37 protein-coding genes (1 of these 37 running past the window's edge) are annotated in these 57,671 nt (G+C 72.5%); 6 read left to right on the forward strand and 31 right to left on the reverse strand.

Annotated elements, in window-relative coordinates; all coding sequences use genetic code 11:
- The coding region (locus FGX59_RS21870; protein WP_138469257.1) for a transposase at window positions 1–319 on the reverse strand (319 nt) is incomplete at its 3' end.
- Between the two features lie 122 nt (window positions 320–441).
- On the opposite strand from FGX59_RS21870, the gene FGX59_RS21875 reads away from it, so the two are divergent.
- Together FGX59_RS21875 and FGX59_RS21880 are read left to right on the forward strand one after the other, a co-directional pair.
- Window positions 442–1,371 (forward strand): substrate-binding domain-containing protein, encoded by a 930-nt coding sequence (locus tag FGX59_RS21875; RefSeq protein WP_138469258.1) that lies wholly within the window; start codon window positions 442–444, stop codon window positions 1,369–1,371.
- Between the two features lie 19 nt (window positions 1,372–1,390).
- The gene (locus tag FGX59_RS21880; protein ID WP_138469259.1) at window positions 1,391–3,619 is read left to right on the forward strand and encodes a methyl-accepting chemotaxis protein; all 2,229 of its coding nucleotides are present in this window, start codon (window positions 1,391–1,393) and stop codon (window positions 3,617–3,619) included.
- 56 nt (window positions 3,620–3,675) lie between these two features.
- On the opposite strand, the gene FGX59_RS21885 is transcribed toward FGX59_RS21880, so the two are convergent.
- Complete coding sequence (locus tag FGX59_RS21885; protein ID WP_138469260.1) at window positions 3,676–4,920, reverse strand: Hsp70 family protein; 1,245 nt, start codon at window positions 4,918–4,920, stop codon at window positions 3,676–3,678.
- Window positions 4,921–5,125: 205 nt separating this feature from the next.
- On the opposite strand from FGX59_RS21885, the gene FGX59_RS21890 reads away from it, so the two are divergent.
- A complete protein-coding gene (locus FGX59_RS21890; RefSeq protein ID WP_138469261.1) occupies window positions 5,126–5,545 on the forward strand; it encodes a DoxX family protein in 420 nt (139 codons plus the stop codon).
- Window positions 5,546–6,369: 824 nt separating this feature from the next.
- Here the strand turns inward: FGX59_RS21890 and FGX59_RS21895 are convergent.
- From FGX59_RS21895 to FGX59_RS21990, 21 genes are all read right to left on the reverse strand, one after another.
- On the reverse strand, window positions 6,370–15,981 hold the full coding sequence (locus FGX59_RS21895) for a hypothetical protein (protein ID WP_138469262.1): 9,612 nt from the start codon (window positions 15,979–15,981) through the stop codon (window positions 6,370–6,372).
- Window positions 15,982–15,993: 12 nt separating this feature from the next.
- Window positions 15,994–16,950 (reverse strand): hypothetical protein, encoded by a 957-nt coding sequence (locus FGX59_RS21900; protein ID WP_138469263.1) that lies wholly within the window; start codon window positions 16,948–16,950, stop codon window positions 15,994–15,996.
- Entirely contained in the window at window positions 16,947–18,770 is a 1,824-nt protein-coding gene (locus FGX59_RS21905; protein WP_138469264.1) for an ATP-binding protein, read from the reverse strand. The genes FGX59_RS21900 and FGX59_RS21905 overlap by 4 nt, the downstream gene beginning before the upstream one ends.
- Window positions 18,767–20,470 carry a hypothetical protein gene (locus tag FGX59_RS21910; protein WP_138469265.1) on the reverse strand — a complete coding sequence of 568 codons (1,704 nt, stop codon included), beginning with the start codon at window positions 20,468–20,470 and terminating at the stop codon, window positions 18,767–18,769. The genes FGX59_RS21905 and FGX59_RS21910 overlap by 4 nt, the downstream gene beginning before the upstream one ends.
- Window positions 20,470–24,579 carry a hypothetical protein gene (locus FGX59_RS21915; RefSeq protein ID WP_138469266.1) on the reverse strand — a complete coding sequence of 1,370 codons (4,110 nt, stop codon included), beginning with the start codon at window positions 24,577–24,579 and terminating at the stop codon, window positions 20,470–20,472. The genes FGX59_RS21910 and FGX59_RS21915 overlap by 1 nt, the downstream gene beginning before the upstream one ends.
- On the reverse strand, window positions 24,576–26,885 hold the full coding sequence (locus FGX59_RS21920) for a hypothetical protein (protein ID WP_138469267.1): 2,310 nt from the start codon (window positions 26,883–26,885) through the stop codon (window positions 24,576–24,578). The genes FGX59_RS21915 and FGX59_RS21920 overlap by 4 nt, the downstream gene beginning before the upstream one ends.
- Window positions 26,886–26,889: 4 nt before the next feature.
- The gene (locus tag FGX59_RS21925; RefSeq protein ID WP_138469268.1) at window positions 26,890–27,813 is read right to left on the reverse strand and encodes a hypothetical protein; all 924 of its coding nucleotides are present in this window, start codon (window positions 27,811–27,813) and stop codon (window positions 26,890–26,892) included.
- Entirely contained in the window at window positions 27,813–30,161 is a 2,349-nt protein-coding gene (locus FGX59_RS21930) for a phage tail protein (RefSeq protein WP_138469269.1), read from the reverse strand. Before FGX59_RS21930 ends, FGX59_RS21925 begins: the two co-directional genes overlap by 1 nt.
- Window positions 30,161–32,356 carry a baseplate J/gp47 family protein gene (locus tag FGX59_RS21935; protein ID WP_138469270.1) on the reverse strand — a complete coding sequence of 732 codons (2,196 nt, stop codon included), beginning with the start codon at window positions 32,354–32,356 and terminating at the stop codon, window positions 30,161–30,163. The genes FGX59_RS21930 and FGX59_RS21935 overlap by 1 nt, the downstream gene beginning before the upstream one ends.
- A 3-nt stretch (window positions 32,357–32,359) precedes the next feature.
- The gene (locus tag FGX59_RS21940) at window positions 32,360–32,761 is read right to left on the reverse strand and encodes a GPW/gp25 family protein (RefSeq protein ID WP_138469271.1); all 402 of its coding nucleotides are present in this window, start codon (window positions 32,759–32,761) and stop codon (window positions 32,360–32,362) included.
- Window positions 32,758–34,302, reverse strand: coding sequence for a hypothetical protein (locus tag FGX59_RS21945; protein WP_138469272.1), 1,545 nt, complete (start codon window positions 34,300–34,302; stop codon window positions 32,758–32,760). The genes FGX59_RS21940 and FGX59_RS21945 overlap by 4 nt, the downstream gene beginning before the upstream one ends.
- Window positions 34,299–34,976, reverse strand: a complete 678-nt coding sequence (locus tag FGX59_RS21950; protein ID WP_138469273.1) for a phage baseplate assembly protein V — start codon at window positions 34,974–34,976, stop codon at window positions 34,299–34,301. The genes FGX59_RS21945 and FGX59_RS21950 overlap by 4 nt, the downstream gene beginning before the upstream one ends.
- A 1-nt stretch (window position 34,977) precedes the next feature.
- Entirely contained in the window at window positions 34,978–36,072 is a 1,095-nt protein-coding gene (locus tag FGX59_RS21955; RefSeq protein WP_138469274.1) for a phage late control D family protein, read from the reverse strand.
- Between the two features lie 10 nt (window positions 36,073–36,082).
- A complete protein-coding gene (locus FGX59_RS37700) occupies window positions 36,083–36,244 on the reverse strand; it encodes a hypothetical protein (RefSeq protein ID WP_171060770.1) in 162 nt (53 codons plus the stop codon).
- Window positions 36,244–37,515: a hypothetical protein gene (locus tag FGX59_RS37705; protein WP_171060771.1), complete on the reverse strand. Its 1,272-nt coding sequence runs from the start codon at window positions 37,513–37,515 to the stop codon at window positions 36,244–36,246. The genes FGX59_RS37700 and FGX59_RS37705 overlap by 1 nt, the downstream gene beginning before the upstream one ends.
- Window positions 37,512–38,054 (reverse strand): phage tail protein, encoded by a 543-nt coding sequence (locus tag FGX59_RS21965; RefSeq protein WP_138469275.1) that lies wholly within the window; start codon window positions 38,052–38,054, stop codon window positions 37,512–37,514. The genes FGX59_RS37705 and FGX59_RS21965 overlap by 4 nt, the downstream gene beginning before the upstream one ends.
- Window positions 38,051–39,817 (reverse strand): hypothetical protein, encoded by a 1,767-nt coding sequence (locus FGX59_RS21970; RefSeq protein WP_138469276.1) that lies wholly within the window; start codon window positions 39,815–39,817, stop codon window positions 38,051–38,053. The genes FGX59_RS21965 and FGX59_RS21970 overlap by 4 nt, the downstream gene beginning before the upstream one ends.
- A gap of 89 nt (window positions 39,818–39,906) precedes the next feature.
- A complete protein-coding gene (locus tag FGX59_RS21975) occupies window positions 39,907–40,362 on the reverse strand; it encodes a phage tail protein (RefSeq protein ID WP_138469277.1) in 456 nt (151 codons plus the stop codon).
- 10 nt (window positions 40,363–40,372) lie between these two features.
- Window positions 40,373–42,802, reverse strand: coding sequence for a phage tail sheath subtilisin-like domain-containing protein (locus FGX59_RS38175; protein ID WP_206078410.1), 2,430 nt, complete (start codon window positions 42,800–42,802; stop codon window positions 40,373–40,375).
- 60 nt (window positions 42,803–42,862) lie between these two features.
- Complete coding sequence (locus FGX59_RS21985; protein WP_138469278.1) at window positions 42,863–43,621, reverse strand: hypothetical protein; 759 nt, start codon at window positions 43,619–43,621, stop codon at window positions 42,863–42,865.
- Window positions 43,614–44,255 (reverse strand): DUF4255 domain-containing protein, encoded by a 642-nt coding sequence (locus FGX59_RS21990; RefSeq protein WP_171060772.1) that lies wholly within the window; start codon window positions 44,253–44,255, stop codon window positions 43,614–43,616. Before FGX59_RS21990 ends, FGX59_RS21985 begins: the two co-directional genes overlap by 8 nt.
- A 267-nt stretch (window positions 44,256–44,522) precedes the next feature.
- Here FGX59_RS21990 and FGX59_RS21995 point away from each other — a divergent pair, with 267 nt between their 5' ends.
- Window positions 44,523–45,395: a BTAD domain-containing putative transcriptional regulator gene (locus tag FGX59_RS21995; protein ID WP_138469280.1), complete on the forward strand. Its 873-nt coding sequence runs from the start codon at window positions 44,523–44,525 to the stop codon at window positions 45,393–45,395.
- 875 nt (window positions 45,396–46,270) lie between these two features.
- Here the strand turns inward: FGX59_RS21995 and FGX59_RS22000 are convergent.
- The 7 genes from FGX59_RS22000 to FGX59_RS22030 all read right to left on the reverse strand — a co-directional run bounded on the left by FGX59_RS22000 (window position 46,271) and on the right by FGX59_RS22030 (window position 55,380).
- Complete coding sequence (locus tag FGX59_RS22000) at window positions 46,271–47,692, reverse strand: TrkH family potassium uptake protein (RefSeq protein WP_138469281.1); 1,422 nt, start codon at window positions 47,690–47,692, stop codon at window positions 46,271–46,273.
- Between the two features lie 504 nt (window positions 47,693–48,196).
- The gene (locus tag FGX59_RS22005; protein ID WP_138469282.1) at window positions 48,197–48,808 is read right to left on the reverse strand and encodes a LysE family translocator; all 612 of its coding nucleotides are present in this window, start codon (window positions 48,806–48,808) and stop codon (window positions 48,197–48,199) included.
- Window positions 48,809–50,267: 1,459 nt separating this feature from the next.
- Window positions 50,268–51,029 (reverse strand): gamma-glutamylcyclotransferase, encoded by a 762-nt coding sequence (locus FGX59_RS22010; protein ID WP_138469283.1) that lies wholly within the window; start codon window positions 51,027–51,029, stop codon window positions 50,268–50,270.
- Window positions 51,030–51,298: 269 nt separating this feature from the next.
- Complete coding sequence (locus FGX59_RS22015) at window positions 51,299–52,345, reverse strand: ABC transporter ATP-binding protein (RefSeq protein ID WP_138469284.1); 1,047 nt, start codon at window positions 52,343–52,345, stop codon at window positions 51,299–51,301.
- 17 nt (window positions 52,346–52,362) lie between these two features.
- Entirely contained in the window at window positions 52,363–53,208 is an 846-nt protein-coding gene (locus FGX59_RS22020) for a carbohydrate ABC transporter permease (RefSeq protein WP_138469285.1), read from the reverse strand.
- Complete coding sequence (locus FGX59_RS22025) at window positions 53,205–54,071, reverse strand: carbohydrate ABC transporter permease (RefSeq protein ID WP_171060773.1); 867 nt, start codon at window positions 54,069–54,071, stop codon at window positions 53,205–53,207. Before FGX59_RS22025 ends, FGX59_RS22020 begins: the two co-directional genes overlap by 4 nt.
- Before the next feature lie 55 nt (window positions 54,072–54,126).
- On the reverse strand, window positions 54,127–55,380 hold the full coding sequence (locus FGX59_RS22030) for a sugar ABC transporter substrate-binding protein (protein WP_171060774.1): 1,254 nt from the start codon (window positions 55,378–55,380) through the stop codon (window positions 54,127–54,129).
- Window positions 55,381–55,596: 216 nt separating this feature from the next.
- On the opposite strand from FGX59_RS22030, the gene FGX59_RS22035 reads away from it, so the two are divergent.
- Window positions 55,597–56,595, forward strand: coding sequence for a LacI family DNA-binding transcriptional regulator (locus tag FGX59_RS22035; protein ID WP_171060775.1), 999 nt, complete (start codon window positions 55,597–55,599; stop codon window positions 56,593–56,595).
- Complete coding sequence (locus tag FGX59_RS22040; RefSeq protein ID WP_138469289.1) at window positions 56,596–57,570, forward strand: nucleoside hydrolase; 975 nt, start codon at window positions 56,596–56,598, stop codon at window positions 57,568–57,570.
- Here FGX59_RS22040 and FGX59_RS22045 read toward each other — a convergent pair.
- Window positions 57,567–57,671, reverse strand: the final stretch of a protein-coding gene (locus FGX59_RS22045; RefSeq protein ID WP_171060776.1) for a lysozyme inhibitor LprI family protein. It continues 240 nt past the right edge of the window; the window shows 105 of its 345 coding nt (coding positions 241–345); its start codon lies off the right edge, out of view; it ends in the stop codon at window positions 57,567–57,569. The genes FGX59_RS22040 and FGX59_RS22045 overlap by 4 nt on opposite strands.

The following is a 57,671-nucleotide window of genomic DNA, read 5'->3' on the forward strand; positions in this document are numbered from 1 at the left end:
CCAGGCTGGACGCCGTGCGATGGGCCTTCAGATGGGTGGCGTCGATCATCACAGTCGTCTCCTCGCCGTGCTCAGCGGCCAGCCCCGCCATGAGCCGGGCGAAGACGCCTTTATCACTCCATCGTTTCCAGCGGTTGTAGAGTGTCTTGTGCGGGCCATACTCCCTTGGGGCGTCGCGCCACCGCAAACCGTTGCGATTGATGAAGATAATGCCACTCAGAACCCGCCGATCATCGACCCGGGGTTTGCCGTGCGACTTCGGAAAGTAAGGCTCAAGACGCGCCATCTGCGCATCGCTCAACCAGAAAAGATCAGACATGGTCACCGCTCGTTTTCGAGCGGTGAATCACGAGCGCCCAACCAAATCAATGGGTCCTGAGCCTAGGCCTGTCCCGGACCGCCCGGAATCCCGGGTGGCGTGTTCAGTGCCGGGAGTCCCCCATGTTCAAACCGCTATTGCTGCTATTCGCCCTCCTGGCACCCGGTGCCGTGACGGCCCAGACGGTCGCGGTGACGATCGCGAATGGCGACTGGACCTATTCCCGCTCGCTGTCTGACAATATCGCCGCCACGCTGGAAGCCAGGGGGATCGGCGACGCGGTGCTGCATGACGCCCTGGGCGACCGCGACGGGCAGATGGCGAAGATCGCCGAGTTCGTCGAGCAGGGGGCGGACGTGATCATCGTCAACCTGCTGAGCACGGATGACGGGCTGCGCGTATCGCGGATGGCCCAGAAGGCGCGGATCCCGCTGGTCTATGTCAATGTCGAGCCGATCAACATCCAGGTCCTGCCCGAGGGGCAGAGCTATGTCGGCTCCGACGAGACGGAATCGGGCACGCTGGAATTCGGCCATGTCTGCGACCGGCTGAACGGCAAGGGGCGCGTCTCCTTCCTGATCGGCGACCTGGTCAGCTCGGCAGCGCGCGTCCGGACGCTCGACTACTACGCGCTGCTGGATACGCCGCGCTGCCAGGGGATCGAGGTGCTGGACGAGGGCTTCGCCAACTGGTCGCGCGACGCGGCCCGCAGCCTTGCCGGAGACTGGATCGCCGCGGACCGCGTGCCCGATGCCTTCGTGGCCAACAATGACGACATGGCGCTCGGCGCGCTCGATGCGCTGGAAGCGGCGGGACTGGCGGAGAAGGGCATCCTCGTCACCGGGATCGACGCAACGGCAGTGGCGCTCGAATCGATGTCGGAAAACGGCATCGACGCCACGGTGCTGCAGAATGCCCGCGGCCAGGCAGAGGCCGCAGTGGACGCGGCGCTGGCGCTTGCCGGGGGCGGCGACGGCGTGGCGCCGGTCATCTACGTGCCCTTCGAGCTGGTGACGCCGGACAATCTCGCCGGCTATCTGGCCGGCAACTGACGACAGGGGAGAGCGCATCATGAAGCTGAACATCCGCGGCGCCTTCACCGGCCTCACATTCCGCATCATCGGCGCCATCGGCTTCCTTGCCGTCATCCTGGCGGTGGTGCTGGTCCTCGCCAATGTGCTTTTCAGAGATTTCACCCGCGAAATGGAGAAGCTGTCGCAGCGCGACCTGCCCAACCTGGTCTCGACCTCCAAGGTCATGTCGCGCAGCAATGCGCTGCCCCAGGGTTTCGCGCAGCTCCTGATGGCCTCCTCCCTCGAGGAGCTGGAGGTCGCGACGGCCGAGGGCACGGATGCGCTCAACGCCTTCTTCGACATCGCCCGCACCCGCCCGCCGCGCCAGGCGATCCGCCTTGCCACGCGGCTGTCGGACCTCAAGTTCGGCATGCTCAGCCTCGCCATGGCGCGCGAGGACGAGATCGCCGCGGCGAAGCGCTTTGCCGAAGGACTGGAAAGCCTGTCGGGCGTCTTCGTCACCCTCGGCGAGAGCCGGGCCGGACAGAATATCGACTTCACCAACCTGCTGAGCCTCGCCTTCCAGATCTCGCGCACGACCGACGAGGCGGCGCTGTCGCTGCTCGGTTCGGAACTGCGCTCGCAGCTCGACACGGCCGGGCTGGCGCTTGCAGCGGATGCGCCCGAGGCCTCCGAGCGGCTGCTCTCCCTCGCCGATGGCGAGACCGACCTGCTCGAGCTGCGCCGCACCGAGCTTGCCGCCCATGGCGAGGCCAACCGCCATGCCGCCGCCTCCCTGGCGGCGGTCGAACAGCTCGGTGACGGGTCCTCGCAGCTCGCGATGGAGGCTCTGGACTCGCTGGACCGCGACGCCCGCGCGCTCTCGTCCCGCTCGGTCCAGGCCAACCGCGCGCTGATGCTGCTGGGCGGGCTGGCCGTTCTGGGCGTGATCGGCGCCATCGTGGCGACCCAGCGCTCCATCGTCCGGCCGCTGCAATCCCTGATCCGGCGGACCCGCACGCTGGCGGAAGGCGACACTTCTGCCATGGACGGGATGCGCCGCCGTTCCGGCGAAATAGGCGACCTGGCCGAAGCGCTCACCGTGTTCCGCGACAATATCCTCAGCAACCGCCGGCTGGAGGAAGAGGCGAAGCAGGCCGCGGAAGCCCGCGAAGAGCAGCGCCGCGAGCAGGAACGCCAGGCGCTCGAGACCGAGCGCGCCGAGATGGCGCGCAAGGCCGAGCGCGAGCGCGAGGTGCTGGAGCGCGAACGTGCCGAGCAGGAGGAGCGCCAGGCGCGCGAAGCCCGCGAGCTGGCCGAGCAGGAGGCCCGCCAGAAGGAGCAGCAGCGGGTCGTGACCATCCTTGCAGAAAGCCTCAGCCGGCTCGCCGACGGCGACTTGACCGCCGCGATCGAGACCGAGTTTCCCGAAAGCTACGAAGAGCTGCGGCTGAACTTCAACCGCACGACCGATGCGCTGTCCCGGCTGGTCTCGGTGATCCGCGAGAGTTCGCAGAACATCCTGGCTTCTTCCACTGAGGTCTCGAGCGTGACCACGGATCTGGCGAAACGCACCGAGAAGACCGCTGCAACGCTGGAAGAGACGGCCGCCGCCGTGGCGCAGCTGACCGCCAGCGCGGCCTCCTCGGCCAGCAATTCGCGGACCACCGAGAAGGCGGCGCAACAGGTCCGCACCGAGGCGCAGACCTCGCAGGAGATCGTCCGCAGCACGATCGCAGCGATGGAGGCGATCTCGGAATCCTCCGAGAAGATCGGCCGGATCATCCACGTGATCGACGACATCGCCTTCCAGACGAACCTCCTGGCGCTCAATGCCGGGGTGGAAGCCGCCCGTGCGGGCGAATCCGGCCGCGGCTTTGCGGTGGTCGCCTCCGAAGTGCGCGCGCTGGCACAGCGCGCCTCGGATGCCGCGCGCGAGATCGGCACGCTGATCGGGCAGAGCGACGGGAATGTGCGCGACGGGGTCGACCGCGTCGCCCAGACCGGCAATTCGCTGGACGGTATCGTCAAGCTGATCGACGACATTGCCGAGAACATCTCCGCGCTGGCCACCACCGCGGACGAGCAGTCGCTGAGCGTCAAGGAAATCAACACCGCGACCAACCAGCTCGACTCGATGACCCAGCAGAATGCCGCGATATTCGAAGAGACCTCGGCCTCGACAATGGACCTCACCCGCGAAGCGGATCTGCTGGCCAAGGAAGTCGCAAAGTTCCGCCAGGCGGACGAGGCCGACGCGGCAGGCCAGACGACGCGCGCAGCGTGATCTCGCCGCCCGGCTCGTCCCGAAACTGTCCGGGACGGTCCGGACGGCTGCGGCAGCTAGCGGTCGCGCGCAGCCAGGGCCAGTCCGTCGACCACGGCCGTGAAGGCGTCGCCGCGAAAGACGGCGGCCCGTGGACAGAGCTCGCGCAGCGCAGCCTCGACCAGTCCCATCAGGCTTGAGCCGCCCACCAGGATGACCCGGCCGACCTCGCCGGGCGCGACCCCCGCAAGGGCCAGCGCTTCGGCCGCTGCCTCGCGCAGCTCCCGCCGGTGGTCTGCGAGTGCCGCCTCGAAGCTGGCAGCCGAGACCGGCGCGGAGAGACCGGTTTCGAGGAAGCCCATCTCGATGCTGCCGCTGCCGCCCGCGCCATTCGCGGCGATCTTGCCGCGCTCCACGGCAAAGGCGAGCTCGTGGCCGCGTTCGAGCTCGATGAGCTCGACCAGACGATCGAGCCGCTCCGGTTCCACGGCCAAACGCGCCAGGCCGGCCGCCATCCGCCGCGTCTCGGGCGTGTAGAGAAAGGGGATCCGGTCGCGGGTCGCCAGATCGACGAAGGGCGCGGCCGGCACCGGGACATGCCCTTCGCCCATCTCCCGGCGCAGCGAACTGCCCAGTCCCAGAAGCGGCATCGCATGGGCCAGCGACAGCGCCTGGTCGAAATCCGTGCCGCCCAGCCGGATGCCATGGCTGGCGAGGATGCCGAGGTCGGCCCCGTCTTCGCGGAACACGGTGAAATCCGAGGTGCCGCCGCCGATATCGACGACAAGTCCCGCCCCGGCCGTGCCGCCCTTGCCCCGGCAGGCCCGCGCGGCCGCTTCCGGCTCCGCCAGGAAGGAGACCTCCTCGAACCCGGCCGCGAGGTAGCAAGCCCGCAGATCCGCCTCGGCCCGGGCATCGAGCTCCGGCGCGCGCGAATGGAAATGCACCGGCCGGCCGGAAAGCGCCCGCTGGAATCGCATCCCCGTCGCGGCTTCGGCGCGGCCGCGCAATTCGGACAGGAACGCGGTGACGATCTGTTCAAGCGAGCGGCGGCGGTCGCCGATCCAGCGCATCTCCGACAGGAGCGGCAGGCCGAGCACGCGTTTCATCGCCGCCATGTAGCGGCCCTCCTCGCCTGCGACCAGCGCGTCGGCCGCCGCGGCGCCCAGGCGCATCGTCCCGCCATCTGCGGGGAAGAAGACCGCCGTGGGCAGGGTCGGCGCGCCGCGCTCGATCGGGATGTGGTAGACGCCGCCCTCCCAGGCAAGCGCCGCGGCGGTGTTCGACGTGCCGAAATCGATGGCGAGGGGCGGTGTCTGCATGGCGGTCCCGGGGGCTGCGGAGCGGCGAGCCCTAGCCCGGATCGCCATTCCGCGCAAGCCGGGGAGACCTGTCGCAGCCCGGAATTTAAGAACATATATGGGAAAGTCTTTCCCGTTCATCGTCATATCATGGATGGAGGCGCGGGTCTAAATCCTCCTCATGACAGACATGAGGGCCGCAGCGCCCTGCATCAGGAGAAAGACAATGTCCGCATTCACCGCCTCGCTCGGCTTCGCCAGCCCCGCCGCCATCGCCATCGCCGCCCTGATCCTCCGGATCACGCTGGGCGGGCTGGTCCTGGCCCATGCCTACCTGAAATTCTTCATCTTCACCCCTGCCGGTGCCGCCGGGTACTTCGCCTCGCTCGGCGTCCCGGGCTGGTTCGCCTATGTGACGATCGCCGTGGAAACCGTCGGCGGCATCGCGCTGATCCTCGGCATCCAGACCAGCCTGGTCGCCCTGGCGCTGATCCCCGTGCTGCTCGGCGCCGCCATCCTGGCCCATGGCCCGAACGGCTTCTGGTTCACCAATCCCAATGGCGGCTGGGAATTCCCCGCCTTCTGGGCCGTGACGCTTCTGGTCCAGGCCCTGCTCGGCGGCGGCGCGCTGGCCATGTGGAAATAGGCCCCCGATGCCGGAAAACCGGAAAGGCGGCGGATCCCCGGATCTGCCGCCTTTGCCGTGCCTGCCTAGGGCCTGTGCGCATGGTGGCGCGGCAGGTCTCCCGTGGCCCTGCGGCTCTTCTGCACAGCCGCGGCCCGCTTTGCCGCCAGGTGCCGAGTGAACGGACCGACAGAGGGCCCTCCGCGATCCAGGCATGCAAGAGGCGCTTTTGCGCAATCGCCTGTCGGGCGGGGGTCGCCTTTCCTCCGGCCCCCTCGACCTCGATGCCCATCTCGCGCTGCGCCCGGACCGATGGCGCTTGCGCCTCGTCCCTCGCGGCCTGGTGCACGGGCCGTCTGGAGCCGCGACAGGCAGTGGCGGCATCCAGGGCTCGATCGACTGCCGCGGTGACAAGCGCCAGGCGCGCGTCTCGCCCTGGCGACGTGAATGGGAACGGTACGGTTCCGGCCGGACAGCGCAAGCAGGCGTGCGGCCACCCGGCTGCCATCGGGCCCGGACCAATCGCGCGGGTCTGGCGCAGGCGGGCGGCGCGTCGGGCCGGAACGGCCCTGATAGCCCGGCGCGCCCGGATCCTCCTCCGCCATTCGCCTGCCGACAGCCGGACGGCCCCGGTCCCCGCGGCGGCGGGGCGTTCCGGACGGTCAAAGGCCATGGAGCGTCAGCGCTGGATGACACCCCAGTTCACGGTCTTGAAACGGCTTTTCCCGGGTCTGCTGGTCCCGGGCGGCGGCGGCAATGGCATCGCGGCGCCGTTGCGCGCCCACGCTACCCCATGGGGCTTGCGCGCAGGGCCGGAAGACGGGGCGGCCCGTCCGGGCCGCGGGTCAGCTTCCCGGACCGGTCTCCTCGTCGCGGATCAGCCGGTCGAGCAGCGCCTGCATCGAGTCCTCCCCCTCCTCGCGGATCAGCGAGAACGCTCCGGCCTGCACCCTGGCGGCGCCGCCCGGGCCCGCGCCGGTCTGGCCGATGCGGCCGAACTGGATGTCGAAGCCGTCGAGACGCGCGGCGAGGTCGGCGAGGGTGATGCCGTATTCCTTGGTCAGGTTCACGCGGATCTCGCCGGTCGTCACCACCAGGTCGCCGCCATGGTCGTCATGGATCTCGCGGAACATCTGGCGCAGGATCTTCTGTGCCTTCTCCCGGGCCTCGACCATGTTGGCGTCGCTGTTGGAGATGTAGATCAGCCCCTTCAGCTTGCCCGGCCCGAAGATCGAGCCCCCGGCCACGTCGCCCGCCGCCATCGACTTGAACATCTCGACGACATAGCGGCGGAACTGGTCGTCGGTGAAGGCGCCCTCGCCGTTCTTGGAATCGAGCGCGTATTCGCGCCCGCGCCGGAGCTGCGGCGGCAGGTCCTCCGCCCCCTCCCCGATCCGCGCCACATGGTCGGCTGAGCGCGGCACGAAGCGCGGGTCGCCGCGGCGCGGCTCCTGGTCGTCGCTGACGAATTCCGCCCGGCCGAGCTTCTTGCCGTCGGCATAGGTGTCGCCGGTGCGCAGCACGGTGCCGTCGGCCTCCGGCTCGACCGGATCGGAGACGCCGCGGCGCTCGAACGTGTCGAAGACCTTGCGGACGGCGGCGGCATCCGGCGTGTCGGCGGGCCCCAGCCGCCCGCCCAGAGACAGGATGTTCTCGACCTGCGCCTCCATCAGCGAGCCCTTCTCGGTGGTGGCGAGGTTGAGGATGCCGCGGTTGATCGCCGCCATCACGGTTTCGGGGGCGATGCTGTCGCCGAAGGCCTCGGCCACGCCCAGCTCGATCTGCAGCAGCAGCAGCTTGGCGCGCTCGACCTCGGCGCGCACCTCGACGGGCAGATCGGCAAGGCGCGGCAGGCCCGCGGGATTGGTCTGGTCGCGGATCTCGCCGCGCAGCACCAGCCCCATCAGCGCCTGGCGGCCGAGCGGCGACATCTCTCCCATGATCCGGCCGAGCGGCGCCTCCGAGCGCATCATCGACTCGACAGTGTCGGCGATCGCGCCGCGCACGAACTGGCGCAGCCCCTCCTCGATGACCTTGCCGCGGGCATTCGGGCTCGAGGCGGCGTCATAGTCGCTGCGGATCGACTTGAGGAAATCGCCGACGAAGAGCGAGAAGGAGGACGGCATCCGCTCGGCGCCGAGGACCGAGAAGATCGCGGCATGGGTCAGCACGTCCATCCGCTGGATGATGGCGCGGGCATCGGCCTCGGATTTCAGCACCAGCCCGCCGGCGAACTGCTTCGCCGGGCTGGACGCGCCTTCCTGCAGGCTCGCGAACAGCGCCTTCGCGGCCAGATCGCCCGGATCGCCGTCGGTGAAGGCCTTGGCCATCCGCGTCTCGAAATCCTCCTGCGGGCGCTGGCCGATCGTGGCCTGGTCGAGCAGGGCGACGACCTCCGCGGGCTTCAGCCCGCTGTCGCCGCCGCTTCGCAGGGCCAGCGTCATCAGGCTGTCGCGGAATCTCGGGTCCTTCAGCGCGGCCTGCATGTAGTCGTTGACCTGCCGCGCCGTGACGCGGCGCAGCGCGTCTCCCTCGCCGACCTGCATCGTGTCGTAGCCGCGCACCAGGTCGGCGAGCCGCCCCAGCATGTCGTTGCGCCGGTTGGGCGGATAGCCCTGGACGATGCCGAGCATGGCGCCGACATCCAGCTGGCGGCCGGGATGTTCGGCATTATGCGCCAGGATCGCATGCAGGTCGTCGAGCCCGGCGGGGTTCTGGCCATGCTCGCGGATGCCGTTGGCCACTTCCGCCGCCCGGGCCAGGAGGCCCACGTCGAGATCGAGCGCGGCCAGCCGGGACAGGCTGTCGCCGAGCGCCTGCGTGGTGGTGCCGAGCGACAGCGCCGGCGCGCCCTTGGCACGCAGGTTGGTCTCGCGCCCGGTCTGGCTGCGCAGCATCTGCGCCAGCAGCTGCGGGAAGGCGGGATCGCCGCGGACCTTGTCATAGACCGGGCTCGCCGGATCGGAGAGCTCGGCCATGCGCTGCAAGAGGTCGCTCTTGCCGGGAAAGCCCCGCGCCATGGTCGAGAGCTGGGTCAGCAGCGCCAGCTTGGCATAGGCCAGGTCGCCCTCGGCGGGCCGGATCTCCAGCGTGTTGTCGAGGATGCGCCGGACCACTGCGCGGTCGGCATCGGTGGCGGATTTCGGCAGGACGGTGTCGAGCAGGCGCTGCCGCAGCTTGTCGAAATCCTGCAGATCCGCCCCGGCCCCCGCCCCTTCGAGGAGCCGCACCATCAGCAGCGTCTCGACCGGCAGACCGGCATTTTCCGGATCGGCCCGCGCCTTCAGCGTGTCCTTCAGCGCGGCTTCCAGATCGGCCTGCGGCAGCGCCCCGTGCATGAACTCGACCAGCCGCGAGAGCGCGCCGCGCTGTCCTTCCGGCGTGGCATTGCCGAGATCGCGCAGGGCGCGGCTGACGCCCTCGGTCGCCTTGTGCAGCTCCGGCGGCTGGAAGTCCTTGTTGAAGAGCCGCGCGGGCTGGGCCAGCCAGGCAGGCGGCGCGATCTCTCCGGCCAGCATGCGGCGCAGATCGGCCTCGGGTACGGCATCGGCACGGCCGCGGCGGGTCTGGAGCGAGGCCAGCGCCTGCTCGGCCGCGGCAAGCTGGATCCGCGCCCGCTCCCGCGCCTTCGGCCAGCGCGACAGCGCCGCCTGCCGGTCCAGCCGGGCGATGATCCGCCGCTGGGCATCGATCTCGATATCCATCTTGTGGCGGTAGGTCTCGATCTTGCGGTCGAGCGGCAGGTCGTCCCAGCGCGCCAGCTGCGCCTCCTCGAGCGCCGCGGCCCGGTCGCGGAACTCCGGGTCCTTCACCTGCAGCGCGTGGATGCCCTCCTCGGCCAGGGCCCGCAGGTCGCCGCCCTGGCGCATCAGGATCACCGGCTCGCCATTGACCACCAGCGTCACCGCATTCTCGTTCCCGCTGCCGCGGACATAAGCCAGGAAGGCGCTTTCCGGCAGGGTCAGGACGGGGGTCTTCAGCACCTCGCGCTTGAGCCCCCAGGGGATCATCGACAGCATCGCCCGCTTCTGCGCCAGCGCCTCGCGGAAGCCGGGGCGGCCATGCGGCGTCCGCTGGGTCGCGTCGATCGCCGCGCGCAGCCCGGCAAGGTCGGCGCCCGGACGCGTGGCGCGGATCCCGGCCAGGATCTCCTCGATCCGCGCGGGCGAGAGCGGGCGGCGCGCCTGCTGCGCCACCCGGATCTCCATAAGCACGTCCTGGGGCAGCTGGCTCATCGCCCGGCGATGCCCCTCGGGCACGTTGTCGAGATGGGCGAAGCGGGCGGCATCGGTGTCGCGGCGCGCGGCCAGGCGCGCGGCGAGCGGGCGGAGCGCCTCCGGCGTGCCCTCGGCGCCCGCCCCGGCCAGGAGCCGCGCGGCATGGCCGACCGCCGCGGGACCGCCATCGGCCATCGCGGCGTCGAGATCGCGCAGGGCGGCGGGCGGCAGGGCGCGGATCGCGGCGCGCAGCCCCTCGGGCGCGACCAGGGCCAGGCCGTCGCGGATCCGGGCGGTCTCGATATCCATCTTGCGGACCAGCTCGGCCGCGCCGCTCATCTGCGCGAAGACCCGGTCGGCGCGCATCCGGTCGCCGGGCAGCAGGCCGCGCAGCCGGTCGCGCAGCGCATCGCCCCCCTCGCCCGCGGCCACCGCCCCGGCGATCTGCCTCCGGGCGGTCCCCGACAGGCCGGCAAGCTCGTCGGCCGGCATGTCCTTCAGCGCCGCGGCGACCGGGGCGTCGAGACCGGCCAGCAGCTCGCGCCGCGCCGCGCGGATCTCCGTCTTGCGGGCGCGCCGCGCCGGGGCGTGGGCGGCGTTGGCGTCGAGCAGCACCCGGTCGAAGGCATCGGGATCGAGCCCCGGCATCTTCTGCGCCAGATCCTGCACGAAGGCGCGGCGCTGGTCGCGCGTGCCCAGCTGGCCGCTATCCATCATGTCGATGAGCTGCCGCGCCGAGGCAGGGTCCATCCCCTCGAGCTGCCCGCGCAGCGTGCCGGGCATGTCGGGGATGCGGCTGCGCACGGCGGCCATGTCGCGGGCCAGGCTCTCGCTGGAGACATGGGTCTCCACCAGGCCCGCATTCTGTCCCAGCCAGCGCAGCATCTGCACCTCGCCCGGCGTGGGGTCGCGGCCCGATCCGGCGATCCGGCGCGCCTCCGCCTGGTAGCGCTGGCGGAACACGTTCTTGGCCGCGGCCTTGGAGGTGGTCGAGGCGATCTCCTTCAGCCCCGCCTTGCCGAAGCGCTCTGCCGCCTCCTTCCAGCCGCCCTTGAACTTGCCCTCGGCCAGCTCGAAGAGGATGCCGAAGCCTTCCGAGCTCATCGTGCCGCCCAGCCCCGCGACCAGGTCGGTCATCAGCTCGCGCCCGCCCGGCCCCAGCGACCGGCCCAGCCGGTTCAGCCGGCCGAGCTTCGCGGGGTCGCGGATATCCGGGTTCAGCCGTCCCGTGAGGCCGCTGGTCAGCCGCGCCGAGATGCCGGCATTCAGCGCCGCCGAGCCCGCCCCCTTCAGCCCCTGCAGCCCGACATTGCCGAAGCCCGCCGCCAGCCCGTCATCCCAGAGCTTGTCGTTCATCGCCGCATTGGCCGCACTGCTCGCGCCCGAGGTGATCGCCTCCTGGATGATCGGCGCGGCGGCCTTGCCGAAGCGGTTGTGCATCGCCGCGCCGATCCGGGCGACCCGTCCCAGCTGCTCGGCCTTCTGCCCGGCCTGCACCGCGCGCGCCGCACTCGCCCCCTTGCCGAGCGCGCCGCCGATCCCGGCCGTCGCCGCCTCGACCGCGGTGGAGGCGATGTCGACGGCCATCTCCTCCCAGCCGTAGCGGCCGCCGCGCATGCCCGCCTTGACGGTGATCGTCGCCGCCCCCGAGATCAGCGCGGTCAGGATCCCCGCCGCGACCAGGTTGACCCCCGGGATGAAGAGCAGCGCCACCGAAACGATCACCGCCAGCGCGGTGATGGCGCCGGTCAGGATGCTTTCCTGGCGGTTGATCTCGGTCTGGTAGAGCCCGGCCGTGGTCTTCACCCGGTCCGCCAGGGTCGACATCGGCGGTCCCTCGCCGCGCAGGGTGCCGTCGCCGCGCATGCCGAAGCGGCGGACATCGGGGTGCCAGTCGCCATTGGGCAGGCGCAGCGGCTGCGGCAGGGTGCGGCCGTCGGGCACCAGCCCCTTCTCCTGCGCCTCCGCCAGCCCGGCCCGCGCCGCCTCCTCCATCCGCGCGTCGAGCGCCGCCCGGTCGCCGTCGAGCATGGCGGCCTCGGGCGTGCCCTCCATCGTGTGCTCGGCGATGAAGCCGGTGCCCTCCTCGCGCTGCTGGCGGTAGCGCATCTGCGCCAGCGCCTCGTGGTCCATCGCGTCCTCGGGATCGCCCTCGAGCGACAGCTCGGCATCCATCCAGTCGTCGCCGGACAGCTCGCTGGCGGCGACGCGGCGGGCGTACTGGCCATGGGTCTCGCCCATCGGATTGCCGTTGGCGTCCCGGCGCTGCTGGTCCAGCTCCCAGCGGCTGCGGCCGCCCAGCACGTTCTGCACCAGCGCCTCGTTGGTGCCGCCGCCATCGGCGGCCAGCGCCATGCCGGTATCGATGGAGATGCGGCCGTCGCCGACGATCTGCCGGCCGGCCTCGTAGAACTCCTGCCCCTCGCGGGCGAATTGCCGCCCGAGCCGCTGGCCGAGGCGGGCCTGGATCGCCGCCGGTTCCATCCCCTCGGTCTCGATGCCCATATGGCCCGCGGTCAGGCGCAGGAACTCCTCGTGCTCGCGCTGCGCGTCGGCCCAGTCATCGGCCATCTGGGCGCGCTGGCGCGGGCTGGCGCGCAGCCAGCGCACGCGCATCTGGGCGTACTTGGTGTCGGAGAAATCTTCGTTGAGCTGGTTCGTCTCGTTGACCGACAGCGAGTAGCCCGAGCGGGAGACGCGGTTGTAGGTCGCCGCCGCCCGGAGTGCGCGCGCCTCGTTCGAGGTCGCGCCATGCATGATGATGGCGCGGTTGTAATCGGCCACCGACTGCGCGGGCGACACGCGGTAGACGCCCGTCTCGGGGTCGTAGCTGCGCGCCTGCGGCTCCTCGCCCGAGCGGTAGGCGACCTCGGGCCGCGCCTCGACCTGGTCCTCCAGATAGGCGTCATGGCGGCGGGTGCGGAATTCGCGCGGGCGGTTGAGATAGTCGACGACGCTGCTGCGCGCGGCATCGAGATCGGCCGCCCGCTCGGCGCGCTCTTCCGCGTCGCGGGTCTCTTCGCGGCGGATCTCCGCCTCGCGCGCCTGGCGGGCCTCGTCGGTCTCCGGCGGGGCGGGCGGTTCGGCGGGGGCGGGCTCCGGTTCCGCCGCCGCGGGGGCCGCGGCATCCGCGGCAGGCTCCGGCGCCGTCGCTCCGGCCGCCGGGGCGGCCGCCTCCCTGTCCGAGGGCGGGGCCGGTTCCGGCTGCGGCAGCTGCCCCGGCGAAAGCGAGGGCCGGCCCTCCTCGCGCGGGGCCGGCCCGTCCCGGCGGATCGTCTCGCGCGTGCCGGGCGGGCGCTCGGCGATCTGGGCGAATTCCATCACCGCCGCATCCTGCATCGCCTGCATCAGGGCGGGCGGCACATGGGTCATGCCGGCGCGCTGGAATTCCTGGCGGATCAGCGTCTCCATGCCCTCGCCCGCGGCGAGCTGCTCCTGCTGGCTCTTCGAGCGCAGCGCGCTGAAATGCTGCTCCATCCGCAGCGCCAGGGCGCGCTCGGGCTGGCCGTTGACATAGGCGGTGGCGATATCCGCCTTCGGCCCGTCCAGCCGGTCGCGCAGGCTCTGGCCCAGCTCCTCGCGCTCTTCGGGCGACATCACCTCGGCCGAGACCTCGTCGGCGGTCAGGCTGGCGCTGAGCGCCTCGACCGCGTCGTCGTCCAGCCCGTCGAACCAGCCCGCCTCGTTGATCAGGTTCTGCTTGCCCTCCGAACGCTCCGAGGCGCTGGTCGAGAACAGCGCGAGGACGTCGTCGCGCTCGTCCTCGTCCATCCTGTCGCGGATCAGGTCCTGCAGCGGCGTCCCGCCGCGGCTGTTCCTCTCGGCCCAGGCCTCCTCGGCCGCGAGCGGACCGGGCCAGGGCGTGCTCAGCGCCATGACCACCTCGTCCTCGTCGGGATCGGTCCGGTAGAGCTCGTAGAGCATCACCGCCGGCGACAGCGCCATGCCGAGCGCGATCTCCCCGCCGCCATACTGCTCCGGCAGGGCGCGGTAGACCCGGTTGCCGCGGGTCAGCGCATCGCCTGCCGCGCCGGTGCGGATCTGGTGGAAGACCTTCCCCGCCCCGTCGGTCAGGTAGGATCCCTCCGCCTCGGACGCCGCGCCGCCGAGCTGCTCGGACATGCCGTTGACCCGCGAGAGATAGCCGTTCCACTCGCCGCCGATGACGGTGTTGAGATAGTTGACGACCGCCATCTCGATATTGCTGAAGCGCTGGTCCTTGTCGGTATTCGGACCGAGCAGCCGTTCCGAGACCTCGGCGGCATGCTCGCGGACCGCGGGCAGGCAGTCGTCCATGCCCTCGTCCCAGACGCCGGTATAGGCGATGCCGGTGCGGATGACGTCGTAGCGGACCAGCATCTCGGCGTCGCGCAGGGTCTGGACGCCCTGGCTGGCGGATTTGGCGATCTGGGCGGCCTGCTGGCGGAACCCCTCCTGCGCCCCGGCCAGCGCCTCGGCGGCCTGCTGCGCGACCGAGGCGATCTGGCCGTCGCGCAGCTTGGCGAGGCTCTCCTCGGCCTGGGCGAAGCGCTCCAGCAGGTCGACCGAGTCCAAAAACTTGCCCTCGGCCACCAGCGGGCGCAGCCGCTCCACCAGGCCGGGATACTGCGCCACCAGCCCGGCCAGGCCGGAGTCCAGCGCCGCCTCCACCTGCCGGGCCTGGTCGCGGAGCCCCTTCTCGATCTGCTCCCCGGCCTCGCGCAGCCCCTTGTTGATGCCGTGGACGATGCCCTTCTCGCTGGCGGGGTTCAGCCTCTCGCGTTCGAGATGGCGGTACTTGCCCTCGAGCTGGTTGACGATCGCCAGCTTGGCCTCGTCCATCTGCCAGGCTTCGAAACGCACATTGGTCTCGAGATGGGGCAGGAATTCCTCTTCGTCCTCCTCCTCGGCGGCCATCGTCGGCGCGGCCAGCCCGAAGGTCATGTCATAGAGCCGCGCCAGGTTCTCCCGGCTGGTCAGGTTGTCCCGCGTCTCCTGGTTGGCCTCGACATAGGCCGTGCGGTGCTGTTCGGTCAGCGGACCGAGCGCGGCATTGCACTGCATGTTCCCGAACTGGGACAGGCGGTTGTCCGGATAGTCCTGCATCAGCTCCGAGGACAGCGCCGCACCGGCCGCCTCGAAGGTCCTGAAATCGGTGCCCTCGCCCTCGCCCTCTCCGCCGCCCTCGCCCTCGCCCTCGCCCTCGCTCTCCTCGGGCGCCGCGCTTTCCAGCCCGGTCTCGATCATCTGAGGCTGGATCGCCGAGGGCAGCGCGGCGATGCGCTCTGCCGCGGTCGCGGCATGCACTTCCATCGCCGCGTCCATCGCCGTGCGGGCGTCATCGAGCACCTGCGGCGCGTCGCGGAACAGCCGGTCCTGGATGGTCACGTCGGTCTCGACCGCGACCTCCTCCATCGTGCCCACCGCCACGTCGCGGTGCTGGATGATCTTGACCTGCTGCTCGGTGATCTCCGCCCTCAGCGCCGCCAGGACCGAGACCCGCGCGGCCTCGACCCGGGCGAGCGCGCTGCCCACGAGCCCCGGCACGCGGTCGGCCATCGCCTCGATCTGGCCGCGGGTGTGGAAGGACAGCCCGCCGGTCTCGTGGACCACCAGCCGCTGCGCCTCGCGGGCCCGGTCGGCCACGCGGTTGAGACCCTGCTGGATATTGGCGTGATGCGCCTCGGGGGTCAGCCCGGTCGATTGCAGAACCTTGTCGCGCTTGCGCAGCGCGCTGGCGGGCGGTCCCGGCACGACCGGCGTGACGATGGCGTTCAGGTCGGGCGCCGGCACCGGCGGAAGCGGCGGCGGCGCCACCGGGCGGAAGGCCTGCTGGGCGCCCCCGCCGCCGCGCCCGCCGCCCTCCTGCCCGCCTTCGGAGCCGCCGCCGGCCTGCTGCGCGCCTTCCTCCGCGGCGGCCTCCCCGCCCTCGGTGGCCTCCTCTGCGCCCTCTTCCGCGGCCGCGCCGGCGCCGTCTCCGCCGCCCGCGCCGCCGCCATCGGCCGCCCCGGCCGCCCCGCCTTCGGGCGCGGCGGGCGCCTCGGCCTCTTCGGTTTCGCCGGACAGGGCGTCGCGCGCCGCCCGCCCGGCCGCGGCCGCGTCGCGCATCGCCAGGGGATCGGGCGCGGTCTGCTCGCCCAGCGTGCCGGAAAGGCTGACCGGCAGGCCGGGGCGCGGCGGGGCCGCCTGCGGCGCGGCCACCGCGCCCTGCCCGGCCTCCGTGCCGGAGACCGGCGCGGCGCGCTTTTCCGCGGTCCGCATCCCCGCCCCCGCTCAGTGCCGCACCTGCCCCTCGGACAGGGGCAGGCGCAGGATGAGGGGCTCGACCAGGCGGAAGACCTTGGGCATCCAGACCCACCGCTCGCCGAGGAAGACCAGGCCGTCCATCAGGCGCGTGCCGCCATCCGGTTCGGTCCCGCGCCAGGCCAGCCAGATGCGGCCCGGATCCATCCAGCCCGCGATCTTGCGGTAGCCGCCGGGAAAGCCGTCGCTCAGCTCGTTCGACCAGCGGAAGGCGCCGGCCGGCGCGGCGATCAGCGCATCCGCCGCGACCGGCTCCAGCCGCGGATAGCGCCCGGGCAGCCCGCCCTGGCGCACCGCCTCCCAGAGCTCGGGCACGATGCTGGCATGGAAGGCGGCGGCGCAGTCCTCCTCGGTCGGGGCCAGCCGGGCGCGCAGCGCGGGATCCGCCATCGCGTTGACCAGCTCCAGCACCGCCTCCGACAGCGCCCGCCCGGTCGCCAGCATCTCGTAGCGCGCGGTGGCCAGGTCGCCCAGCCGCAGGAGCGCCAGGTCGACCTCCTCGCGCAGGAGCCCCGAGGCGCCGTCGCGCACCCGTTCGACATCGCGGATCAGGTCGATGCGCTCGGTCTCGACCGCCGCCCAGACGCCGAAGAGGCAGCGCCGGTCGTCGCTTTCGCGCAGCGCCGCGGAGACGTCGGCGGGGCTGAGCGCCTGCAGCGCCCGGGCGATCCGGCCGCGCAGCTCCGGCGGCACGGTGGCGACCTCCAGAAGGCGCAGCCGCACGACCGGGTTGAAGCTGTACTGGATCACCGGCAGCGTGCCGTACCAGGTCCAGTTGGCGATCTCGGGCTCGCCGGCGACGATCGGCGCGGTCACGGTGCCGGTCTCGGCCTGGGTGAAGCCCAGCTCTTCCAGGGTCCGGGCGATCGCGGCAAAGGCGGTATCCGGCGGCAGCACCAGCGTCTGGGGGATGCGGATGTCGTTCATAGCCCTGCCACTGCCCCCGTCACGCTGCGCCCGATCTTGCGGAATTCCTGCGCGATGCCGGTGCGGATATCGGCCATGCCGAGGCCCCGGCCGGCGTCGAGCGCCAGCACCTCGGCGGTGCGCACGATGTTGCGGATATGGCCGCCGGGCAGATCCACCATCGCCGCCAGGCGGTTGATCTCGGCCGCGCTCAGCCCGTGTCCCGCGCCCAGGCACATCCGCCAGATCTGGCGGCGCTCGCGCGCGGCGGGCAGCGGCACCTCGATGATCTGGTCGAGCCGCCGCGCGAAGGCCTCGTCGAAGCGGTCGCGGCCATTCGTGGTCATCACCACGATCCCGTCGAAGGCCTCGATCCGGCTGAGCAGGTAGTTGGTCTGGTTGTTGGCGAAGCGGTCCGAGCTGTCCTTCGTCTCGGTCCTGGCGCCGAACAGGCTGTCGGCCTCGTCCATCAGCAGGACGCAGTCGGCGGTCTCGGCGCGGTCGAGGATGCGCGACAGGTTCTCCTCGGTCTCGCCGATGTATTTCGACACCACGGCCGAGAGGTCGAGCTTGAAGAGCGGCAGGCCGAGGCGGGTCGCCAGCCAGGCGCAGGCATGGGTCTTGCCGGTGCCCGACGGCCCCGAAAGAAGCGCCCGCACCCCCGGCATGCGGTGCGGCGAGGGGGCGGCGCGGATATCCGGGCGGCAGCGGGCGCAGAGCAGGTCGAACTCGGCGCGCAGCGCCTCCTCGGCGGCGAAATCGGCATCGCCGACGTCATGCGGTACCAGCGTGGCATGCGGCTCCATGTCGGCGCGCAGCTCCGCCCCCATCGCCGCGCGCAGCCCCTGCCCGGCCCGCGCGCGCGCCGCGATCGCCCGGATCCGGTCCGGCCCGAAGCGCAGATGCGGCAGCGCCGCGGGCAAGGCCGTGCCGGGCAGCGCGGCGCGCCAGAGCGCCGCGCGGGTCTGCGGCGCCACGCCGGGCAGGTCGAGGTCGATCACGTCGAGCCCCTCGGCCTCGATCCCGCCCTCGCGCCCGGCCAGCACGATGCGCGGGCCGTGATAGCCGGGAAGCGGCGCCAGCCGCGCCCGCCGTCCCGCCTCGGTCGCGAGCTCCTGCACCGGCAGCCAGCCTGCCAGCCCGGCCGCCGCCCCGGTCCCCGGCCCCGGCGCGCCGGGCAGCTGCACCGCGCGGCGCCCGGCCGCCTCGGCTAGCGCGGCGGCGAAGAGGCGGCGGTCGGCGCGCTCGCCCTGGCGCAGCGACAGGCAGAGCGGCCCGGTCCCCAGATGCGCGAGGATCTCCGCCGCCGCCGCGCGCCAGCCATCGGGCAGCCCGGTCGCGGCGAGGATCGCGGGCCGCTCAGGCGCCAGGTCCATCGCCAGCGCCATCGCCTCCGACAGGCGGAAGGTCCGCTCGGCCTGCGGCACGCAGCCGTCATGGCCCGGCACGACGAGGCCGAGCGCGAAGGCGCGTGCCGCGAAGGCGCCCGTCCCCTCCCGTTCCAGCCCGCAGGCCGCGGCCAGCCGCGCCAGCGCGCCGATGCTCGGCCACGGTCCGAACCCCTCGCCCTGCAGGCTGCGCAGCGCCTGGCCGATGGCGGGATCGCGCTCCACCGCCTCGGCCAGCGCGACGGCAAGCAGGTCCTCGAGCCCCAGATCCGCCGAACGCGCCAGTGCCATCAGCGCCCGGTCCTCCCGGGCGGGGCGCGCGACGGCGGCATGCAGCAGCGTCCCCGGCCGCGCCGCCCCGGGCCGTCCGGCCGCGGGCAGCAGGGCCGCCAGGCCCTCGGCGACCGCATCGCAGAGCCGCGGCGCCGCGGGGATCGGCAGCGCCTCGGTCATGGCCGCCGCCCCGCGCCGCCCGCCCGGTCGTGGTCGCGCAGCTGGCTGTAGTCGTAGTGGAAGCTCACCACCCGGCCGAGCCAGGGCACCCAGCCGGGATTGAGGTCGAACCCCGCGAGGCGCACCGGCAGCCGCAGGTCGCGGGCATCATAGGTGACATCGACATGGGTGGGGGTGACGCAGATGCGGCCGGGCAGCCGCGCGAGCGGGCGCCAGCCCATCCCGGTCGCCGCCGAGACTGCGCATTGCGCCGAGAGCATCGCCCCTGTGACTGCCGAACCGCGGACCGGCCCGGCGCGGCGCAGCCCCGGCCCGCCATGGCGGCGCAGCGTGCCCGGGCGGAGCGCGCCGACGGCGAAGCCGCGCAGGCAGAGGCGCCGCCAGCCCGGCCCGCCCGGCGCGAGGCCCCAGCCCCGCCAGGCCGGCAGAAGCCGCGGATCCGGCCCCCAGCTCCTGCCAAGCGCGGGCTCTGCCGGCGGATCCCAGTCGCCGGTGCCGATCGCCGCCGTCGAGGGATCGCCCTCGCCGAGCCCCAGCCGGGCGGCGAAGCCGCGCAGGACCGGCAGGCAGAGCGGCACGCCCGCCGCCTCGGCCCGCTCGAGCCCCGCGAGCCGCATCGCCGCGAGCAGGAGCCACAGGCCGGCGACCGGGCTCTCCTCGCCGTCGAAGACCGGGCCGGGCAGGAGCTCCGCCCGGTCCGGCACCGCCGCGCGGCCCGGGTCCGTCCGGGCTACCTCGGGGACGGCCGCCCCTGCCGTGCCCTGCGACCGGGGAGCGCCCGGCGCTGGCTTGGCAGCGGCCCCGGGCCGTGTCGATGCGCGGCCGCGCCGTCGCCGGGCCGCCAGATCCGGGATCTGCCGGAGCGCCGCGGCGATCATCGGCAGCGGCATGTTCGCCGCCCGCAGCCGCAGCGCCGCGGCAGCCAGCTCGATGCCGCCGGGTTGCGCCGCGCCGCGCAGGAGCGGCAGGACCAGCGCCTCCGCCCAGGCAGGCAGGATCGCCGCCGGCTCGGGAACGGGGGCGGCAGCAGACGGTAGCGCCCGCCCGGGCGGGAGGCTGGACGGCGCCGCCGCCCGCGGCCGGAAGCGGTCCATGGCAGCCGCCTCGACCGCCCGCCGCGCCTCCTCTCCCGCGCAGGCGGCGAGGATCCGCCCGAGGGCGGCGGGGCCGGCCATCTCGAGGCTTTCCAGGAGCAGCTCGGGACCGCCCGGCAGATCGGCGAGGCGCCCCGCGGCCTGCGGGCCCGCGCGCGCCGCGAGCGCGGCGAAGACCGCCGCCGCGCGTTCCGCCCGGCCGCCTTCGACGGCGCCGGGAAAGGCGCGGCGCAGCGGCCAGCTGAACGGCCGGTCCGCGCAGAGGGCCCCGAGCGCCGCCGCCGCTGCCGTGACCTGGTCGGCGAAAAGCACCGCCCCGGCCGTCTCGGCCGCGGCCCCGGGCAGCGCCCGCCCCGGCGGCACGCGCAGGAGCCCGGCCTCGCAGAGGCGGCGGGCGACGAGCTGGGACAGCGCCTGGCGGGAGATGCCGCGCGGCACCCGGCCGAGATCGAGGCGGCGCACCACCAGGAGCCCGCCGGCCTCTTCATGGGGCAGCGTGAGGGTGCGGAACGCATCCTCCAGATCCGCGCGGAACCCCGGCACCGCGTCTCGGCCGGGCGCGCGGACCGCCAGTCGGCCGACGCGGATCCGGCCCGGCGCGCCCATCAGACGCCGACCTTTGACCGGGCGGCGGGATCGAAGACGGCGAATTCATGCACGCTCGTCACCCGGGTGACACCGGCCGCGACCTCGATCATCTCCACCTTGGCCATCGTGCCGGAGAGGTCGCGCACGACGCCCCGCGCCTGCACGGCGCCGGCCTCGAGCACGGCGACCTGCATGCCGATCACCGGCGTGCCGCGGCGGATCACCAGGTCGATCGCCGCGCCCTTGCCGACCGCCTGGTCGCGCTCCAGCCGCGCGGTCACGATCTCGGCCACCGGCGCGTGCGAGGCCAGCAGGACCGCCACCCGCACCAGATCCGACATCAGCGCCTGCGCCTCGGCGACGCCGCTGTCCATCCGGCCGAAAAGCCAGTCGTTGAGGCGGATCAGCTTCTTGCGCAGCTCCCAGTCGATCCGGTCCCAGCTGGGCAGCCGGACCAGCGAGGCCAGCGAGACCTTGGCGTCGAAGACCGACAGGTGCTGCGCCCAGATCAGCCGCAGGGCCGGCGGCACCTGGCGGAAGAGCTCGGTCTCGGCCGCGATCACCCGCTCGATCTGGCCGACTTCTTCCAGCGCCAGCTTCGCGACCTTCGGCTGCTCGCCCGCCTCGATGATGTCGTTCAGCGACAGGTCGGCCAGGGCACGGCGGCGGCGGTCCGCCCAGCTCGCCCTGGACAGCGCGTCGAGATCGAGCGCGCTGCGGGCCTTGAGCATGTTGAGCATCATCCCGCGATAGCCGGTCAGCACCGAGGACATCGCCGCATAGGCCGGCGAGGCCGCCCGGCCGCGCCCGGTCTCGCTGCGCGCGCGGCCCTGCATCACGCTGTACTTGGAATAGGCGCGCATCCGCAGGTTCGAGTAGAGATGGTCGAGATAGTAGGGATAGCGGAACTCGGCGGCGAGTTCCGGCGAGGCGGTGAACCAGCCGATCGGCATCTCGCGCAGCACCGCCAGCATCTCGGCCAGTTCGCGCGGCACGTCGGCGGGCTGCCGCAGGCTGGAGGGCAGCGGGTCCTCGAAGGCGCCCGGCAGGCGCAGGCCCAGCGTGTCGCCCTGGCGATGGGCGCGCAGGACGCGCGGCCGGGCGTAGGCGACGTACTTGACGCTCTCGGCGAGGATCCGCGCCCGCTCGGCCTCCAGCGCATCGAGCCGCGCGTTCTCCTCGGCGATCAGGCTGAGCGCGACGCGCAGGTCGTGCCGCGCCTCGTCGAGATCCTGGTCGGCGATGGCAAGCGCCTCTTCCCAGCGGGTCTGGATGGCGGCGAAGCCCGGGATCGCGGCCTCGACGCTGTCGACCACCGCCGCGACCGCGCCGATCCGCGCCTCGACCACGCGCAGGAAGGAGACGACATTCTCCAACGTGTTGATTGCCGATTGCAGATAGGCGCTCTCGTCGTCGCCCTCGCTGTCCTGGCCGCCGGTCGCGACCGGATCGGGATCGAGCTGCTTGGCAAGGACCAGCGCGGCGAGCACCGGCAGGTCGATCGGCGCGGGACGGGCGCGCAGCTGGGCGGCAAAGCGGCTCTGGCGCGTCAGCTCGGGACCGGCGGTGCCGGAGGTGACGGCCGCCTCGGGCAGCACGACGAATTCCCAGTTGCGATCATCCTCGACGCCCTGCAGCACCTGGCGGAACCCCGAGGTCATCTGGTCGATCTCATCCTCCGCATAGCCCGCCGCACGCGCGGCGCCGAGGACGCTGGCCCGCGGCAGCAGCACCGCGTTGCGCGCCGAGGTCAGCGGCACTTCGAGCCCGGCGGTCGAGATCTCCAGCCCCTGGATGCGGCGGATCACGTCGGCCTTGATCCGCACCGCCGAGGCCTTGGCATTGAGCGACGCGCTGCGCTTCAGCCGGTCGGCGATGGTGACGGTGCGCACCTCGCGGATCTCGCCCGGCAGCGGGGCCGAGCGGGTGATGCCGATCCGCTTCGACTTGGCATCGGCCAGGAGCGCGTCATCGACCAGCCCGGCGCGGGTCTCGTCCACCAGCGTCTTGATCTGGGTGGTGTTGCCCGACAGGTAGGTGTCGCCGACGGAGATGGCCTTGCCGAAGCTGAGCGTCGCCTGGGTGTCGGTGAAGCCGGTGATCGCGGTCGCCCGCAGCAGGTCCGTCCCCGAGGTCCCGCCGGTGCGCAGCGGCGCGGACTCGATCGTGCCGGGGATCAGCGTGACCTGCCCGCCGGTGACGGCGGTCTCCCGCGCGATGGCGAAGCTCGGCTCCGGCGCGGCCGCCAGCTCCCGGGGCACGCCGCCGGTCAAGCGCATCTCGTGCAGCGCGATCGTCAGGCCGTCATCGGCGCTGCGCAGGGCGAAGCTGTCCGAGGCGGTCCTGACATTGGCCGCCACCGTCTCAGCGGTTTCCGCCGCGGCTTCGACGATCACGCCGCCGCCGCTGCCGTCGCCGCCCGTGCCGTCTCCGGCCGCCGTGCGGGTGGCGAGGAAGCTGGCGCGCAGGCCCTGCGAGAGCGCGTAGTTGCTCGAGCCCTTGGCCAGGCCCGCGAGGACCGGGAAGGTGGCGAGCTTTGTCGCCTCCTCGTTGTCGAGCATGATCTGGCGCAGCCGGTAGATCTCCGCCTGGACCTGGCTGAAGGCGAAATCGACGACGTCATTGCCCAGATCCAGCGCGGCGCGCATCCGCCGGACGAAGGGCGTGATGCCATAGTCCACGGCAAGATCGTCCAGCCCGGCGGGATCGACCATCGCCCGCTGCGGCGCGGTGAAGAGCGTCTCGGGCAGCTCGCCATGCACGCGCGCCAGCGCCTCGGCGGCGTCCTCGCCATGGGGGTCCGGCATCTGCGGATCGACCGTGGCGAATTCCGCCTCGCCGCTGACAGGGTCGTCCCCGGACAGGGTGAAATCGGTGACCGCGCCCGATCCGCCGATCGCGCCCTGCACCTGCGGCGCCATCGCCCGCAGCGCCTCGCGGGGGGCGCGCATGTCGGCCACGCGGCCCTGCAGCGTCGCCTCGATTTCGGCGAAGCCCCGCTCGCCGGGCGGTTCCAGCAGGTCGGGGGCATAGAGATGGTCCGGCACCGGCACCAGCCATTTGACATGGTCGCGCGCCCGCGAGGTGTCATAGGGCGCCAGCTTGCGCGCCGCCTCGAGCGCGGCCTCGAGCTGGCTGGCCGGGATCGGCGCCTGCGCCTGGCCCCAGGTCGCCGGGAAGAAGGAGCCGCTGTCCCAGGCCTTGCGCGGCAGCAGCCCGGCGGGCGGCAGGTGGCGCAGGAAGGCATGGCCCGCCGCGCCGTCCCAGCCCGCGCGGCGCGTCGCGATGGCGGTCTCCTCGACCAGCCCCTCGAGGCGGCTCTGGCGCAGCGCGTCGAACGGGTCGATCCGCAGGTTGGGCAGCATCCCGCCGCGGCGCGCGACCGCCGCGTGATGGACCCAGGCGATGCGGCCGTCGGGCTCGACGAACATCATGGCGAGGCCGGTGCCGAAGGCCGCCCAGGGCAGCTCCTGCGCCGGATCGGCCTCGATCGCGCGCAGCGCCTCGGCGGCGACATTGGCGGCATAGGCGGGATCGCCGCCGGCCAGGCTGTCCTCCAGCGAGGTCCAGCTCAGCCGCAGCCCGTCGCGGATGACGATGTCGATATAGGGCGCGGCGGCGGCATCCGGCGGACAGGGATCGGCGAAGCCGCCGAGCGGGCTCGCCTCTGGCGGCAGCACCTCGGCTTCGGTCGCCACCGGTTCGGCGACGAGCACCACGAGCCCGCGCGGCAGACCGGCCTCGTCCGCGACCGACCCGGTCGGCGGCAGGTCGTCGAGCCGCACCGTCTGCGGCTGGCGCAGGATCACGTCCTGGCCCATCGGCGTGATGGCGCGGCCCGGCGACAGCTCGAAGAGGCCCGGCGCCTCCGGCTCGCCGTCGCGGCCGTTCACCGCGCCGATGGCCAGCCCCGCGACGATGCCCGGCGCCAGGCGGCGCCCGGCCAGGCCCAGCCGCGCCTCGCTCCAGCCCTGCTCGACCGCCATCGCCGAGCGGGTGATCGTCCGCCCGGTCGTGTAGCGCAGGCGCTGCAGCGCGCAGTCGCCCGCGACCTGCCGCGCCCGCGCCGGGCTGAGCGCCAGAAGGGATGTCAGGATCCCCTGCGGATCCTTGAGCAGGAGCGTCATTGGAGGTCTCCCAGAAGCTGTCCGAGCGACCGCTGCGCCGCGGCCCGGGCGTCGGCCGCGGCCAGTCCCAGGGCGGCGGTCATCCGCTCCATATGCGCCAGGACCCGGTCGGCGGCCGGGATGCGGTCGCCGGAGAAGAGCTCCAGCAGCTCCGCCATGCGGCCGGTGGAGACGACCAGCCCGCGCCGCGCCTGGGTCTCGATGGCGGCGGGATCGGCCGAGCGGTAGCTGAGCGGCAGCCCGAGCTCGCGGCTGATCTCCAGCACGCGGCCGAGCTCACGGGGATCGCGCGGCTCGCGCAGCAGCACCGGGCCGCCGCCGCGCGCGAGGATCGCCGCGGCCTCCTCGTCGGGCCGCTCGAGGATGCGCAGGAGCCGCTGGACGCTCTCCGCCGCCGCGGCGGGAAGCAGCGCCTCTGCGGGGGCCCGCATCGCGACGCCGCCATTGAGCGCCCGCTGCAGGCCCGCCGCCACCGCGACCTCCTGCGTGCGGGTCGCGAAGCGCGGGATGCCGATCTCGACCGGCCCGCCGGTCAGCAGCGCCTCGACCCGCGTCAGCCCGCCGGCCAGGTTGGACCGGGCATAGATCTGCAGGATCTGCTGGGCGGCCGCGCGGTCAAGCCCGCGGGAGACCGCCTCGGTCAGGATATGGGTGGCGGCCAGCGGACTGCCGCCGGCGACCGCGTGCAGCAGCGCGCGGTTGTACATCGCCAGCGTGCCGATCTCCGCCGCCGTCTCCGGCAGGGCGATCCGGCCATGCAGCATGTCGAGCCCCCAGGGCGCCAGCAGGTCCGAAAGCCCCGCGCTGTCCTGGCCGAGGACGCTCTGCGACAGCTCGACCGCGGCGGCCTCGTCGGTTGCCGGCGCCTCCGGGGTCTCGGGCGTCTCGGGGATTTCCGGCGTCTCCGGGGTGTCCGGCAGCTCGGGCAGCGCGACCTGGTAGGCATAGGCCTCTCCGGCCAGCGCGTCGGTGCGCAGGAACTGCCGCCGCCGCGCATACCAAAGGGTCTGGCGCGACGAGAGCAGCGCCAGCCATTCGGCATTCACGGTCGGATCGATCAGATCCGCATCCTCCTCCTGCGCCAGCAGCGCGTCGATCAGCGCCGCCGGGCTCTGCGCGCGGCCGCCCAGCGGCGCGGCAGGGGCGAGCGTCAGCTCGGCCTGGGCGATCTCGGTCGGCGTCGCGGCCCAGTCCTCGCGCGGGACCGGCACGATGAAAGTGACCGGCGTCTGCTCCAGCGCCTCGCGCGAGGCGCCGAGATCGAGTGGCGGCAGCGTCAGGCTCTCCTCCAGCAGCTGGGCGATCTCGTCCTCGGGCAGCGCCACCAGCTCCACCGGCACTGAGGCCGGCAGCCAGTTCTGGCTGAGCACCGGCGCCAGCCCCGGCGCGGGCAGGCGCGGCGCGACGCAGGCGGTCGGCATCCGGCCCATCGCCGGCAGGACGGAAAAGCGCGAGGACGCGGCGAAGGCCATGTCGGGACTGCCGGCGATCATCTCGCCGATCAGCGCATCGTACTGGCGGTGATGGGCGATCGCCCGCGCCGTGTCGACGACCCCCAGCCCGAAGGCATCCGCGCGCGCCGCGCCCGCATCGCGCCGCGCCAGGTGCATGTCGAGCCAGACCAGCACGTTGCTGTCGAGCTCCATCATCGCCAGCGGCAGGCTGGTCGGCGGCAGATCGGGCCCCTTGCCGTCGAAAAAGACCCGCTGGGCGGCCCGGGCGCGCCGCATCTCGGGCGAGCCGCCGCCGGTGTTCAGCGTGAAGGGCACCAGCGTGAACAGCACCGCCTCGTTGACCACGCTGTCCTCCAGCTTGCGCTGCCCGGCCGCGCTGGTGGCGTAGTTGGCCACCGGGTTGGAGGAGTACTCCACCGGCACCGCGCAGAGCACGAAGATCCCGCTGCGGCTCTCGGCGACCAGCTTGAGGCTCTCTTCCAGCCCGGCGGCGGCGGTCAGCTGCTTCTGCTGGCTGATGTCGCCGAGCTGGATCGTGATCTCCTGGTGCAGCACGATGCTCTCGCCGCCGCCGCCGATGCCGAGCCCCGGCGAGACGGCAAGCCCCGAGCTGCCGCCCGGTGCCGGGCGCACCTCGAGCCCCGAGACGACGCCCTTGCCGATCGCCTGGCCCATGTCGCCCTGGCGGGCGATCATGTAGGACTGGTCGCGGTTGAAATGCTGGGCGGTGACGAACATGCCCTCGGACCAGCGGGTGCGCTCGCGCAGCTGGTCGACCAGCACCGCGCCCGGCGGCAGCTGGCCGGGATCGATCAGGGTGCGGCGAAGGTCCTGCGGCGACAAGGTCGGCATGGCGCTATCTCCTCAGATCGGCGGCCAGGAGCGCGATTTCCTCGGCCGAATAGGAATAGGGGCGGATGCTCTGGTCGGGCACGAACTGCGCCTGGCTCAGGTCGATCGTGCCGTCGAAGCGCGGGCCCGCGCCGCCGCCGGTCACCAGCGGGATCGCGAGCCGGGCCAGGAAGATCTCGGTGCCGTCCTGGACGGTGCCCGGCACGTGCTCGGACAGCGTGCCGCCCGAGGCCATGCGGAACCGCCCCGGCGCCCCGTCCGAGCGGGTGACGTCCCAGGCGGTCAGGCGCTTGTAGTCGCGCAGCGCGGCGGGCAGGTCGCCGGGCGGGACCGTGTCGGGGATCTGGCTGGCCACCAGGCTCTGCGGCGCGCGGTCGTCATCGGCGGGCCGGACCACCAGGTCGAGCTTGCCGTAGTCGCGGATCCGCGAGGGCTGCACGCCGTCGATCGTGTCGGCATTGGCGCTGGCGAAGGCGGGTTCGGGCACCTGGGCGCAGGCATGGTAGCCCAGATAGACATCGGCCACGGCATGCACCGGCAGCGGTCCCGCCGCCGCGCGCAGCCCGGCCTGCAGCGCGGCGCGGGTCTCGTCTTCGGCGTCCTGCTGTGCCACCCAGGCCGCCAGCGGCAGGCAGGAGCGGGTCGGGATCTCGATCAGGCGCCCGAGCCGGTCGATGGCGAGGCCGGGCGCGACCTCCACCTCGACCTCCGCCCCGCCGGCGGCGGGGACGTAGCGCACGTCGAGCCCGGCGACGGTGCCCGCGCCATGCAGGTGCAGCGCCAGCCGCGACAGCAGCGCCCGGTGGTAGAGCTGCTCGGTGCGGAAGTCGGTCTGCGTCAGCAGCGCGCCGTCATGCGGAAAGGTCCGCTCCGGTGCCGGGCGCGTCTCGAGCGCATCGGTTACTGGGTCGGCGATAAACGAGGCCATCAGGCACCTCCTTCGTAGCGCGGATCAAGGGACGGCAGATCGGACAGGTAGGCCTGGCCGAGCTGCGCGCTGCCGAGTGTCAGCTCGCCGGGCGCAGGCGGCGGGGCGAGGCGGCTGTCGACGGCGACGAGCGAGGAGATCCCTAGCACCATGCTGCCCGGCCCCTCGGCGATGACGGCATGGACATGGGCGGGGACCTCGCGGTCGAGCACCCGGGCGATCTGGGCGCGCCGCGCATCGTCCATGCCGCCATGGATCAGCACGGTGATGCGGTGGGCATGGCTGTCGAAGAACTCCGCCAGGTCCTCGAGCGCGGCGGCGCGCTCCTCGGCGGTGGTCAGCGGATCGTCCAGCAGGCTCGGCCGGAAGAGCGCGAAGAAGGCCTTCTCGTCCTCCTCGCCCAGGAAGAAGGTCGGGCCGAGATGGCTGTTGCCGCTGCGCCCGGCCCAGGGGGTCAGCGGGTTCCCGGCATCCGACAGGTCGGCGCCGAGGATCGTCGCGAAGGTCCGGCGCAGGTGGTAGTGCTCCAGCACGACGATCTCGCCGCGGGACACCCCGCCCTCGGTGACGATCTCCAGCATCTTGCGCAGCCCCGGCAGCGTGCCGCGGCGGCGCCAGAGCTGGACGGTATTCGCCAGCAGGTGGCGCCGGGCGGGCAGCGGCAGCGCGCCCGGCAGCTCGGCCCCGATCCAGCCCGCCAGCCAGTCGAGCGCATCGGCGGGCGCCACGTCGGGCCGGGTCAGCCGCCAGCTGGCCGCCACCTGGTCCTCGAGCGGGGTCAGCAGCCCCTCGAAAAGCGCAAGATAGCGGTCGAGGAAGTTCGAGCCCTCGGCCTGCGGCCCGGCCTCGACGCTCAGGTAGTCCGGCAGGTAGCGGTCGCGCCAGGACCGGCGCGGCCCCCAGACCCGCAGCGCATGCAGCTTCGGCGTCGCCAGGCCGGAGCCGTGGAATTCCAGATCCACCCGCAGGTAGCGTCCCGCGACGCGGCGGACCGGCCCCTCGGATTTCTGCACCAGCGCCGAGAACAGGCCGCAGCGGTCGCGGCGGCGCGGCATGCCGGTGGCCGAGGCGAGGAAGGGCTTCTCGCTGTCGAAATCGAGCCAGACCCCCTGCGGCCCCGCCGTGCCGGGTGTGGCGCCGAAACGGTGGAGCGCCATCTCCGCGGCGCCGAGCCGTTCCAGCGCGGCGCGGTCGTCCCCGGCGGCGAGCCGCAGCGTGACGCCGCAGCCCTGGGGCAGATGCGCCTCGATGTAGATCCGGTGCCAGACCGTTCCGGCGGTATCGGCCTCGGCGATGCGGCTGCGGGCCTGGCCGGCGCGCGCATAGCTCGGCCGCGACAGCGCGACCAGCCGCGCCACCGGCCGTCCGGCCGCCGCGGCGGGATAGTGCAGCGCCGCGCCGGGCACGCCGCGGCAGAACCGGCCGCCGTCATGGTCGCGCAGCGGCAGCCGCAGCCCGAGGACCGGCAGCTCGGCCTCGCCCTCTGCAGGCAGCGGCACCGCGACGGCGGCGCGCGCGCCCGGCACCAGGACCGCCAGCGTCCCGGCATCCAGCAGCCCGAGCGAGGCCGCCCCGCGCAGCGCGCCGAGCGCCACCGCATCGCCGAGCGCGGAACCGTCGGCCGCGACCAGCCGCAGAAGGCTCTGATCCTCCGCCCCGAGGATGAGCAGCGCCAGCCGCCCGTCGGGCAGCGCCTGCGCGTCGAGCACCTCGCCGGTCTCCGACAGGTCGAGCGCCACCGGCGAGAACAGCCGCGGCGGATCGGGATCGAGCGGCTCCGGCTGGAAGACATGGTCCGCGCGGTTGCGGCGCGCGACCGGGCGCGGCAGCGGCCGCCCGGCCAGTCGGCGCAACGCCGGGGCAGCGCGGTCGGCGACCCAGATGGCGCCCTCCGCCGCGCTCACCCGGTCGGGGACGAAGCCCGGCTCGGCCAGCGCGACATCGTCGAAACGGTCGGTCAGGTCGTGGATCAGCACGCGGTCGCCGCCGGTCCCGCCGAGGGCCAGCACCAGCCAGCCCTCGGCGGTCGGGGCCATGTCGCGGATCAGCGTCCCGGCCGGGAAGGCCAGGCGCTCGTGCTCCTCCTCGGCGGCGCCGCCGACGATCAGCCGCGTGGCCTCTTCGCCGGTCTCGACCCGGGCCCAGCTGCCGAAGGCGTCGATCGCGACCGGCGGGGTCTGCGCCAGCGCCCGCGCCGCGGCGGCCGGCGCGGCCGCGGGCGCCTGCCCCAGCGAGGAGACCAGCGCCAGGCAGTTGCCCGCCGCATCCCAGCGCAGCGACGGCCCGAGCGGCTCGAAATCGGCCGCGGCGCACCATTGCCAGTAGCTCTGCCCCTGCGCGTCCTTCATCAGCAGACCTCCGGGACGACGGGCACCGCCGTGCCCTCCCCGCCCGTGCCGTCGAGGCCGGTGCGGTCCTCCATCGCGCCGGGCGCGGCGGCGGCGCCGATGGCGACGTCGATCTGCAGGCATTCGGGCAGCTGCCAGCGCTCCAGCCCGATCAGCTGGGCACCGCTGGCGATGTCCTTGGCGACCGGCGCGAAGCCCGCCGGGCCGTAGCCGAAGACCGAGGCGCCCGCGCTCGACAGGACGCCCGGCACGCGGGCGGCGATCAGCTCCACCTCCAGGTTCGACACCGCCTGGCCCAGCGGCCAGCCCGCGCCGTCGCGCCCGCCCCCGGCCAGCGGCCAGAGGAACAGGTAGAGCGCGGCGCGCACCGCCTTGGCCACCTCCTCGGGGGCGAAGCCGTCGCGCACCGAGACCGCCACCGCCGCGCCCATCTTCACGTAGTCCGGCGCGATCACGAACAGTTCTGTCCCCAGAGGGCGGCGCGGCTCCAGATGGTTGCGCACCCGCTCCACCAGGCGGCGGTCCGGGCGCGGGTTCGGCGCCTCGATCGCGGCCTTGCCCGGCAGCGCCAGCACCGAGACCACGCCCGGCACGTTCTCGGTCAGGTTGTAGGGCCGGAACCGCGGCAGCACCTCGACCCGCGCCAGGTCGAGATCGAGCGCGACCGCCTTGTAGTCGGCCTCGGTCACGCAGCGGTCATTGTGCTGCAGCCAGGCGGTGACGCGCTTCTCGGCCTGTTCCAGCGTCTCTGCGGCCCGCCCGCCCGACATCGCCGCGGGCTGCCGCGCGGCGAGGCCCGGCTTCTCGATCGCCGCCAGCGTGGCGGCCGCGACATTGCCTTCGGCGCCGCCGCCCGAGCGCATGAAATCGACGCGCACCCGCGCGCCTGCCTCGGGCAGCTTGCCGGTCAGCCCGTCGCCGAAAGCCACCGTGCCGGCCGCCGCGTCGAGGGTGAAGACCCGCGCGTCGCGCGCCGCGCTGCCGAGATCGGCGGTGGCGAACCAGCGCACGAAGCCCTTGCCGCCCTCCTGCACCGACAGCACGAAGCTCTCGGGGTCGATATCCGTGTCGGGCAGCGGCATGACCTGGGCGGGCCGCCCGTTCGACACGCCCGCCTGGATCAGCCGCCGGGTCTCGCGCGCCTCGATGGCGACGGCGTTGATGCCCATCCAGGACAGCGGCAGCATCCCGTCCGCGTCCTTCGGCCTCAGCCGGATCCAGCCGACGATGCGCTGCGAGACATCCGGGTCGTCGACCCGCGGCGGCTTCGCCCCGAGCCCGGCATCGGTGTCCACGTCGATGTCATTGGCCGGCGCCGAGACGCTGGCCGCGCCGGGCAATAGCAGCCGCAGCGTGCCCTCGACCGTCATCTGCCGCGTGGTGTCGGCCTCGACCTGCAGCGGCAGGTAGCTTTCGCGCAGCTCCGAACCGACCGGGGTCAGCGAGCTGATCGACCATTCGAAATGCTCCAGCGGCACCGGCGGCAGCTCGCCCGGCTCGGGATCGGGCGTGACCATCCGCGGGATCACCCCGATATTGAGATAGGCCGGCTGGGCGTCGAACGCGTCGAGCGCCGCCTGCCGCGCCGGCGCGCCGGCATCGAGCGCCAGCAGCGCGATCCAGACCGAGCGGTCGGTCGCCGCGGCGAAGGGGTCGATCCCCGCGGGCACCGCGCGCCCGGTCTCGAAGAGTTCGGTCGTGGCATAGGGGTCGGGCACCGCCACGCGGTAGAGCTCCGCGAGGTCGTCGATCACCTCGCGCAGCGCCTCCTTCTCGGCGCCCAGGATGCTGCGCTTGTAGTAGAGGCGGCCCTCGAAGGGCTGGACGGTCACCGGGCCGCGGGTCTCGAAGGCGACCGGGCCCGAGACCCGCGTGCCCTCGGCGGTGAAGACCGGCGCGGCGCCCGCGGGCCGCTTGTGCGCCAGCGCGACGATGCCCTGGGCGGCGGCGGCCGGGCGCAGCTTCAGCCCCAGGAGGCGCAGGAATTCCAGCCTCTGGCGGCGCGGCAGCAGGTTGACGCGGTAGAGGATGGTCTCGCCCATCCAGGCGACCAGGTCGATGATCGCCCGGCCGGGATCGCCCTGCTGCACGTTCTTCCATTCCGGCGCCGTGGCGGGGATCCGGCGGATCATCTCCTGCGCGAGCTCGTCGGCGGAGAGATCGGCCAGCATGAAACGGGGGATCGATCCGGACATCGTCTAGCCTCCGAGCTTCATCGTGACCGAAACGGCACCGGGCGAGCCGGTCCGGCGGATGCTGTAGGTGATCGTGATTGTCAGTTCCTCGCCGCGGTCGCCGGCTGGGGCCAGGTCCACGGCATCGAGGCGCACGCGCGGCTCCATCGCGCCGATCGCGGCGATGATCCGCTCGCGCAGCTCGCGCCGGGTGTCGGCGGAATTGGGGCGGTGCAGGTAGTCGGCCAGCCCGACGCCGCGGTCGCGCGCCAGCAGCAGCTCGCCCCGCCGGGTCATCAGGATGGCGCGGATCGTCTGGCGCACCGACAGGTCGAGCCCGGGCCAGCGGAGGCTTCCGGTCTCGTCCGGCACGGGCAGGAGCGGCCAGCCGATCGGTTCGCGGGGCAGGAAGGGCGAGGCGGTCATGAGTCCTCCTCCGATGTCGAGATGATCGGATAGGGGATGCAGATCTTGATGAAGGGCAGCCAGAAGAACAGCAGGTTCAGCAGGCTGAGGAAGATCGACAGGACGATGAAGGCGCAGATCGTGATGATCGGGATCGAGAAGCCGCAGATCATGCCGAAGCTGATGCTGGTATTCTCGTTGCGCTTGCCGTCGAGCAGATCCTGCATGTTCAGCTTGTCCATGAACTTCTGGATCTCGGGCGGCACCTTGATGGCGACATCCGGCTTGATGTTCTTCAGCGCCTCCGGGGTCAGCGAGGGCAGCTCGATCTGCGCGGGCGGGGCGCCGCCGCTCTCGTACCAGGGCCGGATCGTGTAGCTGCGCGACAGCGGCGACCACAGCATGCGCGGCGGGCAGCCCGGGCAGTCGTCGAGCCGCAGGAAGCAGCGCAGGCTGTAGCGGTCGCCGACCGGCCCGAAGCGCGACACCGCGGGCGACAGCAGCGACCAGCGCGCGGCCATGGCGGCGAAGCTGGCGGCGCGCAGCGCCTTGAAGCGGGTCTCGGAGATCGCGGGCCAGCTCTCGGGGGTCTGGACCGAGTCGCCCGCCCCGTCGCTGCGCAGGACCAGCGCGGCATGCGCGCCCTCGAGCCAGCCGAAGAGCGTGCCGCCGCCCTCGAGCGCGACGGCGCCGAGCTGGGCCTTCAGCTCCGCGGCATAGGGCTCGCCGGTGAAGACGCCGGTCTCCTGCGCCAGCCAGGCCAGGGTCGAGCGCAGCCCCGCCACCCCGTCGAGCGCCGGATCGCCGGAGGCCGCGCGGAAGGCCGCCAGGGTGATCGTGCTGCCCGTCGGCGGCAGCGGATTGGCGTTGCGCTCGTGGCGCAGCAGGTTCGGCATCCGCTCGCCGGTATCGCTTTCTTCGAAGGGCGGCGGCGGCGCCTCGACCGGCGCGATGGCGCGCGATCCGGTGGGCAGCACGGCGAACCACAGGCTGCGCCCCAGCTGCGCGGCGATGTCGGGGGGAATGGCGAAGAGCGGATGGACCGTCTCGGTGATCCCCTCGCTGTCGCCAGTCAGCGTCTCCTTGCGGCGCAGCACCGGATTGGCGCCGGTCAGCCGCGCGCGGCGCTGCACCCGGTCGGGATCGTAGTCCGACAGCGCGCCGAGCGCCTCGGGCGGCAGCGGCTTCCAGCCCAGCGGCCGGTCGCGCGCATCGCTCAGCCAGCCCTCGGTCACGCCGTCCTTCTCGCGCCGGACTACCATCGCCGCCTGCGTGACCTTCGCCGGATCGAGCCGCGGGAAGCCCGGCACCAGGCAGGCCGCCTCCAAGAGGACCAGCACGGCCTTGCGGTGCACCCCCTGGTCGACCAGCGGCACGCCGCCCCGGCGCTCCAGATCGGCACGCGCCCCGAGCCGCTCGCGCCAGTCCTCGGCGCGCAGGTCGGCATAGAGATCCTCGACCAGCGCCGGGCCCAGGTCGTAGCGCAGGAGCGTCGGCTCGATCACCTTGGAGCGCGGCCCGGCCGCCAGGTGCATTCCGTCAAAGAGCGTCTCGTGTTTCACCAGATGCCTCCTGCGCCGGGGGTGTAGGTCGAGGACACCGTCGTGTTGGTCTGGTTGAGATCGCTGGTGACGATGCCCGAGAAGCTCGAGGTCACGGCATCGACCGACACGGTCGGCGCCGAGATCGACACCGAGCTTGCCGACACCTCGAAGGTGGTGGTGGAGATCGACACGCCGCTGGAGCTCATGGTCAGGCTGCTGCCGCCGATCGTCGCCGAGATCTCGCCCGCGCCGTCGTCGAGCCGCACCCGCGCGCCGCCCGGGGTCTCGACATCGATGACCGCGGTGCCGTTCTCCTCGGTGATGGCGATGCGCGATCCCGCCTTGCCGGTCAGCGACCAGCGGTCGACCTCGGATCCCGGCAGGCTTTCCGGGCTCGCCCGGCTGCCGTCCCAGATCGAGCCCAGCACCACCGGATAGCGGGCATCGCCGTTGAGGCAGCTGACGACCACCCGGTCGCCGACATCGGGAATGAAGAACGCCCCCATCCCGTCGCCCGCGAAGGGCACCGCGACCAGCGCCCAGGCGGTGGCGTCCTGGCCCTCGGAATTGCCCGGATCGTCCGCCGCGGGCCCGCGCGACAGGAAGCGGATGCGCACGCGGCTGAGCGCCTCGGGATCGGCGACATCCAGCACCTCTGCCAGCTCGAGACGTCCCTGCATCTGGTCGGCCATGTCAAACCCTCCCGAAATAGGCGCATTCGGCGCTGAATTCGCTGACCAGCCCGGCGCGCTGGTCGAAGCTGTGCCGCACGCGCGTCACGTAGTAGTCATTGGAAAAGCGCGGCCCGAGCTCCTCGAGCGTCACCACCGTGCCGACGCGGATCGCGGCATTGCCGACGGCGCGCCCCTCGGCCAGGACGAAGCCGCGCGCGCGCCGGGTCTGGGCGGCGTCGACGACGGCCTGCGCCTCGGTCTCATTGGCGAAATCGGTATCCGGCAGGCGGACGCGGGTGCCGGGGAAGACGCGGTCGACCTCCTCCGGCCCGGTGGCGCCCGCGCCGGGGCCGAGCGCGGTCAGGCTGCCCGAGCGGACGGATTTCACCGCCCCCGAGAAGATGTCGAGCCCGTGCACCTCGGTGGCGCCGCGCTGATGCGCGAGATCCGCCGTCACCCGCACGTCGCGGAGCTGCTGGCCGAGCGCCAGCGTCACCGTCCCGCGGTCGACCGCCGCGCGCGGGCTCAGATGCAGCTCCTCGGCGACCACCTGCGCGTCGAAATCGTAGCGCCGGGCCAGCCGCTGCAGGAAGGCCAGGTCGGTCTCGTTGAGCTGCTGCTGCTCGTCGACCTCTTCATTGAGCCCGGTGATGACCGGCGACAGCCCGGTATCCCGCGCCAGCTGCCGCAGGAGGTCGCGCAGCGGCCCGGCGGCGAAGGTCCGGTTGCGGCGCACCATGCGCCACGACATCAGCGCGTCCTCGGCGAAGACCCGCAGCCGCGGCTGGTCGCCATCCTCCATCTCGAAGGAGACCGCGCTGACCATGCCGCGGAAGATCTCGGTCGGGTCGGCGGCATCTCCGGTCAGCACGCGCAGCGTCTCGCCGAGCGGGAAGAGGTTCGTCTCGCTGTGCTCGAAGGCCAGGCCCAGCCCGGCCCCGGCATGCTCGGTCGAGTTCAGCAGCAGGATCTCGGCATGGGAGAGGCCGCATTCGCGCTCGCAGACCTCGACCGCCACCAGCAGTTCGGGGATCATGTCGTGCTGCGCGCCCGCCACCTCGATCACGGGGCGGGTGTCGACGATGACGGCGTCGTAGAGCTGGTCCTCGGGCATGGCGCAGCTCCTATTCCGGCGAGAGCCGTTCGGCGCGCCAGGCCTCGCGGGCCGTGGCCTCGCGGATCAGGCGCTGGAAATCGGGACGCCGCGGCGGCGCCCGGCGGGCATCGGCCGGGCGGAGCGGCTCGACGATTTCGGCTTCGACGTCCTCGATGTCGATCTCGGGCATCACTGGTCCTCCTTGAACAGGATGTCGGCGAGGTTGATCTCGCGCCCGACATCGACCCTTTCGCAGCCGCCGACGCCGCCCCCGGCCGAGAGCGAGGCCGAGGCCGCGCCGCCCAGCGACACGCCCGCCCCGGCAGAGAGCGAGACCCCCGCCGAGAGGCCCGGCGCATCGGGCAGGTCGAAGGAGATCTCGCCGCCGAGCGAGGCGCCCGCGCCGGAGATCTTCGGCGCGTTGAGCCCTGCGAAGCTGTCGATCCCGAGCGTGCCGCCGCCCGCCGAGGCCGAGAAGCCGGCCGAGGCGATCCCGCCCGAGGCCGCCCCCGCCGCGGCGCCGAAGGACGCGCCTGCGCCCGCGGCCGCGCCGAAGGAGGCCCCCGCCCCGGCCAAGGCACCGCCCGACAGCGAGGCGCCCGCGGAGAGCGACGCCCCCGCCCCGGCGCTGATCCCGGCCGAGGCGCCGATCCCCAGATCGAGCCCGAACCCGGCCTCGCCGGAGGCGAAGGCGACCGGCGCGGCACCGAAGCTGACCCCGGCGCCCGCGCCCGCGCCCCCGGACAGCGCCGAGCCGAAGGCGCCCGCCGCGGCGCCGGCCTCGAAGGCGGCGCCAGGGCTGGCCATCTCCTCGGCCTCGGGGTTGCGGATGTTCTCCTCGCCGTTGCTCTCGGCGATCTGGCGGGCCTGGTCGGTCTTGGGAAAGCCCTGGCTGGCGGCGACGTCATGGGTGCTGTCATTGCTGCTGACCGGCGCGGTCGTCGCGCCGCTGCCGGCGCCGACATCGGCCTTGTCGCGCTGCGGCTCGGGGAAAGCCGCCTCGTAGCGGGTCAGCGTCAGGTTCAGCGCCGCGCGCAGCGGCAGCCCCTCGGCCGAGAAGAAATCCAGCGTCTCGGAATAGTCGGTGATCAGCCCCTGGAAGGCGAACTGGTTCCAGGAGAACTCGACCTTCGCCGGGCGCTTCTTGCCCTTCTCGCCGCGCACCTCGGTGCCCGGGCGCATCATCTCGGCGATCTGCGCGGTACGGGTGCGCACGTCATCCCCGGTCAGCGTCGTGTCGAAGACCAGCTGCACGGTCAGCGTCACCTCGGAGGAGGACACCAGCTGCTGCGGCGGGCGGCCGTCCTGGGTGCCGCCCTCGGCCTTCTCCATCTGGTTGCGGATCGCCAGCGCCAGGGTCTCGGGGTTGAAATCCACCGTGACCGGCTCGAAGGATGCCTCGCGGCCGCGCGCATCGGTCAGCTGGCGGATCTTGGCGCGGGTGACGTTCTGCTCGGTCATACCGTGCGGCCTCCGACGGCGAGGGACAGGCCCTCATGGACGAAATGCAGCTCCTCGATGCCGACCTCGCTGGCGGAGGCCGAATAGGCCGCGGCCTTGAACTTGACCGGCAGCGCGTTGGTCATCGTCCAGCGCATCACCTCGGGCCGCTCGGGCTGCGGGAAGCTGGCGCCGGAGGCGGGCGGCGCGGGCGGATCGGGCCAGTCCGAATGGATCAGCTCGGCCTGGAGGCGGGTGGCGGTCTTGCCCTGGCCGACCAGCTGGAACCAGGTCCAGAGGTCGGGCGAGCGCGTCACCCCGCGCTTGAGGATCACGGTCGAGAAGGTCACCCGGCCCGCGCGCTGGATGTCGCCGTAGTTGCGCCCGCCCTCGCGGATCGCCTTCGGCTCCATCGTCGCCTCGATCCCGGAGACCTCCGAGAACCGCCCCGAGCACAGCGCCACCGCGCCGGCCTTGGGCTTGCCCTCGGCATCGACCTGCCGGAAGGTCACGGTGAAGTTGAACACCTGCAGCGGGATGGGGGGCAGTCCTGCGGTCATTGCGGGCCTCCTGCCAGGGCGGCCTGTCCGGTGGCGCCCGACAGCGGCAGGCGCACGCGGATCAGCGCGATCGGGACCACCGGGCGGAAGCTGACCTCGGCGATCAGCCGCCCCTCGTCGAGATCGCGCGGCGTCATCGTGCTGCGGTCGCAGCGCACCGTGTAGCTGTCGCCCTCGCCGGTGCCGACCAGCGCGCCCGCGCGGTAGACCACGTCGAGCGTGCCGCGCAGCGCCGTCTCCACCGCCGCCCAGAGCGCCTCGTTCGAGGGTTCGAAGACCAGGTCCTCGCCGATCTCGCGCGCCTGGCGCAGCAGCATCGCCATCAGCCGCGACACCGGTCCGTCGGTCCAGGAGGGATCCTCGGCCGTCGTCAGGTCGCCGGTCAGGCGGAAGCCGCCGCGGTCGCGGAAGAGCCGGCAGGTCGGCAGGCCCGAGGGCGCCCGGCCGGGCTCGATGTCGCGCAGCCCAGCGACCGGCTGCGCCGCGGCCGAAAGCCAGGTGCCGCGGATCAGCGTCGCATTGGCCAGATGCCCGGCCAGCACCGCATCGGGCGCCATCAGCCGTCCCGGCGCGGTCTCCGACAGCGGCGTGCGCACCCAGCCCTCGGCCAGCTGCAGGAAGGCGCTGCGCGGGATTTCCGGCAGGGTGATCCCCGGCGCCATGCGCGGCAGCGCGGCCAGCACGATCTTGTCGCGCAGATGGCTGCGCAGCATCCCCAGCACCCGCTCCAGCGCCGTGCGCCACAGCGCCAGTCCCAGCTCGTCCGCCTCGGGCGCGCCGAAGGCCGACTGCGCGGCGTCCGACAGGCTGCCCGCGGCGGGCAGGCATTCGGCGAAGACGGCGCGCGGCGCCGCCGGTTCGGGCGGCAGCGGCGCCAGGCTGGGCGGCGGGGCGGTCAGCTCGGGCAGATCCGGCAGCAGGAGGAAGGTCGTGTCCTCCAGCCCGTAGGCATGGGTCGGGCCGTAGCGCTGCGGCGCCTCGACGGTCGGCGGCGGCAGATCCGACAGGAGCGCCGTCTGCGCGGTGCCCGCATCGGTCGCCGATGTGCCCGGGCTGCGCACCAGGACGCGGACCAGCGCGGCCAGCCGTTCGGCGCGGCGCGCCGCATAGGGGACCGGGTCGCCCATCCGCACGATCACCGCCTTGCGCCCGCCCATGGCGAAGAACTGCCGCACCGCCTGGCCCATCGCGGTGGGAATGGCGCGGGCGCGGGCGCGGCGGGTTTCGGGGAAGCCGTAGGCCGGATGCGGCAGCACGGCCAGCGTCCCCGGCCCGTGCGCGGCCGGAAGCGAGATGCGCAGCGCGGGCCCTTCGGAAATCGCCGCCTCCAGCCCCAGCCCCGCCGCCGCGACGCGGTCGGCCAGCGCCTGCGGGGTCAGCGGCAGGGGCGCCAGCGGGATCTCGCGGATCAGGCCGTCGATGACGACATGCAGCGCCGGCTCGACCCCCGCGCCGGGCAGCGCCGCGGGCAGCGCGCCGCCGGTCACCTCGGCACGCGCCTCGAGCCGCGCCTCGGCGGCGAAAAGCGCCTCGAAGGCCTCGACGCTGGTCACCGTCACCGGCCGGTTGAGCAGCCGTCCGGGCAGCTCGAGCGCGGCCTCGGAGGCGCCGAACTGCCGCATCAGCATCTCGCGCAGCGGCTGCGGCAGCGCCGCGCCGGGGCGCTCGGCCACGAGACCGACGAAGCAGGCGACATCCATGCGCGCCGGATCCGCGGTCTGGGCGGGGCTCGTCGTCTCGAAGATGATGTTGCGATGCAGCATGGCTGTCCCGGATCAGCGGCCGGGCCGCGGCTCCGTCAGCCGCGGCCGAGATCTCCGCGCGGCCAGGGCGGCCGCGCGCCTTCGCGTCCTCAGCCGGACTTGGCTTCCTGGATCGGGTCCATCACGTCATAGGCGAGCTGGATCTCCTCCATCGCGACCTCGGTGCCGCCGGCCGCCGCCATGGTCGGGCCGGTGTACTTGGTCGGCCAGGCGCCGGTCAGCTTCCAGCTCTGCACCGGCTCGTGCTGCTCGTTCTGCAGCTCGATCCGGATGTCGCGCTTGGCCGCCGGGCCCGAGGTCCAGGTCTCCTTCATCCAGTTGAACAGGGACTCGCTGTCGACGATGCCGCGCTTGAGCGTGACATTCTCGAACTTGTGGACCCCGGGGATCTTGGTGACGTGGTTCTGCTTGTCGGTGCCGTTGCGGTATTCTGCCACCGTCACTTCGGCGCCCAGCCCCGAGACGTCCGAGAACTGGCCGACGAGATTGCCGGACTGGTCCACGACCTTGAAGTTGAAGTTGCTGTAGGGAACGTCGCGTGCCATTCACGCCTCCTTAGCTCCGCGCATCCGCGGTTTTCTGGCCGATGCGGAAGACGAGGAATTCCGCGGGCTTGACGATGGCGGCGCCGATCTCGCAGATCAGCCGCCCGTTATCGAGGTCGTCCTGGGTGATGACCGAGCGGTCGCAGCGCACGAAGAACGCCACTTCCGGGGTCGCGCCCAGAAGCGCGCCGTTGCGCCACTGGTTGAACAGGAAGGACGTCACCGCCTCGCGCACGTCGGTCCACAGCTCGGGCCCGTTCGGCTCGAACACCGCCCATTGCATCGACTGGTAGATCGAGCCCTTGAGGAAGTTCAGGTAGCGCCGGTCGGAGACGTACTTGATCTCCATGTCCGAGGTCGCCAGCCGGCCGCCATAGACCCGGTTGCCGCGCCCGGTGAGATAGCGCAGGACGTTGATCCCGATCGGGTTCAGCACCTCCTGGTGGCGCTGGTTGTAGTCGGTCTCGAAGCCGATCGCCTCGCGGATGATCTCGTTCGCGGGGGTCTTCCAGACGCCGCGGGCGCTGTCGTTGCGGGCATAGATGCCGCAGATATGGCCCGAGGGCGGCAGGGTCAGCTCGCGCGGGATCGCCTCGTTGCCCGGCCGGGCGCGCGGATTGGCGACGCGGATCCAGGGCGCGTAGAAGGCGGCGTAGGTGTTGTCGATCGTGCCGCGGGTCTGGCGCAGCTGCGCCATCTGCTGGCGGGGCGGCGGATCGCAGACCGCGATGCGGAAGTTGCTGTCCTGGGCATGGCCGATCAGCAGGTTCCTGACCGGCGTCTCGAGGCTGGGATAGGCGCTCGAGCCCGGGGCCGCGACGATGGCGATGTCGTCGATCAGGTTCAGCCGGCCGAGCGCGTCGGTCACGGTCTGCAGCCCGGGCACCGTCCCGTCATTGCCGCCGGCCAGCGGGATCGCGTTCGACAGCACGTCGCTTTCATCCGCGCGGCCGCCGGCGAAGAGCGCGGCATGGACATCGGCGGCGTTCAGCCCGTCCTCGGCCAGCACCAGCGGGTCGCCCAGCGGCTCGTCCACCGGATCCGCGACCGTCGCCATGCGATGGCCGAAATAGCGCGGATGGGTCTCGTCGAAGCCCAGCCCCTCATAGGCGGCGGTGACGCCGTCGACGCTTTCCCAGGCGAGGTTCAGCGTGACCAGATGCGCCTCGTCCGTCAGCACGCCCGAGGCATCGACCAGCCCGCCGGTCGTGGCCCAGCTGGCATCGGGCTGGACGCCGTATTCCTGCCAGCCGGCCGCGGCCGTGCTGGCGCGGATGAAGATCCGCCGGGCGACGCCGTCGACGCCGGTCCCGGCGGCGCCGAGCTCGGCCGGGTCGAAGCCCAGGGCGGTCAGCGCCGCGGCATTGCCCGGCGCGGAAAGGTCGATCGCGGACCCCGCGCCGCTGGTATTCGACACCATCTGCAGCAGCGACGTGCCCGCCACGTTGACCACGGTCACCCCGATGCCGGCATCGCCGAAGACCAAGTTGAGATCGGCCGCGCGGACGTCGTCCAGCCGGCGCATGCCGGTGCCGGTGGCCTCGGTCAGAGGCTGGGTGAAGCCCAGCAGGTCGAGCTGCTCCACCGTCACCGTGACGCCCGAGCCCGCCGCCGCCGAGCGGATGCGGAAGCGGTTGCCGGCGCGCGTGCACGTGCCGTTGGTCAGTGCCGCGTCGATCTCGTTGCGGATCTGGCCGACCGGCCGGTTCTCGCCCTCGGTCAGCGGGATTTCGTGGGCCTGGCCGTCGATGGTCACGACGAGGTTGGTGTTGGGCGGGATCGAGATCGGGGTGGTGGTCGTTACCTGCGCCGAGGCCATGGCGATGCCGCCATTGAAGGTCACTTCCTGCGCCGCGGCGCCGTCGACGCCGATGCTCAGCGTCATGCCGTCGGTCAGCTCGCCCGGCGGCTGGACCGCGGTGACGGCCGCGGCTTCGGACGGCCGGCCGCGCGTCCGCGCGAGACTGCCGACCGGCGCGCTGGAGAGCGCCTGCGCCGTGGCGGGCGAGACGATCTCGGATAGCTGCAGGCTGCCATTGGCGCCCGAGCCGGGAAAGCGCGAGCGCAGGATAAGGTGGCGCGCATCGGCGTCGGAATTGCCGACCAGCGCGGCGCGGGCAAGCCCGTCGCTGCCCGGGCGGGCGAGGAAGGCCGCCGAGATGTAGAGCCGCGAGCCGCCCTCGTTGAAGAAGCCGCGCACCGCCATCGCCAGGTAGTTGGTCGCCGGCCCGCCGGCCAGTCCCGCGATCTCCAGATCCGCGAGCCCGCCATAGAGCCGCTCGAACTCGCCGAAGCTCGTGACCAGCCGGGGCGGGCCGGCGCGCGGGCCGTTCCTGGCCAGTCCCACGAACCCGGTCGTGGAGGTTCCGACGCCCTGGATCGAGGCGGACCGGAAGCTGGTCTCGATCGTGTAGACCCCCGGCGCGAGCAGTTCCACCATGTCTCTTCTCCGTCGTTTGCGCGGGCCGCTCGGGACCGGCGTGTTGGGGATTGCCGCCGCTCAACCGAGGTCGAGCGACAGCTCCGCGTTATCGGTGCGCCCGGGCGCCAGCGTCATCGCCTGCGGCCCGGCCGTTCTCAGCCCCGGGCCGCCTGCCGCCAGCACGGCCGGATCCACCGGCCAGGGCCGCGCGGGATCGGCGACCGCGGTCAGTTCCACCGGCGTCTCGGCCGAGATGATCTCGTCATCCTCGTCCGTCCCGGGATCGTTCTCGACGACGCGCATCAGCGGCAGGCCCGGCACCGCCAGCACCGCCTCGCCATGCGCATTGGTCAGCCCCCAGCTCATCCGGTCGCCGCCGCCCTGGGGGCGCAGCTCGACCAGCGCGCCGCGCAGGGGCGCACCGGCCTGGTCGCGCACCATCACCGCCAGCGCGGCCCAGTTGCGGGGCACCAGCATGCCGGCCGAGCGCGCAAGGTCGATCTCGACCGGGATCACCAGATCGCGCAGCCCGCCTTCGGGATCGAAGCCGCGCGGCAGCGCCAGGCTGGCGCGGGCCGGAAGGTAGATGCCGTCGGGGTCCTCGATGCTCAGATCGAAGTCCAGGCTGCCGGGCGCGGGCGCGGCCGGCGGGGCCTCGAAGGCCGTGCGGTGCGCCTCGAGGCCAAGGGCGCCGTAGATCACGTGCAGCCCGTCGCGGTTCTGGCGCAGCGTCAGACCGGGCGCGCCGACCCGCAGGCGGCGGCGGATGGCGGCGCCGGTGACGCCGTCGCGCAGCCGGAGCGCGCCGAGCACGCGGAGATCGACCCGCTCAGGCATCGTCGGCCGCTCCGGAGGCGAGGCTGCGCAGCTCCTCGATCTGGAACCGCGTCGCGGCGACCGGCCCGGCGGCGGGCTGCAGCACGGTTTCGACGCGCACCGCGCGGGCGATGTAGGACACCGACAGCCGGTAGGCCGGGGCAAGCGCGTCCCAGACCCGCATCATGTCCTCGTGCTTGAGTTCCGAAGGGGTGACCTGGACGGTCTCCTCCATCTGCCACAGCTCGGGCGGCAGCAGCCGCGAGCGGTCGAAGATCGGCCGCATGTGCAGCTCGCGCATCGCCCAGCTCATCAGCGTGTGCTCGTCGGCGGCGCTCGTGCTCCAGGAGGTCAGCAGGTAGTGCAGCTCCAGCGAGAGCGGCCGCGAGGCGGAGATGTTCGGCGTCCGCGGATCCGGCGCCGTGCGCAGGAGCTTGTCCATGCCGATGCGGTAGAGATAGAGCGTCACCTCGTTGCCGTTCGGCGTGAACTCCGCGGCAAGATCCGATCCGGCAAGCTGGCGGAAGGCGCAGTCCGGCAGGATCCGCGCCTCCGGGGGCACCCCCTCTTCGACCTGCCGCTGGAGCTGGTGCGCGTCCCGCAGGTGGCCGATGATGCTCTCGCCCATCGAATGTACGGCGCCCAGACTGGCCATGCGGTCCTCCGACTCGATGGACCGATGCTGGCCCCCCCGCATCACCGGGCCGTCACCTCGCGATCACCCGAACATGACAATAGTTGACTTCGGGTAAGGTATTCAGGAGTTTGGCATTGGCACGCAAAGCAGAATCGTTGCGGTTGTGCCATGTTGGTGCCCATTCCACTTGTAGCGGGCGCTCTCGTTCGCCGGGACTGGGGCCATCGGGTCCGCGATCCGCCTCCTTGCGGGGGCGGCTGGGGGTAATAACCGGAGGAAGAGGCGATGAGCGCTTTCAGGCTCGGCGTCATGGGGCAACCCTGCCTATCAAGGCGCAACCGGGACGGCCTGTGGTCTCCGGTTTCGCTGACCCGCGCGAACCGGTCTCTGCTGTCGCTGCTGGCGGTCCATTGCGAGCGCAGCCCCCTCCCCCGCGAGACCGTGGCCGAGATGCTCTGGCCGGATTGCAGCGAGGCGCGCTCGCGCTCGCGGCTGTCCTCGGCGCTGTGGCGGCTGCGCAAGTCGATCGGGCCGGACGCGCCGGTGCTGGAGACCGACGGCTGCATCGGGCTCCTGCGGGCGCCCGTCCTGCGGGTGGATCTGTGGTGCCTCCGGCGGGCCGCCGGGCGGGTGCGGACGCGCCCGGCCGAGACCTGGACCCGGCGGCAGATCGCGGCGCTCGACCTCGCGATGCAGTTCCGCAGCGGTCCCTTCCTCAGCGAGGTCGACGGCGAGTGGACGGCTGCCGCGCGGCAGAGCTGCGCCGAGCTCTACGAGACCGCGCTGGAATGCCTGATGCGCTTCTACCGCAACCGCGGCGACTGCCACCGCTCGATCGACGCCGCCCGCAGCCTCGTGCGGCAGGACCCCTATCGCGAGGACATCCATGCCGCGCTGATCGAGCTCTATGCCGAGGCCGGCCAGCGCGCCCGCGCGATCAGCCAGTACCAGCACTGCTGCGAGATTCTCCGCACCGATCTGGGCGTCGCCCCGGCGGGCGAGATCGAGGCCAGCCTGACCCGCGCGCTCGGCCGCAACGCCCCGGCCGCGATCCCGGCCGATCTCGCGGCGCTGGTCGGCGAAATGGACGCCGCCCTCGACCGGCTCCACCAGCAGATGCGCAGCCTGAAGTCGGTCCTGGGCGCATTGTCGAACTGACGGACGCGCGGCGCCGCACCCGCCTGTGGCGGCGCCGGAATTCCAAGGGTCTCCGCGCCATGCGAGGCAGCTTGCGCGCGGATCATGGCCGCGCGCCGCGCTGGCGACGGTTCTCCGGCCTGGCGGGACGCGAGGGTCTTGCGCGAGACGGTCCGGGACCGCAGTGCCACCCTATTCCCCGTCGGCATCGCCGGACATGGCCTGCAGCGGTCTGGAAGGTCCCCGACGGTTGGAGGTTGCGCTCGGCCTTGGCGGAAACGGCCCCGTGCCCGCGCGCAATCGCACGGACGCGGTCCCCTGTTCCATGGAACGGCGCTCTGCGGGCTGCTGACGGGTCCTGCAACAGGCTTCGCCTGCATCTGTGGAACAGAGGGGCTCTCGGCAGGGCCGTGATCCCTTGGCTGCGGCGAGCGGCGACGGTTCGCCCCCCGGTGCGGCACTGCCACCGCATCGGGCTTTCTGTTGCAGGCTTTCCGGCGCCGGGGCCTGCCGCGCAGCTTCGGTCCCCGTGCTGCAACAGCCGAGGGCGGTGCCCCCGGACCGGCCATCGCCATCGCGGCGACCGGATGGACCGCGCCGGGATATCGCATTGGCAAGCCGGGCGCTTAGGATTGATCTCCGCCGGCTGAATCCGCCCGGACGGGCACCCCGGCGCCGCGCGGGTCATGACAGGGCAGCCGCATTGGCCGCCGCGAAGCGGGGCCGGAGGCCTCCGCCCCTGCAGGCCGAATGCAGCGCAAATCGCAGCAGCCGGCCGCGGGAAGCGGGCCGTTCCATGGCCGTCGGCCGTCAGCCGGAGCACCGCCCGAAGCAGGCTGGCGGCCGCTCCGGAAACCGCGGTCCCCGCCCCGGGCCCGCGCCCGCCGGACATCGGCTCAGCGGATGGCCTCGCGCCAGAACATCGGCGTCAGCAGGACCAGCGCCGTCAGCATCTCCAGCCGTCCGAGCAGCATGCCGAAGACCAGCACCAGCTTCTCGGGATCCGTGAGCGACTCGAAATTGCCCGCCGGGCCGATCACCGAGCCGACCCCCGGCCCGACATTCGCCAGCGCCGTCAGCGCCCCGCTTGCCGCCGTCAGCATGTCGAGCCCGAGCAGCGAGAGCGCAAGCGACAGGACCGCGAAAGTGGCGAAGTAGAACAGGAAGAACGAGCTGACGCCGTTCAGCACGTCCTCCTCGACGCGGCGGCCCTCGTACTTGATGGTCAGCACCCGGCTGGGCGACTGCACCAGCTTGACCCTGGTGACGACGGCGCGGGCCGCCAGCAGCCAGCGCATCGCCTTCGCGCCGCCGGAGGTCGAGCCGGTGCAGCCGCCGACCGCCGTCAGCACGAAGAAGGCCGCCGTCGCGAACGGGCCCCACAAGGTGTAGTCCGTCGTGGCATAACCGGTCGTCGTCACGACCGAGACCACGTTGAACGCGACCAGCCGCAGCGCCTCGAACGGGGCGATGCCGCGCGCCAGGGACAGCCAGGCCGCCAGCCCGATGATGGAGAGCGCCAGCGTCCAGGCCATCGCCTCGACCTGCTCGCTGCGATAGGCGCCGCGGTAGCCGATCCGGATGTACCAGGCGAAGGGCAGCGCGCCGAGGAACATGAAGAGCGTGCAGGTCCATTGCAGGAACGGGCTCTGGAAATGGCCGAAGGAGGCGTCATAGCCCGAATACCCGCCCGTGGAGAGCGTCGTCATGGCATGGGTCACCGCGTCGAAGACATTCATGCCGCCCGCGACGTAGGCCACCGCGCAGAGCGCGATCAGGCCCGCATAGATCTGCAGCGTCGCCGTCGCGAAGCCCGCGGCGTTGCGCAGCTCCTTGCCGCCCTTGTCCGAGCTCTCCGTGCGGAAGAGCTGCATGCCGCCGACCCGCAGGATCGGCAGTAGCGCCATGCCGGTCACGATGAAGCCGACCCCGCCGACCCCCTGCAGCAGCGCGCGCCAGAAGATGATGCCCCGCGGCGCCTCGTCGAGCCCGCTCATCACCGTGGCGCCCGTGGTCGTGATGCCGGACATCGCCTCGAAGACCGCATCGGTCAGGGACAGCGACCAGAGCGCCAGCGGCGCCGCCCCCGCGAGCGCCGCAGAGGTCCAGACCGAGGTGGTGAGCAGGAAGATGTGCGGCCGCCGCAGATCGTCCGGCGAGGAGGCCGTGGCCAGGCTGACGAGGCCGCCGATCGTGCCGGTGACGATGGCGGCGAGGCCGAAGCTGGCCGATGTGCCGTGGAAGACCAGCGCATCCAGCGCCATCAGCGCCGCGAAGAACTGCAGCACGAGACCGTTGACGAAAATCACATACCACATCCTGAACGTGCGCTCCCGGCATCTCCGCTGGCTGGACATGGATCCCACCACCCGGGGCCGGTTTCAAGAGCGCAGCGCCTGCGGGATCGCGGTCCGGCCGGAGCCGGGGCCCCGGGGACCCGCCGCCGGGCGCCCGACTCCGCCATCTGGCCGCAGCCCCGGCGCCGCGTCCGGCGCGTCCGGTCGCAGCATGAGAGCCCGGCGGGCATGCCGGGCCGCGGCGCTGCCGCGAAGACCCGGCCCGTCGGCGCATCCGTCTGCGGGTCCCGGAATGGCGGCCCTGGCGCGGATCGCGCGCGCGACGGCAAGGCCGGTCACAGGGCCGGCTCCGGGAGGGCCCGCTCCATGGCGGATCCTCGGCCGGCATGGCCCGGGACCGGGGACGGTCCGCCGGCCGCCGTCTTCTCTCGGCCCGGACGCGCCTGAGCGGCGCCTTCCCCGGAACACCGCCGCTGCCTCCGGGGCGGGACGCGCGCGGGCCCTCCCCGCACCGGCCCGGGGCGGTCACCTCGCGGCAATGACGGCGGCCGCGCCGCCGAGCGAGGCCGCGCCGAGGCGGTTCGCGACCCGCAGCGCCCGCGGGGTCCGCAGGAGGCGCCGGGCGTGATGCGCCGCCGCGATCCAGGCGAGATCGACCGCCGCGAGGCTGGCGACCGTGACCGCCGCGACGGCAGCCCAGGTGGACAGAGTCGCGGTGCCGAGATCGATCAGGGACGGCAGCAGGGCCAGGTAGAACACCATGATCTTCGGATTGCCGAGTGTCAGCGCCATCCCGGCAAGGAACATCGATCCCTTCGACCGCGCCTCCGGCAGGCTCTCCGCGTCCCCCGGCTCCGGGGCGGTCCACATCCGCCAGGCGAGCCAGGCCAGGTAGGCGGCGCCGAGGTATTTCAGCGCGAGGAACGCCAGGTGGAAGGTTTCGGCCAGCGCGGAGAGCCCGGCCATCGCGAAGCTCAGCCAGATCACTTCTCCGAGCCACATGGCGGCCACGAACGGGGCAACGTCCCGCCAGCCGCGGGCGATGACCCGCGACACCAGCGCGGCGATGCTGGGTCCCGGCGTGCCCGCGTTGAGGACGAGGGCGGCCGCGAAGACGGCGAGAGCGAAGCTGTCCATGGGGACGGATCCTATGCCCGTGGCGACCGGCTGGGAAGCGCGCATCGCGCGGGTGCGGCTGCCGCAGGACGGCCCGGCCCGGCGCCATGCAGGCCGGGCGCTCGCGGCGGGCCGCCGCCGCCGCCGCATCCGGGCGGGCTCCCCGCCGTTCGGGGCCATTCTGTCCCCGCGCGAGACCGGAACCGCAGGACCGCGCCCGTTTTCCATGGACGGCAAGCCGGGCAGGCCGGACCGGTGACCGGGACATGCTGCCTGCACTCCGGTGCCGGAGAGGAGCGGCCGCCGGATCACGGCGTCTCGCCATGCCCATCGGCCGTCGCGCCCCTGCAAGCCCGGGCGCGAATGCGAGGCCAGGCTGCCGGCAGCGACGCCCGGTTCCGCACGCGCCGGACGGGCTCCGGCAAAGCGCGCGTCCTGCGCCGTCCAACCGGATGGAAGAGGCCGAAGCCGGGAAGGCGGCATCCCCTCGGGCGGATGCCGGAACGGAGGGCTGGACGCGATCGGCGGGCGAGCTGATGCGCGGCGTGACAAGCCGTGCCGACGCCTTCCGCCGCGGTCACCGGCCCCAATGCAAGACCAGCGGCAGTCGCCCTGTGCCGTTGCCCGCTATGCCTGATCTTCCGCCAGCCGACCGGACCATGGCCGGGAGGCCGCCGCTCGGGCCGCAGCGGAACGCGGGTCGCCGGAAGGCCGAGACGGCCGGCCTGAGCGTGACGGGCCGGAAAGGCCATGGCCATCCTTTGCGGATCCCCGCTGAACGGCCGCGCGTTCCTCTTCCGGCGTGGCGTCTCGCCCGGCCGGATGCCCCAGCGCGGTCCGCGCCCCGGACACATCTGCCGCACGGATGCCGAGGCTGGCACCGGGACGGCTTTTCAAAGTCCCTGCGGGGAGCCGGGCCACGCCGCGGCGTGACGGGGGCAGAGGCCGGCCCGGTGCGATGTCGCGGACATGCCCCTCCGGCTTCCGCAGCCTGATCGCCGACCGCATGCAGCCCCTGCCGCGCGAACCCCGCCGGGCACAGGTCCTCGAGATCCGGCGTGCCGTGCCGCATCACGGGCGCAGCGACCGGCGGTCCTCCGGCTCCCGGACCACCGGGCCGGGACGGGCTGCCGCGGCGGCTTGGCTGCCATGGCCGGGCACGGCGCAGGACGCCTGGCGACGGTGTCCGCAACGGAACCGGGCATTGTCCGCGAGGCGGCCGCACTTGCCCTGCTCTTCGAGCGGCCGCGACCGGATTTGGAACAGACGCCTCCGAGGTGGCGAGGCGGACCCTCTTTGCAGCAACCATCCGGGGCCGGCAGAGCCAGCGCCGCGTCCCAGAGCAGACCGGTGGCCGCCGCTGGGGGGCAGGACGGATCAGGCAAGACCCTGCAGGCGCCCGGAGAGGATCATTCCGGCGATGGCGGGGCAGTCAATGACAACCGCCGCAGCGGCGGATGCCGGGTCCCCCGGGCCGGGGTCAGTCCGCCGCCCTGCTGCCCGCGGCCGCGGCGCCGGGGGCGCGCCAGGCGTCCACCTCGGCCAGAAGCTCCTCGAGCTCCGGATCCTCGATGCGCAATTCGCGGCAGCCCTCGATGACATTGGCCAGGTACTCCCGGCTGGTCCCGAGCCGCCCGGTGCCGGTGGCGAGATAGCGCAGCTGGTCGGCGCGGCTGATCCCGGTCTCGATCATGTCCGCCGCCGGGTCTGCGACGAAGCAGAGCGCCTCGAGGCTGCCCTGCGCGGTCTCCACTGGCGCGAAGACCGCCCGGTAGCAGGGCGCCATCATCTCGCGCCGCCAGATCACCTCGGATTCGCGGTCGGCGGTTTCGGCCGAGAGCCGGAACACCAGCCCGTCGCAGGCGGGGCCGTGGTCGAGCGCGGCCATCAGCCCCGGCGCCGCTGCCGAGCCGCGCCCGCCGGAGCGGTCGACCAGGCAGAAGCTGCGCCGGTAGCCCGGCAGCCGCGCGCGGCGCACCTCGGCGAAATAGACCGCCGGATCCCACATCAGCGAGCCATAGGCGAAGACCCAGAGGTCGCGGCCCTGCCAGGGCGCCAGCGTCTCGCGGCGCATCGCCTCGCGGGTCTCGTCGCTGTAGCGCGGATTGGCCGCCAGGCCGGCCTGCGCCCAGATCCGGTCGATTTCCGCAAAGTCGAGATCGCGGAAGAAGCTCTCCGCGGGGTCGCGGATCTTGCCGGCAAGGCCGGGATGGTGGCGGAAGGCGCCGGGGGCGAAGGACATCGGGGCTCCTTGCTGGATTGCGGACGGCCCGTGGGCCACGGCGCCCCACGCCTAGGACCGATGCGGCGGGCATGCAACCTCTCGCCGTGCCGCGGGCCGGTCGCCATCTGCCGGGAGCGGCGCAGACGCGCCCGGCCCGCCCGCGCAGGGGCATCCCCGCGGACAGGCCGGTTCCCCGGACGCGGCGGCGGAGGCACTCCAGGCGCGTCGTTCTGGCGGCGATCCGGGCCGCCTGCCCTGCCGGCGGGACCGGCCGCGCCCGGGCGGGGTCAGAGCCTGCTGCCGGTCTCCGCATCGAAGAGATGGATGCGCTCTGCCGCCGGAGACAGCCGGATCTGCTCGCCCGGATGCAGCACGGCGCGCCGCCGCAGGAGCACCGTCGCCGCCTGGCCGCCGATCCGCACGGCGAGCTGGGTGTCGGGGCCCGTGGGCTCGACCACCTCGACCTGGGCGGGCATCCCCTCGCCGCCGATCTCGATATCCTCGGGGCGCATCCCCCAGAGCACCCGCCGCCCCTCTGCCGCGCCGCCCGGCGCCGGGAGCCGCGTGCCGTCGGCCAGGGCCACGGCGCCGCCCTCGATGCGGCCCTCGAGGAAGTTCATAGAGGGCGAGCCGAGGAAGCCAGCGACGAAGGCATTGGCCGGCCGGTCGTAGAGCTCCAGCGGCGCGCCCTGCTGCTCGATCCGGCCCGCGCGCATCACCACCACGCGGTCGGCCATGGTCATCGCCTCGATCTGGTCATGGGTCACGTAGATCGTCGTCACTTGCAGCCGCTGGTGCAGCGCCTTGATCTGGGTGCGCATCTCCACCCGCAGCTTGGCGTCGAGATTGCTCAGCGGCTCGTCGAAGAGGAAGAGCGCCGGGTTCCGCACGATGGCGCGGCCGGTGGCGACGCGCTGGCGCTGGCCGCCGGAAAGCTGCCCGGGATAGCGCTCGAGCAGCGCGTCGAGCCCCAGCACGGCGGCGGCCTCGCGGACCATCGCGTCGATCTTCCGCTTCGGCGTGCCGCGCAGCTTCAGCGAGAAGCCCATATTGGCCCCGACCGTCAGATGCGGATAGAGCGCGTAGTTCTGGAACACCATCGCCACGTCGCGGCCCTTGGGCGGCAGGCGGGTGACATCGCGGCCGCCGATCTCGATCCGGCCGCCCGAGGCGCCCTCGAGCCCGGCGATCAGCCGCAGCAGCGTGGACTTGCCGCAGCCCGAGGGCCCGACAAGGGCCACGAATTCCCCGGCCGCGACATCCAGGTCGATGCCGCGGAGGATCTCGGTGCGGCCGAAGGACTTGGTCAGCGACCGGACGCTCATGGTCGACATGGGGAGGCTCCCTGCGCTTACTTGATGCCGCCTGCGACCAGCGAGCGGACATAGAGCCGCTGGGTCAGCAGGAAGGGGATGGTGCCGAGCACGATGGCGAGGTTGGTCGAGGAGAAGAGCCCGCCCCAGTTGGTCTGCTCGAAATTGATGTTGCGCGCGATCGCCACCTGGATCACCGCGTAGTCGGGATCGCTGGCGGCCACGACCGGCCAGAAGAAGCTGTCCCATTGCGCCAGGAACAGCATCAGGCTGGCCGTGGCGACGGTCGGCCAGCTCAGCGGCAGCGCGATCCTGAGGAAGATGTAGCCCCAGGAGGCCCCGTCGATCCGCGCCGCCTCGTAGTAGTCCTTGGGGATCGAGGCGAAGAACTGGCGGAAGAGGAAGATGATCATGCCGTTGGCGATCTCGGGCACGATCAGCGCCTGGTAGCTGTTCACCCAGCCGAAGGCGCGGATCATCACGTAGAGCGGCAGCACGATCGCCTCGAAGGGCATCATGAAGCTCGCCACCACCAGGACGAAAAGCAGCGTCTTGCCGCGGAAGTCGAAGGCGGCGAAGGCGAAGCCCGCCATCGCGTTGACCACGAGGCCGCAGACCACCGTGGCCAGCGCGACGATCGCCGAGTTCTTCGCCGCCATCGGGAAGTCGGTCTGCATCAGCGCCCGGTAGTTCTCCAGCGTCAGCCGCGACGGGATCAGGCCGGACCAGGAGAAGTCCGAGACCGGCTGGAAGATCTCGGATTGCGGGCTGAGCGAGGCGAGGCAGAGCCAGGCCAGCGGCGCGGCCACGCAGAAGGCCAGCACCGACAGGAGCCCGTAGCGCAGCATCGCCATCAGCGGCGAGGGGGCGAGCGGGTCGGTCATCTGCGGTCCTCCGGACTGCGCATGAGGCGGAATTCCAGCACGATGATCACCGCGAGGATGGCCAGCAGGAACGAGGAGATCGCCAGCGCCCGGCCGATATCGGAGAAGGTGAAGGCGGAGCGGTAGGCCTCGAACATCAGCACCGAGGTCGCGCCGTTCGGCCCGCCCCCCGTCAGGATGTAGACCGGCGCGAAGAAGAGGAAGTTGATCGCGGTGTCGGCGACCAGCACGAAGGCCATCGGCCGCCGCATCAGCGGCAGCGTCACCAGGCGGAAGCGCTGCCAGGGGGTCGCGCCGTCGATCATCGCCGCCTCCTGCACCGAGGCCGGGATCGCGTGCAGCCCGGCCAGCAGGAACAGCATCCAGTAGCCTGCCCCTTTCCAGGTGGCGATGCCGATCAGCGTGCCCATCGCCTGCTCGGCCGCGCGGTAGAAGGGCTGCGCGCCGATCCCTGCCCATTCGAGGATGCCGTTGAGCGGGCCGAGATTGGGGTCGAGCACCAGCTTGAAGAGCACCGCGCTCAGCCCGGTCGAGACCGCCATGGGCAGCACCAGCAGCGTCCTGTAGACCCAGATGCCCCGTCCGGGCTGGAAGATCAGCATCGCCAGCAGGAAGGCCAGCGCCAGCTGCAGCGGGTTGATGATCAGGTTGAAGATCAGCGTGATCCTGAGCGAGTCCCAGAAGGCCGGGTCGGTCAGCAGCCAGCGGTAGTTCTCGAGCCCCGCGAATTCCAGCGCGCCGGTCAGCGTCATGCCGCTGAAGCTGCCGGCCCCCGCCACCACGATCGGCGCGAAGCGGAAGACGGCCAGCCCGGCAAGGGCGGGCGCGAGGAACAGGAAGGGCGTCCAGCGTGAATAGTTCATGGTCTCGGGCACTCCGGGCCGCCGTCCCGCCCGGAGACGGGACGGCGGGCGTGGCTCAGCGGTACTTGCGCATTTCGCGGTCGATGCTTGCGGCGGCGCGCGCCAGGCTCTCGGCGACATCCGCCCCGCCCTGGATGTCGCGCATCGCGCCGCGCAGGAACTCCTCGTATTCGCGGTAGCCCGGCGTGATCGGCCGCGGCGTGGCGGTATTGGCCAGCTCGTACTGGACGATCTCCCAGGCCGGATCGACGAAGGTGGTCCCTGCCCGCTCCTCCCAGATCTGCTCCAGCGCCGGGGGGTACTGGCGCAGCGAGAAGAACAGGTCCATCGCCTGCGGCGTCGACAGCCAGGTGGCGAAGGCCTTGGCCGCCTCCAGGTTCGCGCTGCGCGGGTTGATGCCCAGATGCCAGCTGCCGGTCGCGGTCACCGGCTTGCCGGAGGCGAAATAGGGATGCGGCACGACGCCGAAATCGAGATCGGCGAAGCGCTTCAGCCCCTCGAGGTTCCAGGTGCCGCCGACCATCATCGAGACCTGCCCGCTGCCGAACATCTCCTGCATGATGCCGCCCTCGAACGTGCCGGCCGGGGCGACCTTGTGGCGGGTGAAGAGCTCCTGGTACCAGGTCATCGCGTCGATGAAGCCCTGGCTGTCGACATAGCCGGTCGCGGTCAGCCCGTCCGGGCCGATCACCTCGGCGCCCCAGCTCTGCGGCAGCGGCAGGAGCTGGTAGGGATTGGTGTTCTCGAAGGCGAAGCCGAATTCGCCCGCCTTGCCGGTCAGCGCCGTGGCAAGCTCCAGGAGCGCCTCCCAGGTCATCCGGTCGGCCGGATCGGCGGAGGGCTCGGCAAGGCCGGCTTCGGCGAAATGCGCCTTGTTGTAGAAGAGCACCTGCGACGAGGTCCCCAGCGGCAGGGCGTAGAGCGTGTCGTCATAGCTGCCCTGGACCAGCGTCGAGGGGACATAGCGGCCGAGCTCGCCCTCCATCAGCCCGTCGAGCGCCATCAGATGGCCGCGCGCCGCATAGGAGGCGGTCAGCGGCCCGTCGACCAGATAGGCATCCGGTAGCCCGTTGCGCGCCGAGAGCCGCACTTCGAGCGTGTTGAAGAGCTCGGTGATCGGCAGGCGCTCGTATTCGATGCCGATCCCCGACGCCTCCTCGAAGGCGTCCATCAGCGGGGCGACCTGCTCGTCCGGCCAGCCCATCCACGGGACCGAAAGCGAAGCCGTCTGCGCCCGTGCGAGACCGGTCGTTCCCATCAGCACCGCGCCGGAGGCCCCGGCCAGGAACTGGCGTCTTTGAATCGTCATCTGCAGCATCCCTGTCGTTGTTTCCCGGCATGCCGCACCGTTTACGGCTTGCGTCAATCAGCGCCTGCATGCTTCTATTCTTCTTGTGCATACGTTTGCACAACTGATGTCAGGCCACAACAAGTCGATTTCCACGTCAAGAGGGAAAACGCGGGCGGGGTCCTGGACGGCAAGACGGCAAGAGGCGGCGCGATGGCTGGCAAGGACGCGAAGAGAGTGACGACCATACAGGTCGCGGCGCTGGCCGGGGCCTCGCCCTCGACCGTGTCGCGGGCGCTCTCGGGCGATCCGCGGATCACCGAGGCGACGCGGCAGCGCGTGCTCGCCGCGGCCGACGAGCTGGGCTACCGGCCGAACCTGATCGCCCGCGGCCTGAAGAACCGCGCCACCGGCATCATCGGCGTCGTCGTCACCGATCTGGGCAGCTTCTACCATGCCGAGGCCCTGCGGCTCCTGGTCGACGAGCTGGGCGAGAACGGGCTGGCGCCCCTGGTCTTCGCCTGCCATGCCCGCCAGAGCGCGGATGCGGTGATCGCCCGGATGGCGGGCTACCAGGTGGACGCGGTGATCGCCCTGGCCGCGCCCTTCGACCGCGAGATCGTCGCCAGCTGCGACCGCAGCCGCAAGCCGCTGGTCCTGATGAACCGCTATCCCGGCCCCGAACCGGTGAGCACGGTCGGCGGCGATTTCGACCGTGGCGGGGCGCTGGCCGCCGGCCATCTCATCGCCCGCGGAGCGCGCAGCTTTGCCTATTTCGCAGGCGAAGACGGAGCGCAGATCAGCCGCGACCGCGAGGCCGGATTCCTGCGGCGACTCGCCGAGGACGGGCTCGGCTGCCGCGCCCGTATCTCCTCGGTCTATTCCTATGACGCCGCGCGGCAGGCGGCGGCCGCGCTTCTCGCCGATCCGCCCGACGCGGTGTTCTGCGCCAATGACACGCTCGCCTTCGCGCTGATCGACGCCGCGCGCCACGATGCCGGGCTGCGCGTGCCCGGCGACCTGATGGTGGCGGGCTACGACAACACCACCTTGGCCGCCCGGCCCTCCTATGACCTGACCAGCATCGACCAGGACCTGCCCGAGCTGGTCGCCCGCGCCGTGCGGCGCGCCCGGGCCCTGGCCGAGGATCCCGCCGCCGCGCCCGTTCAGGATGTCGTCCTGCCCCGGCTGGTCGCGCGCGGCACCACCGAACGCCCCCCTGCGATGGAGACCTGAATGCAGAAAGTCCTGATTGACTGCGACCCCGGACATGACGATGCGATCGCGATCCTCTACGCCGCGACGCATCTCGACCTGGTCGGCATCAGCACCGTCTACGGCAACCAGACCGTCGAGAAGACCACGGCCAACGCCCTGTCGCTGGCGACGCTCTTCGGCCTCGACGTGCCCGTCGCGCAGGGCTGCGCCGCGCCGCTGGCCGGCCGGCTGCGCCATGGCGGCGACATCCACGGCAAGACCGGGATCGACGGCGCCGAGCTGCCCGCCCCCGACCGCGGCACGACCGGCATGCATGCGGTCGATTTCATCATCGAGATGGCCTCGAAGCACCGCGGCGAGCTGGTGCTGTGCCCGACCGGGCCGATGACCAATGTCGGCATGGCCCTGCGCAAGGAGCCGCGGCTCGCGGAATGGCTGAAGGGGATCAGCCTGATGGGCGGCACCACCCAGATCGGCAACACCACGCCGGTCGCCGAATTCAACATCTGGTGCGACCCGGAAGCCGCCGACCTCCTGTTCCGCAGCGGCGTGCCGCTCTGGATGGCCGGGCTGAACGTCACCCGCCAGGCCGGGATCGGCCCTGCCGACATCGACAGGCTCGCGGGTAGCGGGCCGGTCGGCGACACCTTCGCCGGGCTCTTCGCCTTCTTCCTCGACAGCCTGCGCCAGGTCCACGGCCTCGCCACCGCCTCGCTGCACGATCCCTGCGCGCTCCTGCCCTTCATCCGGCCCGACCTGGTGACCTATCGCGAGGTGCCGGTGGAGATCGCGCTTGCCCAGGGCCCGACCCGCGGCATGACGGTCTGCGATTTCCGGACGCTGACGCCGAAGGCGCTGGAGAACATCCAGGGCATGGCGCGGCCGAACTGCCGCGTCGCGGTCGGCATCGACGGGCCCGCGGTGGTCGCGCATATCGTCTCGGCCATCACCGGCTGGTCCGGCCGCAAGCTGCCGCAGCCCGGCCCCGCCTAGCGGAGCGTCCTGAGCACCTCGATGCGCTGCAGGGTCCGCTCTTCCATGCAGGACCAGTAGAACATCGGCGCCGCGGTGCCGCCGCCCTCCTGCTCGGGGCC

The organism is Poseidonocella sp. HB161398, assembly GCF_005870025.1.
Lineage (GTDB): Bacteria > Pseudomonadota > Alphaproteobacteria > Rhodobacterales > Rhodobacteraceae > Mangrovicoccus.

Coding starts and splice junctions, on each gene's coding strand:
- FGX59_RS21875 (WP_138469258.1), top strand. CDS start 442: ATGTTCAAACCGCTATTGCTGCTATTCGCCCTCCTGGCACCCGGTGCC.
- FGX59_RS21880 (WP_138469259.1), top strand. CDS start 1,391: ATGAAGCTGAACATCCGCGGCGCCTTCACCGGCCTCACATTCCGCATC.
- FGX59_RS21885 (WP_138469260.1), bottom strand. CDS start 4,920: ATGCAGACACCGCCCCTCGCCATCGATTTCGGCACGTCGAACACCGCC.
- FGX59_RS21890 (WP_138469261.1), top strand. CDS start 5,126: ATGTCCGCATTCACCGCCTCGCTCGGCTTCGCCAGCCCCGCCGCCATC.
- FGX59_RS21895 (WP_138469262.1), bottom strand. CDS start 15,981: ATGCGGACCGCGGAAAAGCGCGCCGCGCCGGTCTCCGGCACGGAGGCC.
- FGX59_RS21900 (WP_138469263.1), bottom strand. CDS start 16,950: ATGAACGACATCCGCATCCCCCAGACGCTGGTGCTGCCGCCGGATACC.
- FGX59_RS21905 (WP_138469264.1), bottom strand. CDS start 18,770: ATGACCGAGGCGCTGCCGATCCCCGCGGCGCCGCGGCTCTGCGATGCG.
- FGX59_RS21910 (WP_138469265.1), bottom strand. CDS start 20,470: ATGGGCGCGCCGGGCCGGATCCGCGTCGGCCGACTGGCGGTCCGCGCG.
- FGX59_RS21915 (WP_138469266.1), bottom strand. CDS start 24,579: ATGACGCTCCTGCTCAAGGATCCGCAGGGGATCCTGACATCCCTTCTG.
- FGX59_RS21920 (WP_138469267.1), bottom strand. CDS start 26,885: ATGCCGACCTTGTCGCCGCAGGACCTTCGCCGCACCCTGATCGATCCC.
- FGX59_RS21925 (WP_138469268.1), bottom strand. CDS start 27,813: ATGGCCTCGTTTATCGCCGACCCAGTAACCGATGCGCTCGAGACGCGC.
- FGX59_RS21930 (WP_138469269.1), bottom strand. CDS start 30,161: ATGAAGGACGCGCAGGGGCAGAGCTACTGGCAATGGTGCGCCGCGGCC.
- FGX59_RS21935 (WP_138469270.1), bottom strand. CDS start 32,356: ATGTCCGGATCGATCCCCCGTTTCATGCTGGCCGATCTCTCCGCCGAC.
- FGX59_RS21940 (WP_138469271.1), bottom strand. CDS start 32,761: ATGACCGCCTCGCCCTTCCTGCCCCGCGAACCGATCGGCTGGCCGCTC.
- FGX59_RS21950 (WP_138469273.1), bottom strand. CDS start 34,976: ATGGCCGACCAGATGCAGGGACGTCTCGAGCTGGCAGAGGTGCTGGAT.
- FGX59_RS21955 (WP_138469274.1), bottom strand. CDS start 36,072: ATGCCCGAGGACCAGCTCTACGACGCCGTCATCGTCGACACCCGCCCC.
- FGX59_RS37700 (WP_171060770.1), bottom strand. CDS start 36,244: ATGCCCGAGATCGACATCGAGGACGTCGAAGCCGAAATCGTCGAGCCG.
- FGX59_RS37705 (WP_171060771.1), bottom strand. CDS start 37,515: ATGACCGAGCAGAACGTCACCCGCGCCAAGATCCGCCAGCTGACCGAT.
- FGX59_RS21965 (WP_138469275.1), bottom strand. CDS start 38,054: ATGACCGCAGGACTGCCCCCCATCCCGCTGCAGGTGTTCAACTTCACC.
- FGX59_RS21970 (WP_138469276.1), bottom strand. CDS start 39,817: ATGCTGCATCGCAACATCATCTTCGAGACGACGAGCCCCGCCCAGACC.
- FGX59_RS21975 (WP_138469277.1), bottom strand. CDS start 40,362: ATGGCACGCGACGTTCCCTACAGCAACTTCAACTTCAAGGTCGTGGAC.
- FGX59_RS38175 (WP_206078410.1), bottom strand. CDS start 42,802: ATGGTGGAACTGCTCGCGCCGGGGGTCTACACGATCGAGACCAGCTTC.
- FGX59_RS21985 (WP_138469278.1), bottom strand. CDS start 43,621: ATGCCTGAGCGGGTCGATCTCCGCGTGCTCGGCGCGCTCCGGCTGCGC.
- FGX59_RS21990 (WP_171060772.1), bottom strand. CDS start 44,255: ATGGCCAGTCTGGGCGCCGTACATTCGATGGGCGAGAGCATCATCGGC.
- FGX59_RS21995 (WP_138469280.1), top strand. CDS start 44,523: ATGAGCGCTTTCAGGCTCGGCGTCATGGGGCAACCCTGCCTATCAAGG.
- FGX59_RS22000 (WP_138469281.1), bottom strand. CDS start 47,692: ATGTGGTATGTGATTTTCGTCAACGGTCTCGTGCTGCAGTTCTTCGCG.
- FGX59_RS22005 (WP_138469282.1), bottom strand. CDS start 48,808: ATGGACAGCTTCGCTCTCGCCGTCTTCGCGGCCGCCCTCGTCCTCAAC.
- FGX59_RS22010 (WP_138469283.1), bottom strand. CDS start 51,029: ATGTCCTTCGCCCCCGGCGCCTTCCGCCACCATCCCGGCCTTGCCGGC.
- FGX59_RS22015 (WP_138469284.1), bottom strand. CDS start 52,345: ATGTCGACCATGAGCGTCCGGTCGCTGACCAAGTCCTTCGGCCGCACC.
- FGX59_RS22020 (WP_138469285.1), bottom strand. CDS start 53,208: ATGACCGACCCGCTCGCCCCCTCGCCGCTGATGGCGATGCTGCGCTAC.
- FGX59_RS22025 (WP_171060773.1), bottom strand. CDS start 54,071: ATGAACTATTCACGCTGGACGCCCTTCCTGTTCCTCGCGCCCGCCCTT.
- FGX59_RS22030 (WP_171060774.1), bottom strand. CDS start 55,380: ATGACGATTCAAAGACGCCAGTTCCTGGCCGGGGCCTCCGGCGCGGTG.
- FGX59_RS22040 (WP_138469289.1), top strand. CDS start 56,596: ATGCAGAAAGTCCTGATTGACTGCGACCCCGGACATGACGATGCGATC.